The following is a 54773-nucleotide window of genomic DNA, read 5'->3' as shown; positions in this document are numbered from 1 at the left end:
TGGGCGGGATGAACGTGTTCGTCGTGCACGCCGACGGCAGCGTGGCCACGCCGCCGGTGTCGGGCTCGATCCTCGAGGGCGTGACGAGGTCGTCCATCCTGCGGCTCCTGACGGATGCGGGCCACGAGGTCTCCGAGCGCCAGATCCCGCTCACGGAGCTGCGTGAGGGCCTCGCCGACGGGTCGGTGCGCGAGGTGTTCGCGTGCGGGACGGCCGCCGTCATGACGCCCATCGGCCGGCTGGCCAGCGACGACTTCGACCTGACCGTCGGCGACGGTGACGCCGGACCGGTGACGACGCGCATCCGCGCGGAGCTCACGGACATCCAGTACGGTCGCGCGACCGACCGGCACGGCTGGCTCCACAGGCTCGTCTGACGCGCCCTCGCGGCGCGATCAGTCGACGAGGGTCCCGGGACGCAGGGTGCGGCTCAGGACGCCCAGGAGCAGCGTCCAGATCGCGATCCCGATGACGGCGTTGACCAGGCCGGAGGCGATCGAGGACTCCAGCACGTCGGTCCACGTCAGCGGCAGCAGCGCGGCGGTCAGGGTGGCCAGGAACATGATCCAGCCGAAGAACGCGCGCGGCTTGGGCGTGGACAGGACCAGCACGTGCAGCAGGCCGCCGGCGAGGACCGAGGAGAGCACACCGCCGACGACGAACGCGGCACCGGTGGACTCCGTCCCGAAGATGTCCTTGACCACGAGCTCGATGTCGAGGATCTGGTCGACGATCAGCACCCCGACCAGACCGATCAGGGCAGTGACGAGCGCGGTGGCCACGACGCCGGCCCAGTACCGCCCCGCGTCGACCGACGGCCCGGAGGGGACGGCCGCCACGGGCTGCACGGGCACGACAGGTTGCACGGGCTGCGCAGGCTGCACGGCGGCGGGGTAGACCATCGTCGGGTCGGCGACCGGCGCGGGTGGCGGTGGCGGCGTCGGCGGGGTCTGGTGCGGGTAGGCGGACTGGCGCTCCGGCGGGGGAGTGGGGGTGGACATCGCTGCCTCCTGGAGGTCGGCCGACCTGCGCGCCGCCGGTGACGACACGGGGCAACGCTAGCGAACCGGACATCGGAGCGCGCGGACGCGCGCGACCGGTCTGTCCAAGGAGTGGAACGCGTGACCGCGGAACGTGACGTGTGCCACCATGCACGGGTGACCCGCTCCTCCCTCATTATCGAGTAGCGCGTCGGCCCACCAAGCTGACGCGCAGACCTCCCGTACCCCGGGGGGTCTTTTTGTTGGTCGGAGCATCACCCCGCCCCGGCTAGCGTCGACTGCACCGGCACACCCCCGCCGGAAAAGACTGAGGTAGTACGACGCAGTTCGAGAAAAGTCGCCCCAGCACCGAAGAGAGCCCATCGTGTCCGTCCCCGTCAGCACCCCGTTCCAGGTCTACGACACGACCCTGCGCGACGGCGCCCAGCAGGAGGGGATGAACCTCTCCGTCGCCGACAAGCTGGCCATCGCGCCGCTGCTCGACGAGCTGGGGGTCGGCTTCATCGAGGGCGGCTGGCCGGGCGCCGTGCCCAAGGACACCGAGTTCTTCAAGCGGGCCGCCAAGGAGCTGGACTTCCGCAACGCCGAGCTGGCCGCGTTCGGCAGCACCCGCAAGGCGGGGACGCGTGCGGTCGACGACCCGCAGGTCCGCGCGCTCGTCGACTCCGAGGCGCCCGTCGTCGCGATCGTCGCCAAGCACGACCTGCGGCACGCGGAGCGCGCCCTGCGGACCACCGGCGACGAGAACATCGCGATGATCGCGGACACCGTGGCGTTCCTCGTGCGCGAGGGGCGCCGGGTGGTGGTCGACGCCGAGCACTTCTTCGACGGCTACCGGTTCGACCCCGCGTACACACGCGCCGCGGTGCTCGCCGGTTTCGAGGCGGGTGCCGAGGTCGTCGCGCTCTGCGACACCAACGGAGGCATGGTCCCCACCTGGGTCGCGGAGATCGTGCACGAGATCCGGGGGGCGGTCGGGCCCGACGCGGTGCTCGGCATGCACGCGCACAACGACTCCGGCTGCGCCGTCGCCAACACGCTCGCCGCGGTCGAGGCCGGGTGCACGCACGTCCAGGGCACCGTCAACGGGTACGGCGAGCGCACCGGGAACGCCGACCTGCTGGCCGTCGTCGCCAATCTGCAGCTCAAGTACGGGCTGCCGGTGCTCAAGGTGACCGACGACCTGCCCGGTGGCCTGCCGGAGCTGACCCGGATCGCCCACGCCATCAGCGAGATCACGAACATCTCCCCGTTCGCCCGCTCGCCGTACGTCGGTGCCAGCGCGTTCGCGCACAAGGCGGGCATCCACGCGTCCGCCATCAAGGTGGACCCCGACCTCTACCAGCACATCGACCCCGCGGACGTCGGCAACGACATGCGGATGCTGATCTCCGACATGGCCGGACGCGCGTCGATCGAGCTCAAGGGCCGCGAGCTCGGGTTCGACCTCGCGGGCCGCCCCGAGCTGCTCGGCCGGGTCACGGACCGGGTCAAGGACGCCGAGGCCAACGGGTACACCTACGAGGCGGCGGACGCGTCGTTCGAGCTCCTCCTGCTCGAGGAGATCGACGGGCAGCGGCCGCAGTACTTCCGGGTCGAGTCCTGGCGGACCATCGTCGAGCGCAGCGGTGGGCGTGGCACGCCCGCGACGGCCGAGGCGACGGTCAAGCTGCACGCGGGCGGCGAGCGCGTGGTCAGCACGGGGGAGGGCAACGGGCCGGTCAACGCGCTCGACCACGCCCTGCGCCAGGCGCTGGTCCTCGTCTACCCCGAGCTGGAGACGTTCGAGCTCATCGACTTCAAGGTGCGCATCCTGGACTCGATGCACGGCACCGACGCGGTCACGCGCGTGCTCATCGAGATGACCGACGGGCAGCGTTCCTGGAGCACGGTCGGCGTCGGCCCCAACCTGCTCGAGGCGTCGTGGGAGGCGCTCACGGACTCCGCCATCTGGGGGCTGCGCCACCGCGGTGTGACGCCTCGCTGAACTTCATCCCTGCGCAGTCGGTCGCCGCGGCTTAGCCTCGGAGCACCGGCCGCTGCAGCGCGGCCGCCGACGTGTGGGAGGAGCGGTCGTGTCCGGCAGTACGTCGTCGCCCGGCGCTGGACCTGGGCGGTCGCGTGTCGGCTGGTGGTGGCTGCTCGTCGCCGTCCTCGCGATCGCGCTGGTGACCGCGCTCGTCGCACAGCCGTGGGCGCCGGTGGAGACCGAGCCGTCGCCGACGGGCACCGTCACCGTCACGGAGCCGACCGTCGAACCGACCACGCAGTCGCCGTCCGTGCCGCCGCCCGGGTCGGAGGCGATGTTCGACGGGACGACGGCGCAGGCCTTGTTCGTCACCCCGGCGGAGCTGGTCGAGGACGTCCCGGCTGCCGAGCCCGAGGTGCAGCCGCTGATCACGTCCGGCCAGCTGCCCTGGGGTCTGCCCGCGGGCTCCACGGTCGAACCGCCGGAGTGCACCGTCGCGGTGACCGTCGTCGCCACCGCGCCGACGTGGTTCGACGCGCTGATGTGGGGCAACGACGCGATGTCGTTCGAGCAGGAGGTCGTCCTGCTGCCGGACCCGGCCGCGGCCCGTGAGGCCTTCCGTGCGCTGGTCACCGCCGTCGACGCGTGTCCTGAGTACAGCCAGGTGAACCCGGACATCGACGGCGCCACCTGGACAGCCGAACCCGCGATCGAGGGACAGGGTGTCTACCCGTCGATCGTGCAGGAGATCGTGCACTTCGCCGAGGGGTCCGAGGTGCCCGGGTACCGGGGTCACCTGCTCGTCGGCAACACCATCGTCACGTGGACCGCCGAGGCGCTCGCCCCGGGCGAGCCCGACGAGGCGCGGGCCACCCTGGGCGACGCGGCGAGCCTGTCCGCGATGGTCCAGGACCGTGCGCAGTCCGCGGTGGGGGCTCTCGGCTGACCGAGCCGCCTACGCTGGGCGACGTGCACGGTGAGTACAAGGTCCCCGGTGGCAAGCTCGTCGCGGTCGACCTCGACGTGGTCGACGGGCTGCTGGCCGGGGTCAGTGTCAGCGGCGACTTCTTCCTCGAACCCGACGAGGCCCTCGGGGTGCTGTCGTCCGCCCTCGACGGGCTGCCGCGGGACACCCCGGTGAGCAGGCTCGCCGAGGCCGTCACCGCAGCGCTCGTGCGGCAGGAGCAGCCGGTCACGATGGTCGGGTTCGACGCCCACGCGGTCGCCGTGGCGGTGCGGCGGGCGCTCGGGTACTCGACCGGCTGGGGGGACCACACGTTCGAGCTGATCCACCCGGGACCGCTGCCCCCGGCGCTGCACACCGCGCTCGACCAGGTGCTCACCGAGGAGCTGGCGGCGGGGCGGCGCGGTCCGACCCTGCGGTTCTGGGAGTGGGTCGAGCCTGCCGTGGTCATCGGGTCGTTCCAGTCGCTGCGCAACGAGGTGGACCTCGAGGCGGCCGAGCGCCACGGCATCACGGTCGTCCGGCGGATCTCCGGCGGTGGCGCGATGTTCATGGAGGCCGGCAACTGCATCACGTTCTCGCTGGTGGTGCCCGTGTCGCTGGTGGACGGGATGACCTTCGAGGACTCGTACGCGTTCCTCAACGAGTGGGTGCTGGGTGCGCTCGCGGACGTCGGCGTCCAGGCGTTCACCAGCGGGCTGAACGACATCGCGTCAGCCGCCGGCAAGCTCGCGGGCTCGGCGCAGAAGCGGATGGTCGGCGGCGCGGTGCTGCACCACGTGACCATGGCCTACGACATCGACGCGGACAAGATGCTCGAGGTGCTCCGGATCGGGCGCGAGAAGCTGTCGGACAAGGGGACGGCGAGCGCGAACAAGCGCGTCGACCCGGTGCGCTCGCAGACGCAGCTGCCCCGCGACGAGGTCATCGGCGCGTTCGCCGCCCACTTCCGCGGCCGCTACCCGACCGTCGACGGCGAGCTGCGGCCTGCCGAGCTGGCCCGTGCGACCGAGCTGATGCGGACCAAGTTCACCGACCCGACCTGGACCGCCCGCGTGCCGTGACCTCAGGCGCCGCGCAGCAGGACGAATGCGACCGCGGCGACGCCGATCACGAGGACGCCCGCGGTGCTGGCGGCGACGAGCCGACCGCCCGGAGGGAGCGCGCCGTCGACAAGATGCCTCCGGTGCGAGACCGACCCCAGCGCGACGGCCACGACGAGGGCGGTCACCGCGAGGCTCCAGGCGGCCGGCCCGAGGAACTCCTGCAGCAGGTGCGCGGCCGCGACGCCTCCGCCGGTGAGCCCGATGGCGGTGCGTCGCCACGCCAGGTGCGTGCGCTCTGCCGCCAGCGTGGGAGGTGGCTCGGTCACGCCACGGCCAGCCCGACGAGCACCAGGCCGCCGGCGACGCAGACCCCGACCACGAGCAGGCCGAACGCCGACGGCGCGGGCAGCGACGAGCTGCGCCGGACGGCCCGCTCGGCGCGCGCCCACCCGATCCAGGCCAGCACGGGGGCGAGGACGCCCAGCGCGACCAGCACCATCGCGGCAGCGAACCGCAGGTCCGACTGCACGGGCAGGTCGAGCGCCTCCAGGGCGACGCCACCGGCCAGCAGGGCGAGCGACGTGCGGATCCACGCGAGGAACGTCCGCTCGTTGGCCAGCGAGAAGCGCGCGTCGGGATCGGTCCCGGTGCCGTAGACCCACCGGGGGAACCGGCGCTCGTCGCTCATGGCCCCCATCCTGCCGTGCGGGCGGTCAGGTCCGCCGCGACTGGGCGACGAACGCTCCGACGAGCACCGCGATCAGGAACGCCTCGATGGCGCCGATGACGGTCGACCCGTCGGCCCCGAGCGCCACGGCGGCGAGCCCGATCGCGTTGGCGAGGAACGCGGCGAGCCCGACCCACGCCAGCGATGCCGTGAGGATCGCGTTGTCGCGCTCGTCGGCGGTGCCCAGGAGGATGCGGCCGAACCCGCCGTCGGCGGACGGGCCCCGACGCTGGGCGCGCCAGCGGACGACGACGGCGAGGGCCGTCACCGCGAGCCCGCCGACGAGGGCGCCGGTCGCCGTGTCGGGCTGGCCGGCCAGCGTGAACACGAGCCACATGACGCCGACGGCGACGAGCCCGCAGCCGAGGGCGACGAGGAAGCGGGCGTCGGACAAGGAGCGTGCGGTCTCAGGCGTCGACATGGAAGATCTCCTCGATCGTCGTGCGGAAGTAACGGGCCACCGCGAACGCGAGCGGCAGGGACGGGTCGTAGCGACCGTTCTCCAGGGAGTTCACGGTCTGGCGGGAGACCGACAGCGCCTCGGCGAGAGCCGCCTGCGAGAGACCGGCCTCCTCGCGCAGCCGCCGGATGTCGTTCTTCATCGGGCCTCGCCTCCAGTGACAAGCGTGCTTGACATGACAAGCGTGCTTGTCACCTCTCGCGATGTCAAGCCCCCTTGTCATGGACGCGTGTATCAGAGCGCACGCGCGGTGCTCCTGACCCACATGGACCTCGACAGAGAGCTGCGTCGGCTCACCGTGCTGCACGCCCGTGAGCGTGCCGTCGTGCGTCGCCGCGCACCCGGTGCCGCCACCCGCACCGCGCAGGTGGTGCTGCTGCGTGGGGCCTACGTGGGGCGGGCGCCGAAGACCGCGCTCCCGACGCGCACGAGCGTCGCGCCCTCGGCGACCGCCAGCTCCAGGTCCCCGCTCATGCCCATGGACAGCTCCGTCGCGGTCGGAGTCCCCGCGGCCACGATCTCGTCCCGCAGCGACCGCAGGAGCGCATAGCCGGCCCGCACCACCGCGTCGTCGTCGGAACGTGCGCCGACCGTCATCAGTCCCGTCAGCCGCAGGCCGGGCAGGGCGGCGACGGCTCCGGCGAGCGCGACCGCCTCGGACGGCGCGACCCCGTGCTTGGAGTCCTCGCCCGACACGTTGACCTGCACGTAGACGTCCAGGGGACCGGTCGCCCGCGCGGAGAGCCGCTCCGCCAGGCCGAGCGACTCCACCGACTCGATGCACGACGCCCAGCGCAGGGCGGCGTTGACCTTGTTGGACTGCAGGGGCCCGATCAGGTGCAGCGGCGCCAGCCCGGCCAGTGACGGCCCCTTGGCGACGAGCTCCTGCACGCGGTTCTCGCCGACGAGCACGGCGGTCAGGGCAGGGTCGTCGGCCCTGGCCCGGGCGTCGGCCTCCAGCGCCTCGCGGACCAGGTGGACCGGCTGCGTCTTGGTCGCCAGGAGCAGGCGGACGTCCGCCGGGTCCCGACCCGCGTCGAGCGCAGCCTGCGCGACGCGACGGCGGACGTCGGCCAGGCGCTCGGCGATCACGGGTCGGACCGCGCGATGTCCGCGACGGTCGCCGACGTGAGCCGGACCAGGTCGTCCGGAGCGAGCTCGACGTCGAGCCCGCGTCGGCCGCCGGAGACCAGGACGGTGTCGAAGAGCCACGCGGTCTCGTCGACCACCGTCGGGTGCGGCGACCGCTGGCCGAGGGGTGAGATGCCGCCGACCACGTACCCGGTGGCACGCTCGGCGTCGGGCTTGGGCGCCATCGACGCGCGCTTGCCCCCGACGGCCTGCGCCAGCGCCTTGAGGTCGAGCTGCCCCGTCACGGGAACCACCGCAACCGTGAGGGTGCCGTCCACGACCGTCATCAGCGTCTTGAACACCTGCTCCGGCGGGACCCCCAGCGCGGCCGCGGCCTCCAGCCCGTACCCCAGGGTGCTCGCGGGGTCGTGCGAGTACGTGTGTGCGGTGTGCGCGACGCCCGCCGCCGTCAGCGCGACCAGGGCCGGGGTGCTCGACCCACTCGACACAGGTGCCCGCCCTTGTTTCACCACGGGGCCACGATAGGGGCGGATCAGGGTCCTCCCGGATAGTGTCCGCGACCGCCGGGGGTGCAGGCTGGGCACGTGAAGACCCTGCTCAACATCATCTGGCTCGTGCTCGCCGGCTTCTGGCTGGCCCTCGGCTACGCCCTCGCCGGGATCATCTGCTGCATCCTCATCGTCACGATCCCGTTCGGCATCGCGTCGTTCCGGATGGCCAGCTATGCGCTGTGGCCGTTCGGCCGGACCGTGGTGGACAAGCCGACCGCGGGTGCGTTCTCGGTCATCGGCAACATCATCTGGGTGATCGTCGCCGGTTGGTGGCTGGCGTTGATGCACATCGTCACCGGCATCGCGGAGGCGATCACGATCATCGGCATCCCGCTGGCCCTGGCCAACTGGAAGATGGTGCCGATCTCGCTGTTCCCGCTGGGCAAGCAGATCGTCCCGTCCGACCGGATGATGGCGGCCTACGGTCAGTGACGGCCTACTCGCCGGTGATCAGGACGATCAGCAGGTAGATCAGTGTCCCGGCGGCCACTCCCGTGCCCGCTGCGTACCAGGTGGCCGGGTCCTTGCCGCGGGCCTGGAAGACCATCGCGACGACGACCAGGACGACCGCGGCGACGATCGTGAGGATGCCGAGCACCCAGATCCCGGACACGAGCGCGGCGACCAGGCAGATGAGGAACACGAAGCGCGGAGAGCGCGTGCGGCGCACCGGGGCGTCTGTGGGCATGCGCGAACGGTAACCCGGCGGAGCCGCCTCAGTCCGGTCCGTCCGGGTGACTGGCCAGCCAGGCCTTCGCGACACGCTTCGGTGCCTGCGTCAGCCAGGCCTCGACCACCAGGTCCTGGAGCTCGTCGGTGTCGATGACGTCGAGCCGCGCGAGGATCGCGGGGTACCCGTCGAAGTGGGGCGTGACGAAGTAGACCTCCGGGAGGCGCGCCAGGAGCTCCTCCTTGGCGTCGAGGTCCGGCACCCGCGCGCCCAGGATCGGTCCGTCGGGAGCCGACGAGCCCAGCGTCTGATGGTCCACCGCGCGCAGCGGCCGGTCCCAGACGAGCGGCTTCTTCCCGACGCGCCAGCTGCGGACCGGCTGCTCGGACGTCTCGGGCAGTGCCGCCACCACGTCCCGCACGTCGTCCCACGTGGCCATGCGACCAACCTAGGTGAGATCGCCCAGGGGGCCCACGGCGATGATCCGCAGCTGCACCTCGCCCGTCTCGTCGGAGCCGGCGAGGTCGACGGCCGCGTCGATGCGCCAGTCGTGGTCGCCCTCGGGGTCGTCGAGGAGCTGCCGGACCTGCCAGGTCCCGCGGCCCGGCGTCACCTGGAACAGGGCCGGACCGCGCGCGGGTGCACCCGTGAGGATCTCGTCGTGCTCGTCGTAGAACGGGTCGAGCGCGGTCCGCCAGCGGTCCGCGTCCCAGGGGTCGCCCTCCGCGTCGAGGTCACCCAGCTGCGCGAGCCCGCCGTAGAACTCCCGCGCGGCCAGCTCGACGCGGCGGAACAGCGCACCGCGCACCAGCGCGCGGAACACGCGCGGGTTGGCGGTGATCGGCTCGGGCACGTCCTCGTCGATCCCGCCGGGGGCGTCGGCGCCGTGCTCGTCCAAGGGGTTGCTCAGGCGCTCCCACTCGTCGAGCAGGCTGGAGTCGGTGCGCCGGACCAGGTCGCCCAGCCACTCGATGATCTCCCACAGCTCCTCGGTGCGGGCCTCCTCGGGGACGGTCTGGCGCAGCGCGCGGTAGGCGTCGGCGAGGTAGCGCAGCAGGACGCCCTCGGTGCGGTCCAGCTGGTAGAACGCGACGTACTCCGCGAAGCTCATCGCCCGCTCGTGCATGTCCCGCACCACGGACTTGGGGGACAGGGCCAGGTCCGCGACCCACGGGTTCGTCTGCCGGTAGGTGACGAACATGGCCTCCAGCAGCTCGGCGAGCGGCTTCGGGTAGCCGACGTCCTCGAGCAGGGCCATGCGCTGGTCGTACTCGAGCCCGTCGGACTTCATCTGCGCGACGGCCTCGCCGCGGGCCTTGTTCTCCTGCGCGGACAGCACCTGGCGGGGGTCGTCGAGGGTGGCCTCGATGACGGAGACGACGTCGTGCGCGTACGCCGGGTCGTCACGGTCCAGCAGGTCGAGCGCCGCGTACGCGAAGGGGGACAGCGCCTGGTTGAGCGCGAAGTTCGGCGCCAGCTCCGCCGTGAGCTGCACCGCCCGGCGACGTCCGTGGGGGGCGGTCGGGTCCTCGACCCAGGGGCGCTCGATCACGCCCGCGGCGCGCAGCGACCGGTAGACGGCGATCGCGCGCCGGACGTGCCGGCCCTGCGCGCCGACCGGCTCGTGGTTGTCGGTCAGCAGCTTCGTCATCGCGGCGACGGGGTCGCCCTCGCGGGCCAGCACGTGCAGCACCATCGCGTGCGACACGGCGAAGCTGCTGGTCAGTGGCTCGGGCGGAGCGTCGCGGAGGCGCTCGAACGTCTTGTCGGTCCAGTTGACGTGACCCTCCGGCGCCTTCTTCCGGATGATCTTCTTCAGCTTGCGAGGGTCGTCGCCGGCCTTCTCCAACAGCTTGCGGTTCTCGATCACGTGCTCCGGCGCCAGGATGATGACCTCGCCGACGGTGTCGAACCCCGCGCGACCGGCCCGGCCGGAGATCTGGTGAAACTCACGCGCGGACAGGTGCCGCATGCGGACGCCGTCGTACTTCACCAGGCTGGTCAGCAGGACCGTGCGGATGGGGACGTTGATCCCGACGCCGAGCGTGTCCGTGCCGCAGACCACGGGCAGCAGACCCCGCTGCGTGAGGCGCTCGACGACCCGCCGGTACTTGGGCAGCATCCCCGCGTGGTGCACGCCGACCCCGTGCCGCAGCAGCCGGTTGAGGGTGCGGCCGAAGCCCGGACCGAAGCGGAACCCCGCGATCTCGTCGGCGATCCTGTCCCGCTGCTCCCGGCTGGCCAGGGGCGTCGACATGAGCGACTGCGCCCGCTCGACGGCTTCCTTCTGCGTGAAGTGCACGACGTAGACGGGGGCGCGACGGGTCTTCACCAGCTCGTCGAGCAGCTCGTGCAACGGCTCGACCGCGTAGGAGAACGTCAGCGGCACGGGACGCTCGGCGTTCGCGATGACCGCGACCGGCTGGTGCGTCCGGCGCGTCAGGTCCTCCGCGAAGAAGCCGACGTCGCCGAGCGTCGCGGACATGAGCACGAACTGGACCTTCGTCAGCTCCAGCAGCGGCACCTGCCACGCCCAGCCGCGCTGCGGGTCCGCGTAGAAGTGGAACTCGTCCATGACGACCTGGCCCACGTCGGCGTCGTCACCGTCACGCAGGGCCACGTTCGCCAGGATCTCGGCCGTGCAGCAGATGATCGGGGCGCCCGGGTTGACCGCGGAGTCGCCCGTCATCATCCCGACGTTCGCGGACCCGAACGCCTCGACGAGCGCGAAGAACTTCTCGCTGACCAGGGCCTTGAGCGGGGCGGTGTAGTAGGTCCGTCGGCCCTGCGCCAGCGCCACGAAGTGGGCGGCGACCGCGACGAGCGACTTCCCGGACCCGGTCGGCGTCGACAGGATCACGTGCGCACCGGTGACCAGCTCGAGCAGCGCCTCGTCCTGGTGGGGGTACAGCGCGAGCCCCTGGTCGGTCGCCCAGTCGGTGAACGCCTCGTACAGCGCGTCGGGGTCGGTGGGATCTGCGGGGATGCGGTCGGCCAGGGTGCGGGTGCTCATCGTGCGTCGATGGTCCCACGGGCACCGGCGTCTAGGGTGTGGGCCGTGAGCGAGCGGCCGACGGTGGAGATGTGGACCGACGGGGCCTGCAAGGGCAACCCGGGTGTCGGTGGCTGGGGCGCCTGGATGCGGTACGGAGCCCACGAGCGCGAGCTCTTCGGTGGGGAGGTCCTCACCACCAACAACCGGATGGAGCTCACCGCCGTCATCGAGGGGCTGCGCGCGCTGACCAAGCCCTGCGACGTCACGCTGCACGTCGACTCGACGTACGTCATGAACGGCGTCACCACGTGGATCGCCGGCTGGAAGCGCAACGGCTGGCGCACGGGGGACAAGAAGCCCGTGAAGAACCAGGACCTCTGGGAGGCCCTCGACGCCGAGGTCGCCCGGCACACGGTCCGCTGGGTGTGGGTCAAGGGCCACGCGGGGGATCCCGGCAACGAGCGCGCCGACCTGTTGGCCAACCGCGGCGTCGAGCAGGTGCGGGCCCGGGCCTGACGGCCGCAGGATGGGGACGTGAGCCCCGTCGACTCGATGCGCGACCGCGCAGGCACCTCCCTGTTCCTGCGCGTCGCAGGACCCGACGGGCTGGCCACCCGGGAACGGATCCACGGGACGCCCGGACCGCGCTGGTTCGGGCCGGGCGCGCCCATCCGGACCGTGCACGGCGACGCGTCGATGTTCGTCGGCGGGATGCGGGCCCTGCTCCTGCAGTCCCTGCACCCGGCGGCGATGGCGGCGGTCGCGGCGCACTCCGGCTACCGCGGCGACCCGTGGGGCCGCCTGGCGCGGACCAGCACGTTCATCGCCACGACGACGTTCGCCACCATCGACGACGCCACCGCCATGATCGAGCGCGTCCGCAGCGTGCACGACCGCATCCGCGGCGTCACGCCCGACGGGATCGAGTACGTCGCGGGCGACCCGACGCTGCTGCGCTGGGTGCACGTCGCCGAGGTCGACAGCTTCCTGCGGTCCCACCGGGTGTACGGGCAGCGACCGCTCGACCGGGCGGGTGCCGACGAGTACCTCGCGCAGGCGGCGCGGGTGGCGGTCGCGCTCGGAGCCGAGCGCGTGCCGGAGTCGGTGGCCGAGCTGGAGAAGGCCCTCGACGAGTTCCGGCCGGTTCTCGCCCCGTCCGCCGCTGCACGCGACGCCGCCGACTTCCTCCTGCACGAGCCGCCGGTCCCGCGCTCGCTGCGACCCGGCTACACGCTGCTCGCCCGGGCGGCCGTCGCGTCGATGCCGGACTGGTCGTTCGACATTCTCGGCCTGGAGCGCCCCGGGCCGGTCGGCCTGAGCGCTGCCCGGACCGCCGGCGCGGTGGCCACCCGGTCCATCCGGTGGATGCTCGGACCCGACGACGCCAGCCGGGTGGCGGGCATCGGATGACCCGCTTCCTCCTGCTCAGCTCACGCGCGGAGGACATCGCGGCCGACGGGGAGTACGCGGCGTTCCTGAGGTTCGGCGGTCTGCGTGCTCACGAGCTGGAGCGGGTCCGCATGGAGCAGGCGTCGTTCCTGCCCGTCGCGCTCGACGACTACGACGGGGTGATGGTCGGTGGGAGCCCGTACGACGCGAGCACCCCCGAGGAGAAGAAGTCGCCGGCCCAGCGCCGCGTCGAGGCCGAGATGTCGACGCTCCTCGACGAGATCGTCGACCGGGACTGGCCCTTCCTCGGCGCCTGCTACGGCGTCGGCACGCTGGGCGTGCACCAGGGCGGCGTCATCGACCGGACGTACCCCGAGCCGATCAGCGCCGTCACCATCACCCTCACGGACGCCGGCCGGCAGGACCCGTTGCTCGCGTCGCTGCCGGACTCGTTCGACGCGTTCGTCGGGCACAAGGAGGCGTGCAGCGTGCTCCCGCCCGACGCGGTCCTGCTCGCGTCGTCCGCGACGTGTCCCGTGCAGATGTTCCGGGTGCGCGAGAACCTCTACGCCACGCAGTTCCACCCCGAGCTCGACCTGCCCGGCATCATCACGCGCATCGGCGTCTACCGGGACTACGGCTACTTCCAGCCGAAGGAGCACGACGAGGTCGTCGCCGGCGTGCGCGGCGCCGACGTCTGGGCGCCGTCGCGCATCCTGGAGGCGTTCGTGCGGCGGTACGGCGCGACCTGAACCACGCGTCCTGCCCGGACCGGACGGCCCCGGAGCCCTACGGTTCAGGGAGGCCACACGAGGAGAACCCATGATCCGATCCCTCCCGGCGCTGGTCGCCGTCGGCGCCGCGCTGCTGCTCGCGTCGTGCGCGGACCAGGCACCTCCGGCGACGCCGTCGACGACCACCCCGCCCACGAGCTCGCCCGGGCCGACCGCCTCGGTGACGGTGACGCCGAGCCCCACGCAGGACACGACGACGGACGAGCCGGTCCCCTTCCCGGCCGACGTCGCACCGGACGAGCAGGCGGCGTCCGCGGATGCGGCGCTGACCCTCACGGACGTGACGACCGGGCAGCACCCGGGCTACGACCGGGTGGTCTTCCGCTTCGACGGGACCGGCACCCCGGGATGGATGGTGCGCTACGTCGACGGCGCCACCGACGACCCCGCCGACACCAGCCTGGACATCGCAGGCGACGGCACCCTCCAGGTGGTCGTGCTCGGGGTGCAGCTGCCGTACATGACGGGGATCGAGGAGTGGGCCGGGCCGAACCCGATCCTCACGCCCGAGTACGCAGTCCTGCGCGAGGTCAACGTGCGCGGCCAGTTCGAGGGGCAGCACCTCGCGTTCCTCGGCGCCACGACCGCGGCCCACCCGTTCCGCGTCTTCGGGCTGACGGACCCGACCCGGGTCGTGGTGGACCTCCGGACCGACGGCTGAGCCCTGTCAGCGACCGGTCGTGAGTCAGCTCCAGCGCCACGAGGCGATCATGCTCTCGACCGTGTCGCGCGACGTCTCGTCGCCGGCGGGGCGCACCCACTGGAACGTGTAGATCATGCCGTCGTGCTCGACGTACCACCGCGTCATCGGTGAGCCGACGGGCACCGTGGGCACCGTCAGGTCGAGGCGGTACGCGATGCCGAGCGCGCTGTGCTCGATCACGAACCGCTCCATGTGCGAGTCCTCGGGGTCGCGACGCAACGAGTCGATGAACCCTGCGAGCCCGCCGTCGTAGGTGCTGGCGTGCTCCCCCCAGAGGACGACCACCTTGTTGGCGGGGAGCCCGGCGAGCGGGATCGTGAGCTGGCTGCCCCCGCTCATGGCCTCCGTCGGCGAGTCGAACGAGAAGGCCGGACCACCGGTGCCTCCCCCGCCGACGACTCGGTGCGGCAGCTCGATCCCCGTCGCCGGTGCCAGCGTCTCGACCGCGAGCGGGGCCAACGGCTCGATCTGCGGTGCGTGCAGCTGCCAGGCGGCGACGCCACCTCCGGCCAGGGCGAGCACGGCGACGATCGAGGTGAGCGCACGAGGCCGGGTCAGCACGCACCGATCATGGCGATGCTGCGCAGCGAGTGGAGCAGTGTACGGACGATGTCACTCGATCGGCCCCGAAAGCTCCACGACATCGGGCGTGAAGAACGGGTAGGCGTCGACGTGGGTGCTGCGGATCTTGTGCGTCTCGACGACGGCGTCTCTCCGGGCACACCGTGTCTACCGCTCGGTGAGGCGACGGACCGTCCCATCCCCGGTGCGATCCGCACGACCGCCTGCCGGCGACCGCTACGGTGACCGCCGTCGGAGGACTGACAGCGCCGCGGTCTCCCGTCTACGTCCGCCGAGACGGCTCAGGATCTCCCGGGAGAACACGATGACAGCCCTGCCTGGTTCGCCGCCGAGCTACCGCACGCCCGACGCGGAGGTCTCGACCAAGTCCTTCCTGGCCACCTGGCTGTTCGCCTTCTTCCTCGGGACGTTCGGCGTCGACAGGTTCTACCTGGGCAAGGTCGGCACCGGCGTGCTCAAGCTCGTCACGCTCGGAGGCTGCGGCATCTGGGTCCTCGTCGACGTGATCCTCGTGGTCGTCGGCGCGCAGCGGGACAACCTCGACCGGCAGCTCAACGGCTACGACCAGTACAAGAACGTGGCTCGGGTCATCACGGTGGTCCTGATCGCGATCTCGGCCCTCAGTGTCGTGCTCAACGGCATCAGGACGGCGAACCTGGTGCTCGACGAGGTGCAGAACGGGCCGGTCGTCGAGGAGCCCGCGGTCGTGGAGTCCGAGGAGGCCGCGGCCCCTCCGTCGCCCGAGGTCGAGGAGCCGGTGACGGTCCAGGCGTGGGCGGACCAGACGTTCGGCACCTTCGCGCCCGCCAGCCAGGCCGGGACCGGCGACGGTCTGGTGACCCTGCCGGCGGGCGCCGTCGCCGGGATCGTCAGCGCCACGCACGACGGCGACGCCAACTTCGTGATCTCGGTGCTGGACACGGGCGGTACCCCGACCGAGCTCATCGTCAACGCGATCGGGGCATACACCGGTGCGACGCTGTTCGGCGACACGTCGTCCCTGCCCACGACCCTGGAGATCAAGGCTGACGGGAACTGGTCGGTGTCGGTCGCGCCGGTGTCGAGCGCTGCACCGTTGGCCTCGGCCGGGTCGGGGGACACAGTCGGGCTCTACGACGGTCCCGCCGGTGCCCTCACGACGGCGTACCCGGGCGACTGGAACTTCGTCGTGTGGGAGACCCGAGGGCTGCTGGAGGGCGGCCTGCTGGTCAACGAGATCGGTCCGTACTCGGGGACTGTCCCACTGAGTGCGGGCCCGTCCGTGATCTCTGTCCAGGCCGAGGGCGAGTGGACCCTGACGGTCGGCTGAGGCCCCCGATCAGGCGAGCACGGCCTCGCACGCCGCGACCAGCCGTGCTCGCAAGGCGTTGCCACGCTCCGCGAAGTCGCGCTGCCGCGCGACGTACTCGGCCTTGCCCTCGGGCGTCTCGATGGTCACCGGGTCGAGCCCGTACGTCGTCACGTCGTACGGGGAGGCCCGCATGTCGAGCGTCCGGATGTCGCGCGCGAGCTCGAAGCAGTCGAGCAGGAGGTTGCCGGAGACGGCAGGCCCCAGCTTGGTGGCCCACTTGTAGACGTCCATCCCGGCGTGCAGACAGCCGGGCTGCTCCATCGCGGTCATCGAGCCGCGCGTCGGTCGCAGCGTGTTGAGCTCCACGGCGTCGGGCGTGAAGAACCGGTAGGCGTCGAAGTGGGTGCAGCGGATCTTGTGCGTCTCGACGACGGCGTCGGTGCCGGCTGCGCCGAGCCGCAGGGGGAGCGGGTGCCGGTGCTCGTCGGTCTCCCGGTACACCATCGCCCACTCGTGCAGGCCGAAGCAGCCGGTCAGCGCGGGACGGCCGAGGGTCGCGGTCAGGAGGCCGTGGATGAACCGCACGGCGTCGCCGCGGTCGGTGACGAACGCGTCGACGTCGAGGGTCGCCGTGCCGTCGGTGGTCCGGTACCAGCGCCAGTCCGCGTGCGGGGCAGGGGTGGCCAGTGCGACCCCGACACCCGGGTGCCAGCGACGCAACGCCGCGGGCGTCACCGGGTAGTACTCGAACAGGAAGTCCTCGATCGCGTGCTTCTGCTGACGCGACCGGCGTTCCCGTCGGCCGGCCGTGAAGGCGTCCGCCCGCTGTGCGTGCGCGTCGGCGAGCGACTGCCACGTCGCGGCGTCGAGCACGGGAGGAGCGGTCACTGGCACACCCACCAGGGTAGGCGAGGCTGCCACACTGCCCCTGTGGTCATCATCGCGTCGGTCTTCGCCGTCCTCGCCGCCCTGCTGCACATCCTCTTCTTCGTGTACGAGTCGGTGATGTTCGAGCGCCCCGAGGTCCACGCGCGGTTCCGCACACGCACCGAGGACGTGCCCGCGGTCAAGCCATGGGCCTACAACCAGGGCTTCTACAACCTGTTCCTCGCCGTCGGCGCGCTGGTCGGCGTCGTCCTCGCGCTCGCGGGCCAGGAGACGGTCGGTCTCGCCCTGGTGCTGTTCGGGTGCGGGTCGATGCTCGCTGCCGCCCTCGTCCTCGTCGCGACGAACCGCGCCATGGCCCGCGCTGCCGTCACGCAGGGCGCCTTCCCGCTGCTCGCCGTCGTGCTCGCGGTGGCCGCCCTCCTCGCGTAGACCCCAACGCCGTGACGGGCGACAGGCGTTATGGGTTCAGGACGTCGTCGTCGAAGGGGTGCATGGGGTGAGCAGACGGTGGGAGGACCTGCTGGAGCAGGTCGCGCGTGAGCGCTACCAACGCCTCGTGGCGCACGCGACGCTGGTCTCGGCGTCGCCGTCCGACGCCCAGGACCTCGTGCAGGAGTCGCTGATCGCGGCGTTCTCCGGGCGGGCGCGGTTCGGGTCGGTCGAGCAGGCCGAGGCGTACGTGCGGCGGGCGATCGCATCCCGCGCGATCGACGCCGGGCGGCGCAGGACCCGCGAGGCGCGCCTCCTGGCACGGGCAGCCGCGCAGACGCCGAACACCGTGGTCGACACCGACCGGCTTCCCGGCGCGGACGTGGTCCGGGCGCTCGCGGCGCTCAGCCCGCGGGAGCGCGCGTGCGTGGTGCTGCGGCAGATGGAGGACCTGTCCGTCGCCGAGACCGCCTCCGTCCTCGGTCTGTCCGAGGGTGCGGTCAAGCGGTACACGTCCGACGGGCTCACGCGCCTGAACGCGCAGCTCGGCAGCACGGCGGACGCCGGTGAACGGATCGCTGTGCGGACCCTGGACACGACGGAGGTGCGCCATGAGCGATGAGCTGCACGCCCTGCTCGCCCGGGCGTCGAACGACATCGAGGGGTCCGTGCCGTCACTCGACGGGGGCCGGCTGGGTCTGGTCCGGGCCGCGGCCCGTCGTCGCCGGATCGTGCGGCGGACGGCCGAGTCCTTCGCCGGGGTCGGGGCGGTGGGGGTGCTCGGCGTCGGCCTGTGGTTCGGGCTGGGCGAGCGAGCCCCGGAGCCCGTGGAACCCGTCGTGACGCCGACCGTCACGACGAGCCCGACGACCACACCGACGACGACGCCGACACAGGACGCGGCGCCGACGGGACCGGTGGTGCGGGAGGAGTCGATCGACGACGCCGCCGTGCTCGCGCGGCTCGCCGCGCCCCGCACGGGCGAGGTGTGGCAGACGCCGACCCTGGTCCCGGACGTCCCCGAGCTCCGCCGGATCGACGGCGAACCCGCTCCTGCGTACCTCGTCGGCACGCACGGTGAGGCGTCGATCTACCTCACCGCCTGGGAGTTCGGGGGCTCCTGGCACGTCGACGGCCTGTTCGAGGTGGGCCCGCAGGGTGCGCGCCTGATCGCGTGCCCGAGCGCGCGGACCGTCGACGCGTGCGCCGACGAGCCGAACTACGTGCCGCCCCCGGGCGTGGTGCGGGACGTGGACACGTTCTACGACACGCTCACCCTGCCCGCGGCGGTCGACCTGGGCGACGGCTTCACGGTGACCACCACCGGTACCGCGCGATCGCCCGAGTCCGGGTTCGCGCTGTACGGCGACGCGGTCCCGATCGTCGACGCGGAGTACGAGCAGCGGGTGCTGCGGCAGCTCGGCCCGGTCGCCGTCGTCGCGCGGGTGACGACGTCGGAGGTCTCGGGCCTGACGAACCTCACCTACGGGGTCGCCACGCCGTTCGGCACGTTCGTGCGGCTCGACCCCCAGGACGTGCCGGGTGGCGAGTTCGCGGCGATCTCATGGGACGACGGCGTCGAGCGGTCGGCGTCGGCCGATGCCGACGACGACCGGGTGGTGCGCACCGTGGCACCCGGCGGGTACGCCTGCGCGTGGACGTCGTTCTCGGAGGCGGCCTCGCACGTGCCCGGCGACTGGCGGCCGGCCGGGACGACCCCCGGCGGTCACCGGGTCTACGTGCCGGTCGCGGGAGGCAACCCGCTCTCCCGGGCGGTGCGGGCCTGGCAGGAGGAGGCGTCCTCGACGATCGCACCGGAGGGGGTCGAGGGCGACGAGTACGGTGCGGTGCACGGTGCCGCCGCGGGCTACCCCTACACGTCCGACGACGCGTTCCTGCAGGCGAACGCGCTGTTCGCGATGCAGGGGCCGGCCGGAGAGTGGCTGCTCGGGATGCGGTCCGACGCCCTCCACGTCGTCTACGAGTGCGCCTGATCGGCGGTCTCGGTGACGGGCGGAGGCGTCGGCAGGACGTCGGGCGCGATGTCCGCGGCCTTCGTCGACACCCGGTGCAGCACCCACTCGAACGGCCCGCGCCCGACGGCCACGACCCAGAGCCAGCACAGCGCGATCGTCGTGAGGAGGAACGCGAGCCACACCTCGACGGTCGCCTGGTAGACGACGCCGTGCCCGAGGACGGCGATGACGACGATGTGCACGGTGTACGCGGTCAGCGCGAGCGACCCGACCGCCGCCAGGGGCGCGAGGACCCGCGGCCACCGGTCGCCGACGACGAGGCAGCCGGAGATCACCAGCAGCGCGACGCCGACGTTGCCGACGACCTCGAACGTGGTCGACGAGTGCGGCTCGGCGGTCGCCAGCGCCGCGGGCCAGCCCAGCACGTGCAGCGCGACCCACGAGCCGCCGTGCCCCAGGATCACGAGCCCCACGCCGGCCAGCGCGCCGAGGCCTCGCAGCCGGGTGGAGCGCAGGTCGCTGCGGCCGATCGCGAGCCCGACCAGCAGGTACGCCGTCCAGACGATGGCCGGGTAGTAGTGGCCGACGGTGATCTCGGTGAGCACGGTCGGCCGGGCGTCCTCGAGGGCGTCGGCGACTGCCTGGCCCACCGGGGGGCCGACGACGGCGACGACCCCGGCGGCGGTCAGGAGTGCAGCCCGCGACCACCGCAGCGCCACGCAGCCGAGGGCGAAGAGCAACCCGTACGTCGGCAGGATCACCACGACCGGCGTCGCCAGGATCACGAGGAGCGCCCCGAGCGCGAACAGGAGCAGCGCCCGCACGAGGATGCGCACGCGCGCCTGGACGAGTCGGGTACCTGTCACGGGGTTCGCGCTGCCGGAGAGCAGCGCCAGCGACAGGCCGGCCAGGACGACGAACAACGCGGCCGGCCGGCCGTCCGCCAGCTGCGAGAAGCCCCCCGGGGGGACGGGGCCGCGGTCGTCGGGACCGACGTGCGCGGTCATCATCCCGAGCACCGCGAGGCCACGGGCGACGTCGATCCCCACGATGCGGCGCATGGAGGGATGCTAGCGAGCCGGACGAGGCGCGCAATCTCGCATGTCGAAACGGTTCGTCCCGGTTATTGAACTCGGAGCCTCATCGATGATTACAGTTCGATGTGAACTCCCCGACGCACCCCGACGTGTACACCCACGGGCACCACGAGTCCGTGCTGCGCTCGCACCGCTGGCGCACCGCCGAGAACTCGGCGGCCTACCTGCTGCCGGCCCTCGTCCCGGGTACCCGGCTGCTGGACGTGGGCTGCGGCCCGGGCTCGGTCACGATCGACCTGGCGGCCCGCTTGGAGCCGGGCGAGGTCGTCGGCGTCGACACCTCCGCCGCCGTCGTGGAGATCGCGCAGAAGGCTGCCGCGGACGCGGGCGCGGACAACGTGACGTTCCAGGTGGCCGACGCGTACGAGCTGCCGTTCGCCGACGACTCGTTCGACGTCGTGCACGCCCACCAGGTGCTCCAGCACCTCACGGACCCCATCGCGGCCCTGCGCGAGATGCGCCGCGTGACGCGGCCGGGCGGGGTGGTCGCGGTGCGCGACGCCGACTACTCGGGCATGACCTGGTACCCGCAGTCGGACGGCCTGGACGAGTGGCTCGCGCTCTACCACGAGGTCACGCAGGCCAACGAGGCCGACGCGAACGCGGGCCGCAAGCTGCTGTCGTGGGTGCGCGAGGCCGGGTTCGAGCCGGACGGCATCGTGCCCAGCGCCGGTGTGTGGTGCTACGCCACCCCCGAGGACCGCGCCTGGTGGGCCGGGCTGTGGGCGGACCGCTCGGTCGCCTCCAACTTCGCCGCGCAGGCCATCGCGCACGGCCTCGCCGACGAGGTCGGCCTCGAGCTGCTCGCCGACGCGTGGCGCGAGTGGGGCAAGCAGCCCGACGGCTGGTTCGCGGTGCTGCACGGCGAGGTGCTCGCCCGGGCCTGACATAGGCTGCCGACGTGCGCATCGCAAGGTTCACCACCGGGGGAGACCCCCGTTACGCCCTGGTCGACGGAGCCCCCGGCTCCGAGGAGCTCGTGGTCATCACCGGTGACCCGCTCTACACCCCGGTCCAGCCGACGGGGGAGCAGATCCGGCTCGACGACGACAGCGTCCGCCTGTTGGCCCCTGTCATCCCACGCTCCAAGATCATCGGCGTCGGCCGCAACTACGCCGAGCACGCCGCCGAGATGGGCAACGAGCTGCCGCCCGCGCCGCTGCTCTTCCTCAAGCCGAACACCTCCGTCATCGGCCCGGACGACCCGATCGTCCTGCCCGACTGGACCGAGCACGTCGAGCACGAGGCCGAGCTCGCCATCGTGATCGGCAAGGTGACCAAGGACGTCCCCCCGGACCGCGCCCTGGACTACGTCTTCGGCTTCACCGTCGCCAACGACGTCACCGCCCGCGACGCCCAGCGGGCCGACGCCCAGTGGACCCGCGCCAAGGGGTTCGACGGCTCCTGCCCGGTCGGCCCGTGGATCGTGCCCGGCCTCGACGTCGACGACCTGTACGTCCGCGCCCGCGTCAACGGCGAGACGAAGCAGGACGGCCGCACCTCGCAGATGATCTTCGACGCGGCCTACCTCGTCTCCTACGTGTCCGAGGTGTTCACCCTCCTGCCCGGTGACCTCATCCTCACGGGCACCCCCGCGGGCGTGAGCCCGATCGTCGACCGGGACGTCGTCGAGGTCGAGGTCGAGGAGATCGGCGTGCTGCGCAACCCCGTCCTGCGCCGCCACTGAGTCTTCACGCGGACGGACGCGGAAAGTCGAGCACGCTGCGCAACCGGGTCCTGCGCCGCCACTAACCTGGAGCCCGTGACTTCCTCAGCCGTGCGTGTCCGCTTCTGCCCGTCGCCCACCGGTACGCCGCACGTCGGCCTGATCCGGACGGCCCTGTTCAACTGGGCGTACGCGCGCCACACGGGGGGCACGTTCGTCTTCCGCATCGAGGACACGGACGCGGCGCGCGACTCGCAGGAGTCCTACCTCCAGCTGCTCGACGCGCTGCGCTGGCTGGGGCTGGACTGGGACGAGGGCGTCGAGGTGGGCGGCCCGCACGAGCCGTACCGGCAGTCGCAGCGGATGGACCTGTACGCGGACGTGGTCCGCCGGCTGGTCGAGGGCGGGCACGCGTACGAGTCGTTCTCCTCTCCGGAGGAGATCGAGGCGCGCCACAAGGCCGCCGGCCGGGACCCGAAGCTGGGCTACGACGGCGTCGACCGGGACCTGACCGACGAGCAGAAGGCCGCGTTCCGCGCCGAGGGTCGGGAGCCGGTCCTGCGCCTGCGGATGCCCGACGAGGACCTGACGTTCGCCGACCTCGTGCGCGGCGAGGTGACGTTCAAGGCCGGATCGGTGCCGGACTTCGTCATCGTGCGCGCCAACGGCCAGCCGCTCTACACGCTGGTCAACCCGGTGGACGACGCTCTCATGGGCATCACGCACGTCCTGCGCGGGGACGAGCTGCTGTCGTCGACGCCCCGGCAGATCGCGCTGTACCGCGCGCTTCTGGAGATCGGTGTCGGGACCGGTGAGCCCGTGTTCGCGCACCTGCCGTCGGTGCTCGGCGACGGCAACAAGAAGCTGTCGAAGCGCGACCCGGAGTCCAACCTGTTCCTGCACCGGGACAACGGCTTCACCCCCGAGGGCCTGCTCAACTACCTCGCGCTGCTCGGCTGGTCGATCGGGCCGGACCGGGACATCTTCTCGATGGCGGAGATGACGGCCGCGTTCGATGTGGCCGACGTCAACCCGAACCCGGCGCGCTTCGATGTGAAGAAGGCCGAGGCCATCAACTCCGCGCACCTCCGGCTGCTGGCGCCCGACGACTTCCGCGACCGGCTGGTCCCGTACCTGCACCGTGGCGGCCTGGTCCCCACGGACGCGTACGCGGACCTGTCCGCGGAGCACCGCGCGCTGCTCGACGCGGGCGCACCTCTCATCCAGGAGCGGATCACGCTGCTGGGCGAGGCGGTCGGCATGCTCGGCTTCCTGTTCGTCGCCGACGACGCCCTCGAGATCGCCGACGACGCGCGTGGGGCACTGCGCGAGGAGTCCGGCGCGGTGCTCGACGCCGCGGCGAGCGCGCTGGCGGGGATCGACGACTTCACCACGGCCGCGACGCAGGAGGCTCTGCAGGCGGCGCTCGTCGACGGCCTCGGGATCAAGCCGCGTCTCGCGTTCACGCCGCTGCGCGTGGCGCTGAGCGGCCGTCGCATCTCGCCGCCGCTGTTCGAGTCGATGGAGATCCTGGGCAAGGCGTCCACGCTCGCGCGGATCGCGGCCCTGCGCGCGGCGCTGTGATGCGCGTCGACGGCGTCCTGTTCGACATCGACGACACCCTCGTCGACACGCGCGGTGCGTTCGGGCACGCCCTGTCCAACGCCGCCCGTCGGTACCTGCCCGACCTGCCGCCCGAGCGCTACCCGGACCTCGTGACGGTCTGGCGGGCGGATGTCGGAGGGCACTACGCGGCGTACACGCGCGGCGAGGTCGGCTTCGTCGAGCAGCGGATGACGCGGGCCAACGAGCTGCACGCGCAGTTCGGCGGACCGGTCCTGGACGCCGCCGCGTTCGCGGTCTGGGACGAGACGTTCCAGCAGGCGTTCGCCGACGGGTGGACCGCCCACCCGGAGGTCGACGTGGTCGTCGACAAGCTCCTCGCGGCCGGTCTCGCGGTCGGCGCGCTGTCCAACGCCTCCGTCGCGCTCCAGACCACCAAGCTCGAACACGTGGCCCTGCTCGACCGCGTGCCGATGCTGGTCGGCGTCGACACGCTGGGCGTCGGCAAGCCCGACCCGCGCGTGTTCGTCGAGGCGTGCCGACGGCTGGGGACGGCTCCCGAGCGCACCGCGTACGTGGGCGACGAGCTCGACGTCGACGCGGTGGCCGCCCGGGCGGCCGGGCTGCTCGGCATCTGGGTCGACCGGCCCGGCGGGCGTCGGCTGCCCCTGACGGACGCGGAGATCGCGGCGGCGGACGTCGTCGTCATCGAGTCCCTCGACGCTCTCCCGGCGGCGATCGGCCTCTAGCGCAGTCGCGCCCGGTAGCACTCCGTGCGGTACGGCACGTCGATCCACTCCCGGCCGCGCAGGTCCGGGTGGGTCGCGACGAGGCGGTCGATCTCGTCGAGCAGCGCGTCGCGCTCGTCGGGCGGCAGCAGGATCAGGTGGCTGCGGCTCGCGGCGAGGGTGCGCAGGTCGGCGGCGCGCAGCCGCTGCGCCCAGTGGAAGGTGGTGTGCTCGGGCTCGGTGAACGCGTCGCCGAGCGCGGGATCGCCGTAGCTCGTCTCCAGGCCGTCGCCCCGGTGCACGATCTCCGTCCACCGGGCGACCCAGTCGGTCTCCTCGTCGCGCACGTTCCACAGCGGGGCGACCTGGCCACCGGGACGCAGGACGCGGGCGATCTCTGCGGACGCGGCCGGCGGGTCCACCCAGTGCCACGCCTGCGCGATGGTGACGGCGTCCACCGACGCGGTCGGCAGGCCGGTGCGCTCGGCGGTGCCGGCGAACGCCTCCACGTCGGGGAGGACGGCGGTCAGCTCGGCACGCATCGCGTCGGACGGCTCGACGGCGACGACGTGCCAGCCGAGCGCCACCAGCCGCTCCGTGAGCTTGCCGGTCCCCGCGGCCAGGTCCAGGACGTCACGGGCCCCGTCCGGGACGGACCAGCGGACGGCCTCCTCCGGGTAGCCCGGCCGGGTCGCCTGGTAGACGGCCGCCGCACGGTCGAAGGAGGCGGCCCGGTCGTCGCGGTCGTCGGTGCTCATGGCACCGATCGTGCCCTGGACCGGGACGTCACGCCTCGGGCAGCGGGTCCAGGTACTCCAGGGCGGCCTGGTGGAGCTTCCCGTTGGACACCAGTGCCGACCCCCCGAACGGACCCGGCACGCCCCGGATCGACGTGAACATCCCGCCGGCCTCGGTGACGATCGGCACGAGCGCCGCCATGTCGTGCAGCGCGAGCTCCGGCTCCGCGGACAGGTCCACGGCGCCCTCCGCGACCAGCACGTGCGACCAGAAGTCGCCGTACGCCCGCGTCCGCCAGGTGCGCCGGGACAGGTCGAGGAAGGCGTCCAGCTGCCCGCGCTCCTCCCAGCCGCCCAGCGACGAGTAGGAGAGCGACGCGTCCTCGAGACGGTCGACGCCGGACACGTGGAGCTGGCTCGCGGCCGCGAGCGACTTGCCCGTCCACGCCCCCGAGCCCTGCGCGGCCCACCACCGGCGGCCGAGCGCGGGGGCGCTGACGACGCCCACCACCACCTGGTCACCGTCCAGCAGCCCGATGAGCGTGGCCCACACGGGCACGCCGCGGACGAAGTTCTTCGTCCCGTCGATCGGGTCGATGATCCAGCGTCGTGGCCCGTGGCCCGTGTCGCCCATCTCCTCGCCGTGCACGGCGTCGCGCGGTCGCGCCCGGGACAGCTGACCGCGCACGATCTCCTCCGCCGTCTTGTCGGCATCGGACACGGGGGTCAGATCGGGCTTCGTCTCCACGTGCAGGTCCTGCGCCTTGAACCGGGACATGGTCCACGAGTCGACCTGGTCCGCGATCACGTGGGCGAGGCGCAGGTCGTCGTCGTACCCGGGGCGCAGGCTCATGCCCGACACCGTAGTGGGTCGAGTTCGCACGTCAGGGACGTGCGGGCTCCCGGCTGTCCGGTTCGCCGCTGCCGAGCCGGCTGGCCAGCAAACGGCGGAAGGACTCGATGCGCGCCGCGCGGGCTGCCCGGGTCACGTCGTCGGCGGACGCCTCCACCCACTCGTCGAGCGCACAGTCCGGGGCGTCGTCGGCGTGCGTACAGCCGCGCGGGCACTCCTCGGCGACCGCGGCGAGGTCGGCGAAGGCGCCCAGCAGGTGCTGCGGGTCGACGTGCGCGAGCCCGAACGACCGCACGCCGGGGGTGTCGATCACCCAGGTGGGCTTCGTGGTGCCCGGCACGCGCAGTGCCACCGCGGAGCTCGACGTGTGCCGCCCGCGGCCGGTCACGTCGTTGACGATGCCCACCGCGCGGTACGTGCCGGGCACGAGGGCGTTCACCAACGTCGACTTGCCGACGCCCGAGTGCCCGACGAGCACCGACGTCTTGCCCTCCAGCGCCGCCCGCACGTCGTCCAGCCCGCGGATGATCCGGCCGCCCACCGACTTCTCCGCACTGGTGACGACGACCTCGACGCCGATCGGCGCGTACATCCCGACCAGCTCGGCAGGATCCGCCAGGTCGGCCTTGGTGAGTGCCAGCAGCGCGTCCATGCGGGCGTCGTAGGCGGCGGCGACGCACCGGTCGATCATGCGGGTGCGCGGCTCGGGGTCCGCGAGAGCGGTGACGATCACCAGCTGGTCGGCGTTCGCGACGATGATCCGCTCGACCGGGTCGGTGTCGTCGGCCGTCCGCCGCAGCACGGTCCGCCGCTCGGTGATCCGGACGATCCGGGAGAGCGAGCCGTCGTCGCCCGACGTGTCGCCGACGATGTCCACGCGGTCGCCCGGGACCACGCGGTCACGGCCCAGCTCACGGGCCTTCATCGCGATCGCGACCCGCTCGTCGGGACCGTCGGGGTCCACGAGGATGGCGTAGCGGCCGCGGTCCACGGCCGTGACCAGGGCGCTCTCGGCGTCGGCGTGCTCGGGGCGCTGCTTGGTCCGGGGGCGCGAACCACGACCAGGACGGATACGGACGTCCCGCTCGTCGTAGCGCCGCGTCCCCATCAGGCCAGCACGGCCGATCCGGCGAGCATGCCACCCCAGAGACCCACGAAGTCCGGGAGCGTCTTGGCGGTCGTCGCGACGTCCTCCACCTCGACGTCCGGCACCCGGAGGCCGACGAGCGCGCCCGCTGTGGCCATCCTGTGGTCCTCGTACGTGTGCCAGGTGCCGCCGGTCAGCGGTCGCGGCGTGATGACGAGGCCGTCCGACGTCTGCTCCGCCTGCCCGCCGAGCCGCGTGATCTCGGCGGCCAGCGCGGCGAGCCGGTCGGTCTCGTGGCCGCGCAGGTGGGCGATGCCGCGGAGCCGGGTGGGGGAGTCGGCCAGCACGGCCAGCGCGGCGATCGTCGGCGCGATCTCCCCGGCGGCGTGCAGGTCGAGGTCGAGCCCGTGGATCGTGCCGGTCCCCGTCACGGTCAGCACGTCGCCGTCGAGGCGCGTCGTGGCGCCCAGGCGCTCGAGGATGCCGGGCAGGAGCCCGCCGGGCTGCGTGGTGCTCGTCGGCCAGCCCGGCACACGGACCGTGCCCCCGGCGACGAGGGCCGCGCACAGGAACGGGGCCGCGTTGGACAGGTCCGGCTCGACCCGGACGTCCCGGCCGGCGATCGGACCGGGCGCGACCTGCCAGATCGCGGGGCGGGAGTCGTCGACCTCGACGCCGGCCTCCCGCAGCAGCGCGACCGTCATCTCGATGTGGGGCAGGCTCGGCAGCGTCCGCCCCGTGTGGCGCAGGGTCAGACCGCGCTCGAACCGGGCGGCAGCGAGCAGCAGCCCCGAGACGAACTGGCTCGACGCCGATGCGTCCACGTCGACCTGGCCGCCCCGCACGGAACCGCGACCGTGCACGGTGAACGGGAGGTGGCCGGGCTCCCCGTGCTCCTCGACCCGGACGCCCAGCGTGCGCAGCGCGGTGAGCACGGGACCCATCGGCCGGGCCAGGGCGGAGTCGTCCCCGTCGAACCGGACCGGTCCGTCGGCGAGCGCGGCGACGGCCGGCAGGAAGCGCATGACGGTCCCCGCGAGGCCGCACTGGACCGTCACCGCGCCCCGCACCGCACCCGGGGTGACCACCCAGTCGGCACCGTCCTCGTCGATGCGCGCGCCGAGGCCGCTCAGCGCGTCCCGCATCAGCAGGGTGTCGCGGGAGCGCAGGGCGCCCCGCAGGCGACCGGGGGCGTCGGCGAGCGCGGCGAGGACGAGGTACCGGTTGGTGAGGGACTTCGAGCCAGGCACGTCCACGAGCGCGTCGAGCGGGCCGGTGGCGAGCGGTGCGGTCCAGAGATCCATGACACCCAGGCTAGTGGGGGTGCCCGTCGAGCCCGGTAGACGTCTCAGTCCGAGGCCTTCGCCGCGGCGTGGTCCGAACGCGCCTTCTGCACACGCCAGCTGATCCCGGGACGCCCCTCCAGGTCGACTCCGGCGATCAGGGCACCGCCGGTGAACGCGAGCGCGCGTACGAACCGGTCGCGACGCGCCCGGCGGAGCGCAGGGTCCTCGCCCTTGACGCGCTTGAAGGGCAGGTTCAGCACGATCAGCGGCGCGGTGAGGACCGCCAGCGCGAGCGCGGCCGTGCGGGGCGCCTTGCCGACGGCGAGCAGCACCCCCGCACCCGCCAGGGCGACACCGTGCGCCTGGACGATCGAGGTCAGCTGGCGGTCGCTGAGCTCGTAGCCCAGCGCCTCACCGGCCGGCCCGTCGCGGACGGGCTCGGGCAGGCGGGCGCGCAGCGTCGTCAGCGCACCGCGGGCGTCGGCGGCGTGCGCGGCGGGGTGCCGGACGACGTCGAGACCCTCGGTCACGAACCACGAGGCGAACAGGGGACGCGCAAGACGACGCAGCAGCACGGCAGCTCCTCCTACAGGGCGCCGCCGGCGGCCGACGGTGCGTCGGCGGACTCGCCGCCGTCACCGATCTGCTCGCGGGCGACGTAGTTCTCGAGGTCGAACAGGTTGTCGCCGGCACGCGTGGCGACGGTGAGCAGGGTGGTCGCCGACGCGACCTCCTCGACCTGCTCCTTGAGGAACCACAGCAGGAACTGCTCGCCCAGGGCGTCACCCTCGGACCGGGCCGCCGCGAAGATCGCCTCGATCTGCGCGGTGACCTGCTTCTCCTGCTGCAGGGCGAGGCCGATCGGCTCGGTGACCTGGGTGAAGTCGTTGCGCACCGAGCTCCCCCCGGGGATGGCGACGGGCAGGTCCCGGTCGAGGAGGTACTGCACGATCATCAGCGCGTGGTTGCGCTCCTCGATGGCCTGCCGGTAGTAGTGCCGCGCCAGCTGGGGGAGGTCCTGCCCGTCGAACCACACGGCGATCGCCACGTACTGCTGGTGGGCGTCGAACTCGTGGCCGATCTGCTCGCGGAGCAGGCGCAGGAAGGTGGACTCGTCGGTGGTGCTCGTCATGCCGCCAACCTAGTGCGGAGGCGCAGCCCTGGCGACGCATGAGCAGAGCTGGGAATGGGACACGCCGCCGTGCCGTTGTGGCCACCATGAGCTTCGCTACCGAGACGCGCCCCGCGCTGCCCCCCGTGACGGGGTGGGTGATCGGTATCCCCGTGGACACCCTTCCGGTCCAGTGGCCCGCGCAGATGCAGCCGTCCGGGGTGAATGTGGTGTACCCCACGCCGGTCGGTGGTCCCGCGCCTGCGGGGCTAGGCTCGACCGCGATGAGCGAGGACACGAACCGCGCGCCTGAGGCCGAGGGCGACGCGGCACGGACCGAGAGGTTCGAGGCGGAGGCGCTGGTCTACCTGGACCAGCTGTACGGCGCTGCCCTGCGGATGACGCGCAACCCGGCGGACGCCGAGGACCTGGTGCAGGAGACGTTCGCGAAGGCGTTCGCCGCGTTCCACCAGTACCGTCCGGGCACCAACCTCAAGGCCTGGCTGTACCGCATCCTGACCAACACGTACATCAACTCGTACCGCAAGAAGCAGCGCGAGCCCCAGCAGTCCCGGTCCGAGGAGATCGAGGACTGGCAGCTGGCCCGCGCCGAGTCGCACACGTCGAGAGGTCTCCGGTCTGCCGAGGCCGAGGCGCTCGACCACCTCCCGGACTCCGACATCAAGGACGCGCTGCAGCGTCTCCCGGAGGAGTTCCGGATCGCGGTGTACCTCGCCGACGTCGAGGGCTTCGCGTACAAGGAGATCGCCGAGATCATGGGGACGCCGATCGGGACGGTGATGTCCCGTCTGCACCGCGGCCGCGCCCAGCTGCGCGAGCTGCTGTCGGACTACGCGCGGGGGCGTGGTCTGGTCGGGGTGGCCCCCACCGCGCCGGAGGGCGAACGATGAACGAGAGTGACCTGTCGGCGGGCAACTGCGGCAACAACTGCGCCGACGCGCTCGACCGCCTGTGGGAGTACCTGGACGCCGAGCTCGGCGCGCCCGACGCCGAGACGGTCCGCGCTCACCTCGCCGAGTGCGAGGGCTGCCTCGAGGAGTACGACGTCGACGTCGTCGTCAAGACGATCGTGCGTCGCGGGTGCCAGGAGGCGGCGCCGGACAGCCTGCGTCTGCGCATCCACGAGCAGCTGACGGTCATGCGGGTCACGCAGGACTGATCGACCGACGACGGAAGGCCCGGCGCAGCAGATGCTGTTCCGGGCCTTCTGACTACCAGTCGCCGAACGCTCAGGCGTTGGGACGGTTGCCGTGGTTCGCTGCGCTGCCCTTGCGGGAACGGCGCTTGCGGCCTCGCTTGCTCATCGGATCTCCTCGGGTTCAGGCGCCCGTGCTGCGCGCCGGACTCGCTCCATCGTCCCACATATCGTGCGGCCTCAAGTGCGGGGCCCCGGCGTCCGATATCCAGAGCGTGAGTCAGCCGACACAGTCCGTGATCCCGTTCCTGCACGCCCTCGCGAGCACGGGCGGCTCCGACCTGCACTGCAAGGTGGGGTCAGCCCCGCGCGTGCGTGTCGACGGGCGGCTGCGCAAGCTGCAGGTGCCCGACCTCAAGCCCGCGGACACCGAGCGGATGCTCGAGGAGGTCCTGCCCGACGACCTGGTCGACCAGTTCCGCGAGAACCACGAGGCGGACTTCGCCTACTCGGTCTCCGGCGTCGGCCGGTTCCGCGTGAACGCCTACCAGGCGCGCGGCACGTACGGCATGGTCTTCCGCCGGGTCGCCGTGGGTGCCCAGGCGCTGGCCGAGCTGGCGCTGCCCGAGGTCATCGGGGAGCTCGCGCTGGAGCCTCGTGGGCTGGTCCTCGTGACCGGACCCACCGGGTCGGGCAAGACGACGACGCTGGCGTCGATGGTCGACCTCATCAACACGCTGCGTGAGGTCAACATCGTCACCATCGAGGACCCGATCGAGATCCTGCACCAGGACAAGAAGTCGATCGTGTCCCAGCGCGAGGTCCGGCAGGACACCGCCGACTTCACGGTCGCGCTCCGCGCCGCGATGCGCCAGGACCCGGACGTGATCCTCGTCGGCGAGATGCGGGACGTCGAGACCGTGCGCGCGGCCCTGTCCGCCGCCGAGACCGGCCACCTCGTCCTGTCGACGCTGCACACGATCGACGCGGCCGAGACGATCAACCGCATCATCGACTTCTTCCCGCCGCACGAGCAGAAGCAGGTCCGCATCGCGCTGGCCCAGGCCCTGCGCGGCATCGTGTCCCAGCGCCTGGTCCGGCTCGCCGACGGCACGGGCCGCCGGCCGGCGATCGAGGTCATGATCAACACGGGCCGCACCCGCGACGCGATCCTGGACCCCGAGGACGCCCCGCCGCTGATCGACCTGATCAAGGAGGGCGACTTCTACAAGATGCAGACGTTCGACCAGCACCTGTTCCAGCTGGTCCGGGACGACATCATCACCTACGACGAGGCGCTCTCCGCCTCGACCAGCCCGCACGACCTCACGGTCGAGCTGCGGCAGGCCGGCCTCGTGTCCTGAGACCCTCCACGAGAAGAGCCCGCGACCACCCGGTCGCGGGCTCTTCTCGTTCGTGCAGACGCGATATGACGCGAGATCTTGCGTCCCGGCCGAACGCGATATAACGTGTTTGAAGGAACGAGATATATCGCGAATGGGAGAGCATCATGGCAAGCGAGTCCTGGGTCGTCGCCGGCCCGCAGATCATCGAGATCGAGGCGATCACCAGCCTGCGCGTGCAGCTCGCGGGTGGTCGCGTCGACGTCGTCGCGCACGACGGACCCGGTGCCCGGATCGAGGTGCACGCGGTCGACGGCCGGCCCCTGGAGGTCAGCCTCTCCGGTGACGGGGAGCTCCGGGTGGGCTACCAGTTCACGCTGGGCGGCTGGGACGGGTTCCTGGAGAAGTTCCGGAACTTCAGCGGCAAGGACAAGGCCGACGTGCACCTCGCCGTCCCGCGCGAGGTGCACGCGAAGGTGGGCACCGTCTCCGCCGACGGCCTGCTCGCCGGGATCGAGCAGGACGCGTCGGTGTCCACGGTGTCCGGCACGCTCATCACCGACGGCACCCGCGGCCGGCTCAGCGCCAACACGGTCTCCGGCGAGATCGTGGTCCGCGACCACCGCGGCGACCTCAAGCTCAACACCGTCTCCGGCGAGCTCGCCGCGTCGGGGGAGCTGAGCCTCGTGCAGGCCAACTCGGTCTCGGGCTCGCTGACCTTCGACGTGACGTCCGGGACGTCGAGCGTGACCGCGACGACGGTCTCCGGAGACGTCACCGTCCGCCTTCCCGAGGGCAAGGGCGTGCAGGTCAAGGGGCAGTCGGTGTCCGGGCGCCTCGTCGTGGACGGCGAGGAGTACAAGGGCACGACGCCGGGGCACCGCAAGGTCGACCTGCGCACCGGTGACGGGGCGTGCTTCGTGTCGTCCAGCACGGTCTCCGGGCACCTGACGGTGCTGCGCGGCGCCGGGACCGGGGTCGCGTGATGATGGCGCCCGTCTTCGCGCACGGACAGCTGCGCCTCTACCTGCTGTCGCTGCTGGAGAGCGGCCCCAAGCACGGCTACGAGCTCATCACGGCGCTCTCGGACCGGTTCGGGGGTACCTACCGCCCCAGCCCGGGCACCGTCTACCCGCGGCTGGCCCGTCTTGAGGAGGAGGGCCTGGTGCAACGGGTCGACGAGGAGCGCAAGAGCACGTACGCGCTCACGGAGGCCGGCTACGCCGAGCTCGACGCGCGCCGGGCCGAGCTCGGCCACCTCGAGGAGGGCATCGCGGAGTCCGTCCGGGAACGCGCCGCCCAGGTGCGCGAGGACGTCCGCGGGTCCATGCGCGGGCTGCGCGCGGACCTCGCCGCGGCCGCCCAGCAGGCCCGGGCGTCGGCGGTCCCGCACGCCGCGGGGGCACCGGACGACCCGCGGCTCGCGTCGCACGTGCGGTACCAGGACGCCGAGGCGATGATCCACCGTTTCCGCGACGAGCTCCGGGCCGACCTGAGGCGTGCCGATGCCGGCGGGCGGGTCGAGCAGCTCACCGTCGACACGCTGCGCACCGTCCTGGACTCGGCGCTGACCGCCGTGCGCGGCACCCTGCGCTGACGCTGGACGCCGTCGGCCGGCGTCGTCGGGACGGGTCGCCCGACGGCGTCGTCGTCAGGCGGCGTCGTCAGGCGGCGTCGTCCGGCAGGCCGAGCCAGGCGTGCCAGCCGGTGTGCAGCACCAGCCAGGCCATCAGGCCGTACCCGGCCTGACCGGGCAGCACGCCGTCGCCGGCCGCCAGGTCGCCGAGCCACTGGTCGTGCGCGGCGAGCGGTGTGTAGGTGTCCACGTACGGCACGCGCCGTCGGGCTGCGACGTCCGCGAACGCGGCGGACAGGTCGGCGAGCTTCTCGCTCTCGGCCGTGGCGCCCGGCGGCGGGCCGACGACGAACGCGGGGATCCGTCGCTGGTCGGCGACGTCGAGGATGTTGGCGAGGTTGAGCCGGCTGCGGGCCAGCGAGAGGCCGGCGGCGACGTCGGCGCGACCGAGGGCGATGACCAGACGGTTGTCGGTGTCGGGCGACCAGCGGCGCGACGTCTCGTCGTCCCACCGCGCGCCGAGCGCCGTCGTGGTCTCGCCCGGTACTGCGAGCGTCAGGACGGTGAGCGGGTCCGGCGTCGGCGTCCTGGCGGTCACGCGACCGACCCAGCCCAGCCCCTTGGGGTCGCCTGCCCCGGCGACGAGCTCGTCACCGACCACCGCCAGTCGCAGCGGCAGCTCTCCCACGCGCGTCACCTCTCGCCGTCCGACCCCGACACGCCGTCGGGTGACGGCCGTCGTCGCACAGTGTCTCAGGGTGCGACGACAGCCGCGGGTTCATCGACGGGCCTGTCGTGGGTGGAACGTGTGAAGCGTTGCGGGCAGGTCAGGCGCTGCGATAAGGGTGGCTGGGCAGGTCGGAGACGGCGTCCGACCAGTCGGAGTGGGACGCGGGCGGCTGTGCGCTGCCCAGTCCGTCGTGCCGCAGCGTGACGACGAGGCGGGCGACCAGCCAGGTCGCTGCGACGAGTGCGAGGACGATCCAGAAGGTGGTCATGGCAGAAAGTCTGCGCTCGACGAGAACGCGCCACGAGTGGCAGAACTGACGATGACCGTTGACATTCCGCCAGGCGACGTCGGATGCTGGCACCATGCTCCGATCCGTCGCCGTCATCGTCCTGCCGAACGTCGCGCCGTTCGAGCTGGGGGTCGCCTGCGAGGTCTTCGGCATCGACCGCCGCGACACGGGCGGACCTGCGTTCGACTTCACCATCTGCGGCGTCGAGCCCGGGATCGTCAGGACCAAGGACGCCGGACACTTCTCGATCGTCGTCGAGCACGGACTGGAGGCGACGCGCGACGTCGACCTGGTCGTCGTGCCCGCCTACGGCAGCTCCGGCCCCGTGCCCGAGGTCGTCCTCGACGCCCTGCGCGACGCGCACGCGCGCGGGGCGTGGGTCCTGAGCATCTGCAGCGGCTCGTTCGCGCTCGGTCAGGCCGGGCTGCTCGACGGCCGGCAGTGCACCACGCACTGGATGTACACCGCCGAGCTGGGCCAGACCTTCCCGCAGGCCCGCGTGAACCCTGCGGTCCTCTACGTCGACGACGACCGGGTGATCACCAGCGCGGGCACCGCGGCGGGGATCGACGCGTGCCTGCACCTCGTGCGCCGGGAGCTCGGCGCGAGCGCCGCGTCGGCGATCGCCCGGCGGATGGTCGTGCCACCGCACCGCGACGGCGGCCAGGCCCAGTACGTCGACACGCCGCTGCCGTGCGACGCGGACACGCTCGCCCCTCTGCTCGCGTGGATGGTCGAGAACCTCGAGGAGGAGCTGAGCGTGCCCGACCTCGCCGCCCGCGCGTTCGTGTCGGAGCGGACGTTCGCCCGCCGGTTCCGCGCCGAGACCGGGACCACCCCGGCGGCGTGGGTCACCCGCCAGCGCGTCGTGCGCGCGCAGGAGATGCTCGAACGGTCCGACGCGAGCATCGAGGAGATCGCGCGGCTGTGCGGCTTCGGCACGGCCGCGGTCCTGCGCCACCACTTCGCGCGGACGCTCGGCACCAGCCCGCAGGCCTACCGACGGACGTTCGCGCCCGCACCCGTCTCCTGACATGCCGAGAGCCGCACCCGTCACGGATGCGGCTCTCGGTCAGCTGGTCGTCAGCGCGCGAACGCGGTCTCGACGAGGTTCGCCTGCTGGGCCTGGTGCTTCTTGGCGGACCCCGCGGCCGGCGACGCCGACTCCTTGCGGGAGACCACCCGGAGCGTGCGGTTCAGCAGCTGCGGCAGGTGCATGGACAGGAACGTCCACGGACCCTGGTTGCGCGGCTCGTCCTGCACCCACACGAGCTCGGCACCGTCGAACGGCGCGACCGCGGCACGGGCCGCCTCGGTGTCGAGCGGGTAGAGCTGCTCCAGGCGGACGATCGCCGTCTGCTCGTCGCCCGTCTTCACGCGGTGCGCGAGCAGGTCCCAGTAGACCTTGCCCGAGCAGAGCAGGACGCGGGTGACCTGACCGGCCTTGGCCGCGGCGAGGTCGTCGCCGATGACCGTGCGGAACGTGCCCGACGTGAACTCCGCCACGTCGGACGACGCCGACTTGAGGCGCAGCATCGACTTCGGCGTGAACACCACCAGCGGGCGACGCGGACGGTCGTAGGCCTGGCGACGCAGCAGGTGGAAGTGCGACGCGGGCGTCGACGGCTGCGCGATCGTCATGTTGTCCTCGGCGGCGAGCTGCAGGAACCGCTCGATGCGTGCCGACGAGTGGTCCGGACCCTGACCCTCGTACCCGTGGGGGAGCAGGAGGACGACCGACGAGCGCTGCGCCCACTTCTGCTCGGCCGACGAGATGAACTCGTCGATGATCGTCTGGGCGCCGTTGACGAAGTCGCCGAACTGCGCCTCCCAGAGCACCAGCGCGTCCGGGCGCTCGACCGAGTAGCCGTACTCGAACCCGAGCGCGGCGTACTCCGACAGCGACGAGTCGTAGACCCAGAACTTCGCCTGGTCGGCCGACAGGTACAGCAGGGGAGTCCACTCGGCACCCGTGTCCCGGTCGTGCATGACCGCGTGCCGCTGCACGAAGGTGCCGCGTCGCGAGTCCTGCCCGGCGAGCCGGACCGGCGTGCCCTCGATGAGGAGGGAGCCGAACGCCAGGAGCTCGCCGTAGCCCCAGTCGATGCCGCCCTCGCGGGACATCGCCTCGCGCTTGGCCAACAGCTGCGCGAGCTTCGGGTGGACCGTGAAGCCCTCCGGCGGACGCACGTGCGCGCGCCCGATGCGCTGCAGGGTTCCGGCGTCGACGGCTGTCTTCCAGCCGACCATGACGCCCGCGTCCTCGAGCTGCGACTCCGGGCGCTCCAGGCCCTTGACGGCCTCGGCCTCCGGCGGCGCCGCCTGGTAGCCGTCCTCACGTGTCTCCGTGAACACCCGCTCGAGCTGCTGCTGGTAGTCCTGCAGCGCCTGCTCGGCGTCGGAGATCGTCAGGTCACCGCGCGCCACCAGGGTCTCGGTGTAGAGCTTGCGCACCGAGCGCTTCGCCTCGATGAGGTTGTACATGAGCGGCTGCGTCATCGACGGGTCGTCGCCCTCGTTGTGACCTCGGCGGCGGTAGCAGACCATGTCGATGATGACGTCTCGGTCGAACTGCTCGCGGTACTCGAACGCCAGCTCCGCCACCCGCACGCACGCCTCGGGGTCGTCCCCGTTGACGTGGAAGATCGGCACCTGGAGGCCCTTGGCCACGTCGGTCGCGTACTGCGACGAGCGCGACGAGGACGGGCCCGTGGTGAAGCCGACCTGGTTGTTGATGATGACGTGGATGGTGCCGCCCGTGCGGTACCCGCGCAGCTGGGCCAGGTTGAGCGTCTCGAACACGACACCCTGGCCGGCGAAGGCCGCGTCACCGTGGATGAGGATCGGCAGGACGGAGAACCCGTCGCCACCGAGGTCGATGCGGTCCTGCTTGGCACGCACGATGCCCTCGAGCACCGGGTCGACCGCCTCGAGGTGCGACGGGTTGGCGGCCAGGTACACCGCGGTCGTCGCGCCGGACTCCGCGGTGAACGTGCCCTCGGTGCCCAGGTGGTACTTCACGTCGCCCGAGCCCTGGACCGACTTCGGGTCCTGGTTGCCCTCGAACTCGCTGAAGATCTGCGCGTAGGACTTGCCGGCGATGTTGGCCAGGATGTTCAGCCGGCCACGGTGGGCCATGCCGATGCCGACCTCGTCGAGCCCGCTGTTCGCGGCCTTGGAGAGGATCGCGTCGAGCAGGGCGATGACCGACTCGCCGCCCTCGAGCGAGAAGCGCTTCTGGCCGACGTACTTGGTCTGCAGGAAGGTCTCGAAGGCCTCCGCCGCGTTGAGCCGGCGCAGGATGCGCAGCTGGTCCTCGCGCGGCGTGCGGGCGTAGCCCGACTCGAGCCGCTCCTGGAGCCACTTGCGCTGGCGCGGGTCCTGCAGGTGCATGTACTCGCTGCCGACGGTGCGGCAGTACGAGTCGCGCAGCAGGCCGAGCACCTCACGGAGCTTGGCGCGGGGCTTTCCGCCGAAGCCGCCCGTGGGGAACACCCGGTCGAGGTCCCACAGCGTCAGGCCGTGCGTCTGCACGTCCAGGTCGGGGTGCTTGCGCTGGCGGTAGGCCAGCGGGTCCGTGTCGGCCATGAGGTGGCCGCGCGAGCGGTAGGAGTGGATGAGCTCCGCGATGCGCGCCGGCTTGATGGCGTCGGCGTCGGGGTCGGCGGTCTCGCGCACCCACCGGACCGGCTCGTACGGGACACGCAACGACGCGAAGACGCGGTCGTAGAAGCCGTCCTCGCCCAGCAGCTTGCGGCCGATGATCCGCAGGAAGTCCCCGGACTGCGCGCCCTGGATGATCCGGTGGTCGTACGTCGAGGTGAGCGTCAGCACCTTCGAGACGCCCATCTTGTTCAGCGCGTCCTCGGACGTCCCCGCGAACTCCGCCGGGTAGTCCATGGCGCCGACACCGATGATCGTGCCCTGACCCTGCATCAGACGGGGCACCGAGTGGACCGTCCCGATGGTGCCCGGGTTGGTCAGCGAGATCGTCGTCCCCGCGAAGTCGTCGACCGTCAGCTTGTTGCCGCGGGCGCGCCGCACGACGTCCTCGTAGGCGGACCAGAAGCCGGCGAAGTCGAGCGTCTCGCACTTCTTGATCGACGGGACCAGCAGCTGGCGGGTGCCGTCCGGCTTGGCGAGGTCGATCGCGATACCGACGTTGACGTGCGCCGGCGTCAGGACGCTCGGCTTGTCGTCCGCCAGCGTGTAGGAGGTGTTCATCGCCGGCATCTCCGCCAGCGCCTCGACCATCGCGAAGCCGATGAGGTGCGTGAACGAGATCTTCCCGCCGCGGCCACGAGCGAGGTGGTTGTTGATGACGATGCGGTTGTCGACCATCAGCTTGGCCGCGATGGCGCGCACCGAGGTGGCCGTCGGGACCTCGAGGGAGGACTCCATGTTCGTCACGACGCGCGCCGCCGGCCCGCGCAGCTTCTGCACGTCGTCCGTGGACTCGGCCTCGTCGGCCGTGGAGGCCCGCTGGGCGACCTGCGCGTACGGGGCGGTGGCCGGCTGGGCGGTCGCGATGGGCGACGTCACCGCGGGTGGCTCCACGAAGGGCGCGGCCGGGGCGGGCGCGGGAGCGACGGGAGCCGCAGCGACGGGCGCGGCAGGCGGTGCCGCCGGAGCCGCGTGCGCGCCGCGGGGCGGTGCGACCGGCTGCGGGCTGCCGTTCGCAGGTGCCTGCGCCGAGCTCGAGCCGTTCGTGGAGGCCTCCTCGGGCTTGTAGCCCTCGAAGAAGTCCCACCAGGCCGGGTCGACCGAGTTCTTGTCCTTCTGGTACTGCTCGAACAGCTCGTCCACGAGCCACTCGTTTGCGCCGAAAACGGCACGCGTCGAGTCAGGATCCGCCATCTGGGTCACGCTGGGATCGCCCACTTCCGCTGCGGTTCGTGACCGCGCCTCTGCTAGTCCGACTGCTACTTCTGTTGATGACAACACTACGGCCTCCGCGCGCTCGGACCGGCCTCAGGACGGCTGTTCGGGACGGATCCACAGCCGTCTTCACCTGGTCAGCACACGCGGGTCAACGGGGGGCAACGTGCCCGTTCGCGCGCCCTCAAGGCGAGGTTGTCGGCACCCCTGTGAGGTCATGGTTGTGCTGCGCGTCCCGCGGTCTCACGTGATGTCCCGTCGGAAGGTCGTGACGCGCCCGATCGCCGCCAGGCCGACCCCGTACGCCAGCAGCACCAGGGCGCCCTGCCACCACTCCAGCAGGGACCCGAGACCGGTCTCGGAGTAGAAGCTGCCACCGGAGACGGCCTCCCCGGCCGCGCCCGGCAGGTACGCCGCGACGTCGGCGCCCCAGCTGGTCAGCGCCAGGACGAACCGCAGGACCGGCTCGACGAACTGGGTGAACGCGAGCACCACGACGATGACCGCGACCTGGTTGGTGAGCACCGAGCCGAACCCGACGCCGACGACCGCCCACAGGGCGAGGGCGAGCACGGACAGGGCGATCGTCCGCCAGGTCGAGGCCTGGTCCAGGAACGTCGGCTGGTCCAGCAGGGTGAGGACGGCGGCGCCCGCACCGACCGCGGCGAGCGTGCCGACGATGCCGTACACGAGGCCCAGGACGCCGGCGGAGACGAGCTTGGCGGACACGAGCAGCGTCCGGCGCGGCTCGGCGAGCAGCGTCGGGGTGATCGTCTGGTGCCGGAACTCGGAGGCGACGGCCAGCGCGCCGACCAGCAGCGGGAACACGTAGCCGAACGTCACGGCGATCGTGTAGACCGCCCGCACCACGGCGTCGGGGGCCAGGACGAGGTCGTCCTCGCCGCCGGCTCCGGCGCCGGTGCTGCTCATCCCGCCGCCCTGCGTGATGCCCCAGCCGAGGACGGCGGACAGGAACGCCATGTAGACGGCCATGCAGAGCAGGAGGATCCACCACAGCCGGGTGGTGACCAGCTTGCGGTACTCGGTGACCAGGGCGGCGCGCATCAGGCAGCCACCCCCGCCGTCTCGACCGCTCCGACGAGCTGGAGGAAGAGCCCTTCGAGCCCGACGTCCCTGCTCGTCAACTCGTGCAGCTCGACGCCGGCGGCGAACGCTGCGGCGCCGACCGTCGCGGCGTCGACGTCCCAGAGCTCGGCCACCCGGGGGTCACCCGCGTCGGTGCGGGTCCAGGCCGCGCGCTCGACGAGCGTGGCGAGTGCGGCGGCGTCGGGTGAGACCGCCCGGACCCGGACACGGGCCATGCGGGCGAGCTCGGGCAGCGACGAGGCGTGCGCGAGCCGGCCGCGGGCGATGATGACGACGTCGTCGACGGTCTGCTCGACCTCCGAGAGCACGTGGCTCGACACCAGGACGGTGCGCCCCTCGGCGGCGAGCATGCGCAGGAAGCCGCGCAGCCAGCGGATGCCCTCGGGGTCGAGGCCGTTGGCGGGCTCGTCGAGCAGGAGGACCCGGGGGTCGCCCAGCAGGGTCGTGGCGAGGGCGAGGCGCTGACGCATGCCGAGCGAGAAGCCGCCGACCCGTCGGCCGGCCGCCGCGGACAGCCCCACGAGCTCGAGCACCTCGCCGGCGCGTGCGTCGGGTACGCCGACCTGCGGGGTGAAGAGCCGCAGGTGGTCGAGGGCCGTGCGGCCGGGGTGGAAGCTCGCCGCCTCGAGCGCGGCACCGACGGTGCGCAGCGGGCGGCGGATCTGGCCGTACGTCAGCCCGCCGATCGTCGCGGTGCCCGACGTCGGGCGCACGAGCCCGAGCAGCATCCGCAGGGTGGTGGTCTTGCCGGCCCCGTTGGGTCCGAGGAAGCCGGTGACGCGGCCGGGAGCGACCTGGAAGGAGAGGTCGTCCACCGCGCGGACCGGGCCGAAGGACTTGGAGAGGTGCTCGACGCGGATCGTTCCGTCGGTCGTCATGCCGGGAGAGCCTAGTGTTCTAGCGTGAGTAGAACAACCGTCAGGCCACCGCCGGGCTGACCGCCGGCAGCGTCACCCGCATCGTGCAGCCGACCTCGGTGTCCGCGACCTCGATGTGCCCGCCGTGCAGCTCGACGGCCCAGCGGACGATCGCCAGCCCCAGACCGGTCCCACCCGTCGAGACCTGACCGGTGACCGCCGGGTTGTTGCCACGGACGAACCGCTCGAACACGTGCGGTCGCTGCTCGCGCGAGATCCCCGGGCCGTGGTCGACGACGTCGATGCGCACCTCGGTGCCCACCAGCCGCGCCTCGAGCCGCACCTCGTCGTCCGCGGGGGAGTGCCGCACCGCGTTGTGCAGGAGGTTGGCGACGACCTGGTGCAGACGGTCCGGGTCGGCCGGCACGGCGAGGTCCGCCGGCTCGACGACCACGGGGAACGTCAGCCGCTTCGCCGCACCGACGAGCATCGCGCCCTCGGCGGCCTCCTCCAGGAACTCCTGCAGGTGGACGTCGGCGATCTCGAGCGGGACGTCACCGGCCTCCAGCCGTGACAGGTCCAGCAGGTAGGTCACCAGCCGGCCGAGCCGCTCGGTCTGAGCGAGCGCGGCCTGCATGGTCGCCGGGTCCGCCTCCGTGACACCATCGACGATGTTCTCGAGCTGGGCCTGGAGCGCGGTGACCGGGGTCCGCAGCTCGTGGGACACGTTCGCGATGAGCTCGCGCCGGAACACGTCCGCCTGCTCGAGGTCGTCGGCCATCCTGTTGAAGGCGTCGGCCAGCTGGCCGACCTCGTCGAGGCTCGTCGCCCGCACCCGACGGCTGTAGTCGCCCGCAGCCATCCGCCGTGCCGCGTACGTCATCTCCCGCAGCGGTGACGTCATGCCCCTGGCCAGCAGCTGGGTGACGATGAGGGAGCCGGCGATCGCGATCGGTAGCGTCCGCGACGGCCCCAGGTGGTTGTACAGACCCAGCCACGTGATGAACGCGGCCGCGGTGACCGTGGCCGCGACGAGGACGCCGAGCTTGATCTTGATCGAGCTCAGCCGGTCGAGGGGCCGGACGTCGGGGAGCCGCGAGCGGGCGAACTCGCCGCGGACGTGCCGAGGTGCGTTCACGCGCCTTCGGGGACGCTCGCCCCGCTGGGCCCGTCGGCACCCGTGGTGCCGTCGCTCGGCTCGAACGCGTACCCGACACCGTGGACCGTGCGGATCAGGTCGGGGCCGAGCTTGCGGCGCAGCGCCTTGATGTGGGAGTCGACCGTGCGGGTGCCGCTCGCGTCCACCCAGTCCCACACCTCCGCGAGCAGGCGCTCCCGGGTCAGCACCGTCCGGGGCGTCGCCGCCAGCGCGAGCAGGAGGTCGAACTCCGTCGGGGTCAGGTGCACCTCGGTGGCCCCGCGCAGCACGCGCCGCTGCGCCCTGTCGACGGTGACGTCGCCCAGGACGAGCGGGGGATCGGGCTGCTCGGCGGACGCCATCTCGGCGGCCCGCGTGGCCCGCTCCGTGCGACGGAGCAGCGCCTTGGTGCGCGCGACCAGCTCACGCATCGAGAACGGCTTCGTCATGTAGTCGTCGGCGCCGACACCGAGACCGATCAGCATGTCCGTCTCGTCGTCCCGCGCGGTGAGCATCAGCACCGGGACCGGCCGCTCGGCCTGGATCCGCCGGCACACCTCGAGCCCGTCGATGCCGGGGAGCATCACGTCGAGCACGACGACGTCCGGTCGCAGCCGCGACGCCGCGCTGACGCCTGCCAGCCCGTCGCCGACCGCCTCGACCGTCCAGCCCTCCGCCGAGAGCCGGTGGACGATCGCCTGCGCGATCGCCGGTTCGTCCTCCACCACCAGGACCGTGGTGCCGGCTGCCCCGCCGGGCGCCGTCGTCGGCCCACCGCTCACGTTCGCCATGTCGCCAGGGTGGCACAGCGATGCACGGATAACCCCTGCTGACGCTCGCGTGTGTGGGCGGACCCTGTGAAGACGCCCGGACGCCCGTATGATCGACCCCACCATGAGCAGCTCAAGTCGCTGCCGGCGTCCCGCCCGGGCCGATGCGCCCGGGGGAGACCATGCCGGCCACCTCTTCCTCTTCTCTTCTGCCCTCACCAGCGCCGACCTCCGGGTCGGCGTTCGTCGTGCCACCAGCGGTGCCGCGTGCTGATCGAGTGGCTCCTGGTCGGGCTGGGCGTCCTGCTCACGCTCGGCACGGCGGTGTTCGTCGCCAGCGAGTTCTCGCTCGTGACGCTCGACCCGGGCCTCGTCGCGAGCCAGACGTCCCCCGACGACCGTCGCAGCCAGTCGGTCCTCAAGGCCCTGCGCCGCCTGTCGACCGAGCTCTCCGGCGCGCAGCTCGGCATCACGCTGACCACGGTCCTGCTCGGGTACACCACCCAGCCCGCAGTCGTGCGGCTGCTGCAGATCCCGCTGGAGGACTCCGTCCTCGGTCAGGTGGTCGGCGGCATCGTCGCCGGCGTCCTGGCGATCATCCTGGTCAACGGCTTCTCGATGGTCGTCGGCGAGCTCATCCCCAAGAACCTCGCGATCAGCCGTCCGCTGCCCACGGCCCGGATGGTCGCGCCGCTGCAGCGTGGGTTCACGATCGCCCTGCGTCCTCTGATCGTCGCGTTCAACGAGAGCGCCAACAAGCTCCTGCGCAGCTTCGGGGTCGAGCCGCGCGAAGAGCTGTCCGGCGGCCGCTCGCCGCAGGAGCTCGCCGCGCTCGTCCGGCGGTCGGCCGAGGTCGGCACGCTCGACGAGTCCACCGCGACCCTGCTCACCAACTCCATCGAGTTCACCGAGCTCACGGCCGTCGACGTGATGACGGACCGGCTGCGGCTCGTCGTCGTGCGCCGGGAGGAGTCGGCGGCCGACGTCGTCGACCTGGCCCGACGCACCGGGCACTCCCGGTTCCCGGTCATCGGTGACTCGAGCGACGACATCGTCGGCCTCGTGCACCTGCGGCGCGCGATCGGCGTCCCCTACGAGCGCAGGACAGACGTGCCGGCGGCCGCCCTCATGGTCGAGGCGCCGCGCGTGCCCGAGACCGTGCACCTGGGACCCCTCCTCGTCGACCTGCGCGAGCTGGGCCTGCAGATGGCCGTCGTCGTCGACGAGTACGGCGGCACGTCGGGCGTGGTCACGCTCGAGGACGTCGTCGAGGAGCTCGTCGGCGACGTCGCCGACGAGCACGACCGTCGACGCGCCTCCACCACCCGCGTGGCCGACGGCTCGTGGCTGCTGCCCGGGGTGCTGCGCCCGGACGAGCTCGCGGAGGTCACCGGGCTGCACGTCCCCGCGGACGGTCCCTACGAGACCCTCGGCGGGCTGCTCATGTCCGAGCTCGGGCGGATCCCGAGCGTCGGCGACGAGATCGTCGTCGAGCGGGTCCTCCTGCAGGTCGACGCCATGGCGGGCCGCCGTGTCGAGCGGGTGCGCGTGCGCGCGGTCGAGACCGACGACGAGGACGAGTCATGAGCTCCACCCTGGCGCTCGTCCTCGGCGCCCTCCTGCTCGCCGCGAACGCGTTCTTCGTCGGCGCCGAGTTCGCCATCATCTCCGCCCGACGCAGCGCCATCGAGCCGCTCGCGCGCGACGGTGACAGGCGGGCGAAGACCGTCCTGTGGGCGATGGAGAACGTCTCGCTCATGCTCGCGTGCGCCCAGCTGGGCATCACGGTGTGCTCGACGAGTCTCGGTGTCGTCGCCGAGCCCGCGATCGCCCACCTCATCGAGGGCCCGCTGCACGCGCTCGGCGTCAGCGAGAGCCTCACGCACCCGATCTCGTTCGTCGTCGCGCTCGCGATCGTGGTCTACCTGCACGTCGTGCTCGGCGAGATGGTGCCCAAGAACCTCGCCGTCGCCGGACCCGACCGCGCGGTGCTGCTGTTCGGCCCCCCGCTGGTCTGGGTCGCCCGCGCCGTCCGACCGCTCATCGCCGCGCTGAACTGGATCGCCAACCACGCGCTGCGGCTCTTCGGCGTCGAGCCCAAGGACGAGGTGGCCTCCGCGTTCACCGCGCAGGAGGTGCAGTCGATCGTCGAGCGCTCCCAGGCGGAGGGTCTTCTCGACGACGAGCAGGGACTGCTGGCCGGTGCCCTGGAGTTCTCGGACAAGACCGCGCGCGACACCATGATCCGGACCGGCGCGTTGGTGACCGTCGGCGACGGCAGCACGCCCGAGGACGTCGAGCGGCTGGTCGCCCGGACCGGGTTCAGCCGGTTCCCGGTCGTCGACGGCGCCGGGGTGCCGACGGGGTACCTGCACCTGAAGGACGTCCTGTACGCCGACGAGGCCGCGCGCAGCCTGCCGGTGCCGCCGTGGCGCGTGCGGGCGCTCGCGGTCGTCGGGCCGGAGGACGAGGTCGAGGACGCGCTCGCCGCCATGCAGCGCTCCGGTGCCCACCTGGCACGGGTCGACGAGGACGGTCGGACCGTCGGCGTCGTGTTCCTCGAGGACATCCTCGAGGAGCTGGTGGGCGAGGTGCGGGACGCGATGCAGCGGGACCAGCTGTCCTGATCGTTGGTCCGGATGTAGGGATCCCGTGTGCTCCGTCGGCGTGTCGCTCCGCGTGTCGCCCGGAATGTCCACTTCCCGGACTGGACGGGCGTCCAGAGGGTTGGACGGGCGTCGACGAGCCGTTATGGTTTCGTGACCGCAAGTCGCCGGGTCGCCCGCAGCGCACCGGACGATGACGTCGCGGCAGACCAGAGACGCGTGAACGGACTGGAGGTGTCGTGGGGTCGCACAGCGAGGAGCCCGTGACGGCACCCCCCACCCGTCGCCAGCTTCGTGAGGCCCAGCGCCGCTCCGAGTCCGGGTCGACCCCCGTCACCGGGACGCGTCCGGACCCCGACTCCCCGGCCGCGCACCACGTACCCTCCTGGGCGCACCACGGGCCGTCCGCACCGCACGGGTCCACGCCGGTCACTGAGGCGCTGGCACGGTCCACGCCCCCGCAGCAGGCCCGCTCCGCGTGGTCCGCGGGACCCCAGGCGCACACCGCGGCACCGGTCACCCCACCGCAGCCACGTGCGGTCGCGCGGGACACCCCGCCGCAGGCCCGGTCCGCGCCCCTCGTGTCCGCCCCGCCCACCCGCTCGGCTGCTCCGGCCGCGCCGCCGGTCCGGTCCGCAGCGCCAGCCGCGGCTCCGCCGCGACGGTCCGCGGACACGGCACCGTTCAGCGCCTCGCGCACCCCGGAGCCGCTCCCCACCCTGCCCGCGCGCATCGAGTGGCCCGCCGCCCCCGTGCAGCGACCGGTCGCGGCTCCCACGGTCCCGACGTCCGTGAGGTCCGCAGCTCCTGCCCCCTCGCCCCGCGCGCTGGCCACCACGGCGATCCGCCTGGACACCCCGCAGCCCGCTGCGCCCTTCCCGGCGGTCGAGAACGTGCCCGAGCTCGAGGTGACGGCTCACGGGACGGTCGGGCGCCGCTCCCGCAAGCCCACACGCGCCGCCGCACGGCTCAGCGTGCTCGGCGTCCTGGCCGGCATCACCGTCGTCATCCCGGTCAGCCAGGGGCTCGTGCCCAGCTCGGTGGCGTTCGGCTCCGACGCCCTGGCCGACTCGACCCTCCCCACGACCGTCTCGGCGCTCGCCGGGTCGCCGCTCTCCGCGCTGCCGCCGACGTCCTTGATGGCGACCGACGGCGCGCTCCAGGCCCGCGGACTGGCCACCGCGAGCCGGGCCGAGGACCGGTCCGCGCTGCCCGGCTGCGACGGCTCGATGCGGCCCGCCGGTCAGAACGGGCTCCTGAAGACCTCCGACCTGTGCAACCTGTGGGACAACCACACCCAGCTGCGCGCAGACGCGGCCGTCTCCCTCGCGGAGTTCAACCAGGCGTTCGCCGCACGGTTCGGCGGAGACCTCTGCATCAGCGGCGGCTACCGCACGCTGGCGGCGCAGCGGACCGTCAAGGCGCAGAAGGGCGGCCTCGCCGCCGTCCCCGGCAAGAGCAACCACGGCTGGGGCCTGGCCGTCGACCTCTGCCAGGACCAGACGTCCGGTGCGAAGTGGCGGTGGATCACCGAGAACGCGCCGACCTTCGGCTGGGAGAACCCCGCCTGGGCGCAGCCCGGTGGCAGCGGCCCCTACGAGCGCTGGCACTGGGAGTACAAGAAGGGTGTCCAGGCCGACGGCGAGTACTACGACGGCTGAGCCCGGCGGCCGGGTCCGGCTCAGAGGAGCGCGAGACCCCAGGTGATCGTGTGGCTGGCGCCCGGCGCCAGGTGCACCAGGTCGATCCCCGTCCGGAACGCGTCGGCGACGCACGTCATCGGCTCCGCGGCGACGCCGCGACGCGCGATCTGCGCCACCGTGTCGCCCGTGCAGACCTGCCAGGCCATCGTCGCGCCGTCCGCCCACATCGCGACCGTGCGCCCGTCCGGGCGGCCGAGCCGGATCCAGGACAGCCCGTCCGCGTCACGGACGACGGCGACCCACGCGTCGTCCAGGTCGAGCCCACGCAGCGGACGCGGCGTCCGCAGGTCCGTGTCGCCGGACGCACGCTCCGTCCCGGTCGGGAGCAGACGGTCGTCGACGGTCACGTGGTCCGCGGCGTCCACCTGCAGCGTGCAGTCGTCGACCTGGCCGTCGCCGGGCGACAGCCACGGGTGGAACCCGATGCCGTAGGGCGCCGTCGTCGCGCCGAGGTTCGTGCCCTCCGCCGACACGTGCAGGCCCGCGTCCGTCAGCGTGTAGGTGAGCCGCACGCGCACCGGCCACGGGTAGCCGTGGGTCGGGACGACGACGTGCTCGAGCGTCACCGACGTCGTGCTGGAGTCGGTCGTCTCGAAGGCTGTGCTCGCCACCAGGCCGTGCAGAGCGGTGTGCCGCAGGTGCTCCGTGAGCGGGACCTCGAACGTCGTCCCGTCGTAGGAGTACACGCCGTCGCGCAGCCTGTTCGGCCACGGGGCGAGCACCGCGCCGGAGAACGCCGGCGGGATCTGTGCCTCGTCGAACGGCAGGACGACGTCCCGACCGTCGGCCGTGTACTCGCGCAGGCTCGCGCCGACGGCCGTCACGACCGCGCGCTGGTCCCCCAGCTCGAGAACGTGCTGGCGACCGGTCGGCAGGGGGGCGGTGAGAGTCGTGGACACGCTCACACGCTAGCGGGCGCGGCGCGTCCCTCGGGGGATCGGGACGTGTGTCCGCCGCGCCTCAGTCGGTGGGCTCGTCGTCGTCCGGGCGCCGGCCCGTCAGTGCGACGACCAGGGCCGCGCCGATCAGCGCGACGAGTCCGAGCACGACGACCGAGTCGGTCGGGACGCCCGTCGGCCCGCTCGTGCCCGGGTCGGCGGCGGTGACGCTGGCACCGTGCCCCTCGGACGTCGCGGGACCGCTGGCGTGCGCGCCGACCGGGAGAAGGAGGAGTGCGGCCGTGAGCGCGGCGGCACCGAGCATTCGAGCGTGCATGAGGGCGTGTCCTTGTGGGGCGCGCGGACGACCTCGGGTCGCCGCTCAGGAGGCTGACGGGTGAGACTCTCGGCTCCGTCACGGAGCGCGATCCGGAGGCGTTGCGGAACACTCGCCGCCGTTGCGACGTCTCCGATGCCTCGTGCTCGATGTCCCGACAATTCTCGCCCGACAGGAGCCGCAGGTGCTCGGGCCGAAGGTCCCGACATGTCGGACGGATGCGCGACGTCCTGTCTGTGGACAGCGGGATGTGTCACCCCCGCGATGTCCCCTAGGGTTCCCGCCAGCGTGCAACCCGGACATGACGGATGAACCGGGCACCTGTGACCCAGACCGAGGAGGACACCGTGGACGGTGTGGCGATCCTCGAGGCCGAGGTCCGTGAGCTGATCCGACGGCGCGGACTCGATCCCGTGCGCGACCGTCCCGGCGTCGTCGCGCTCGTGTCCGACGCGATCGCCGACTACGACGAGCGCTCGGTCGTCGGCGCGGTCCCGCCGCTGGTGGACGCCGTCGCCGCGCACAAGTCGGTGGTCGACGCCGTGGCTGGGCTCGGTCCGCTGCAGAAGTACCTCGACGACCCGGAGGTCGAGGAGATCTGGATCAACTCGCCGACGCAGGTGTTCGTCGCGCGGCGCGGTGAGGCAGAGCTGACGACCACGATCCTCACGGACGGTCAGGTCCGCGACCTCGTCGAGAAGATGCTGAAGGTGTCCGGGCGCCGGCTCGACCTGTCCAGCCCGTTCGTGGATGCCAGCCTCCCCGGTGGGGAACGGCTGCACGCGGTGATCCCCGACGTCACGCGGCGGCACTGGTCGGTGAACATCCGCAAGTACGTGGTGCGGGCGACGACGCTCGACGAGCTCGTCGGCCTCGGCACCCTCACGCCGCACGGCGCCGCCTTCCTCCAGGCCGCCGTGCGGGCCGGCCTCAACGTGCTCGTCTCCGGCGGGACGCAGGCGGGCAAGACCACGCTCCTGAACGCGCTGGCCGGTGCGATCCCGGCGCGCGAGCGGGTCATCACGTGCGAGGAGGTGTTCGAGCTGCGGCTCGTCGCGCGGGACTGGGTCGCGATGCAGTGCCGCCAGCCGAGCCTGGAGGGCACCGGGGAGATCCCGTTGCGCAGGCTGGTCAAGGAGGCGCTGCGCATGCGGCCGAACCGGCTGCTGGTCGGGGAGGTGCGGGAGGCCGAGGCGCTCGACCTGCTCATCGCGCTGAACGCGGGCGTGCCGGCGATGTGCACCATCCACGCGAACTCGGCCCGCGAGGCGCTGACCAAGCTCTGCACGCTCCCGCTGCTCGCCGGGGAGAACGTCTCGGACCGGTTCGTCGTCCCCACGGTGGCATCGGCCGTCGACCTCGTCGTGCACCTCGACCTGGACGCGGGGGGACGGCGCGTGGTGCGGGAGATCGTGGCGGTGCCCGGCCGCGTCGAGCAGGGGATCGTGGAGACCGCCGACGTGTTCCACGCTCGCGACGGCCACCTGGTCCGCGCCGACGGCTACCCGCCGCACCCGGAGCGGTTCGCCCGGTCGGGGATCGACCTGGCCGCACTGCTGCGAGGGCGGGGCTGATGGGGGTCGTCGTCGGACTGCTGCTCGGGGCAGGGGTCGCGTGCATCTGGTGGTCGTTCTGGGCCGAGCCCGCAGGGACCGCCGTGCGGCGTCCGACCGGCTGGCACGCCCGGACCCAGGACGCGCTGGTGCAGGCCGGCGTCGCCGGGGTGACGCCCGGAGGGCTGGTGACGGCCAGCGTGACGCTCGGGCTGTTCGCCCTGCTCCTGGGCACGGTGCTGACGCGGATCCCGTCGATCGCGCTGTGCTTCGCGGTGTTCGCCGCGATGGCGCCCTGGGCGGTCGTACGAGGACGTGCCCGGCGCCGTCGAGCACGGCTGCGGCAGCTGTGGCCCGAGGTCGTCGACCACCTGGCATCGGGGATCCGCGCCGGGCTGGCGCTGCCGGAGGCCGTCGCACAGATCGGGGAGCGCGGTCCGGTCGAGCTGCGCGAGGCGTTCACGGCGTTCGCCGAGGACTACCGGGCGACCGGCCGTTTCGGCGAGAGCCTCGACGCCCTCAAGGCCCGGCTCGCGGACCCGGTGGCGGACCGGATCGTCGAGGCGCTGCGCCTGACCCGCGACGTCGGTGGCACAGACCTCGGCCGGCTGCTGCGGACCCTGTCGACGTTCCTGCGCGAGGACGTGCGCACGCGCGGGGAGCTCGAGGCGCGGCAGAGCTGGACGGTGAACGCCGCGCGGCTCGCGGTCGCCGCGCCGTGGATCGTGCTGGCGCTCCTGGCGACCCGCTCCGAGGCCGCGGCGGCGTACGACACCCCGGCCGGTTTCGCGGTCCTCGTGGTCGGCGGCGCATGCACGGTCGTCGCCTACCTCGTGATGCTGCGCATCGCCCGGCTCCCGGACGACCCGCGGGTGCTGCGGTGAGCCCCGGGCTGGTCGGTGCGCTCGTGGGCCTGCTCGGCGGGCTCGGGCTGACGATCGTCGTGCTGCGGCTGAGGTCCCGTCGGATCAGCCTCGACCAGCGGCTCGCCCCGTACCTGCGCCCGCAGGCCACCGCGTCCGGGCTCCTGCGCGCGCCCGTCGTGCGCGGCCCGTTCGGGACGGTCGAGCGACTGGTCGCCCCGGTGATGACGGACGCCGTCCGGCTGGTGGCACGCCTCGGCTCACCCACCGCCGAGCTCCGGCGGAGGCTGAGCCGGGCGGGACGCACCGAGACGGTGGAGCAGTTCCGCGCGGGGCAGGTCGTCTGGGGAGTCCTCGGCCTGGCCGCAGGGCTCGCTCTCGCTCTCGTGCTCGCGGCAACACGCGGCGGGGGCGTCCTTCCGCTCGCCGTGCTGGTCGCCGTCTGTGGACTGACCGGTGTGCTCGCGCGCGACTGGGCGCTGACCCGGGAGCTGCGTGCTCGCGAGTCACGGATGCTCACCGAGCTCCCGACGATCGCCGAGCTGCTCGCCCTCGCGGTCGGGGCGGGAGAGGGGGCCGTCGGCGCGCTGGAGCGCGTCGTGCGATCGACCCACGGTGAGCTCTCCGCGGAGCTCGCCCGGACCCTCGCGGACGCGCGCGCCGGTGCACCGCTGACGGTGGCCCTGGACAACCTGGCCGACCGGACCGGGCTGCCCGCGCTCGCGCGGTTCGCCGAGGGGGTCGCCGTGGCCGTCGAACGAGGCACCCCGCTCGCCGACGTCCTGCGGGCCCAGGCGCAGGACGTGCGTGAGGAGGGGCGTCGCGCCCTCATGGAGACCGGTGGGCGCAAGGAGGTGCTGATGATGGTCCCGGTGGTCTTCCTGATCCTGCCGGTGACCGTCGTCTTCGCCGTCTTCCCCTCGATGGTGGTCCTGCGGGTCGGTCTGTGACCGAGGCAGGAGTCGTGCACGGCGCCGCGATGGCGCTCGACGAAGGGAGTACGGATGACGGGCGGGACCGAGAGTCAGTCGGGGAGCACGGACGACCGGCCGACGTCACGCGTCGGTGCGGCGCTGTGGGGCTCGTTGGTGTGGGGGAGCGCGGCGTGGAGCGGTGTGCGGCGACGTGTCACCCGCGACGGGCGCGACCGTGGCGACGTGCCCGGCTGGGTCCTGGTGACCCTGATGACCGCAGGCCTGGTGACCGCACTGTGGGTCATCGCCGGCGACGCGCTCGGCAGGGTGTTCGAGGAAGCCATCAGCAGCGTCACCGGCCCCTGACGGGGGACGTGGGGTCGGCGATCGTCGACTTCGCGCTCGTCGGGGGACTGGTCACCGTGGTGTTCGTCGCCGTCCTCCAGCTGATGATCGTGCTGCACGTCCGGAACACCCTCGTCGACTCCGCCGGGGAGGGCGCCCGCTACGGCGCCCTCGCCGGGCACCAGCCGGCCGACGGGGCGCAGCGGTCGCGGGACCTCATCGCGCAGTCGCTGTCACCGGCCTACGCCCAGGCGGTGAGCGCCGGGCGGACCACGCTCGACGGGCTCGAGGTCGTGGAGATCGAGGTGGAGGCGCCGTTGCCGCTGGTCGGTCTGATCGGTCCGGCGGGCACCCTCACGGTCCGAGGGCATGCGCTGGTCGAGGATCCGTGAGGGAGTCCTGGGCGACGCGGCGCGCACGGCTCGGCGGCGACGACGGGAGCTCCGTCATCGAGTTCCTGGGACTCTCGCTGGTCCTGCTGGTCCCGCTCGTCTACCTGGTGCTGACGCTCGGGCGCCTCGAGGCCGCGATGTTCGCCACGGAGGGCGCGGCTCGCGAGGCCGCACGCACCTACGTCGCGGCCGACCGTGCCGACGAGGGCACCGAGCGGGCCGTCGCCGCGGTCGGCATCGCGTTGCGGGACCAGGGCTTTCACGACGACCCCGCGACCGCACTCACCCTCACCTGCTCGGCGGTTCCCTGCCTGGCTCCCGGCAGCGACGTGTCCGCCCGGATCGAGGTGCGGGTGCCGTTGCCGTACGTGCCGAGCTTCGTGCGGGACGTCATCCCCCTCGAGATCCCGGTGAGCGTCGAACGTGTCGCACCGGTCGACACGTACCGGACGACGGATGAGTAGCACGGGCAGGGTCGGTCGGACAGGACCGGGGCGGAGCACGGACCGCGCCGACCCGACGAGAGAGTCCCGCCGGCCGGTGGGTGACGACGGGCAGGTGATGATCCTGACTCTCGGGTTCGTGGTCGTCGCCCTCCTCCTGCTGACGGTCGTCGTGTCCGCCGCCGGGGTGCACCTGGAGCGCAAGCGCCTGCTCGCGCTCGCGGACCTGCTCGCGCTGGAGGGAGCGGACGCGGTCGGTGACAACCGCTACTTCGTGCCCGGTGCGGGTCAGGGGGCGTCGGGAACCGGGGGCGTCCCGCTCACCGACGCGTCGGTCCGTGCGTCCGTCGACGGGTACCTGCGGGACAACCCCGGCGCTGCGGCGGCCTGGGACGAGTTCGCGGTCCTCGATGCGACGACGCCCGACGGCCGGACCGCGGAGGTGCGTCTGGGTGCGGTGGTCCGCCCGGTGCTCCTGAGCTGGGTGCTCGCCCCGTGGTCCGACGGGATCGCCCTGGAGGCCGAGTCGGTCGCCCGCGGGGCCTGAGCTCGGGCCGTGGGGGAGGATCAGGCACTGCGGACCCGGTAGCCTGGACGGTTGTGGCCACCACTGACTTCCCCACCGCGATCCGTGATCTGCGCACCACCCTGGGCACCATCCAGGCGGTGAGCGACCCCACCGCGCTCCAGGCGAAGGTGGCGCGGCTCTCGGAGCAGGCATCGGCCCCGGACCTGTGGGACGACCCGGACGCCGCGCAGAAGATCACGAGCGCGCTCTCCTCGACCCAGGCCGAGCTCGACCGGATGAGTAAGCTCGACGGCCGGATCGACGACCTGGAGACGCTCGTCGAGATGGCCACCGAGGAGGACGACGAGGACACCCTCGCCGAGGCCGAGGCCGACCTGCTGAAGATCAAGAAGGACCTGGGCGAGCTCGAGGTCCGCACGCTGCTGTCGGGGGAGTACGACCAGCGCGAGGCCGTCGTGACCATCCGCTCCGGCGCCGGCGGCGTCGACGCCGCGGACTTCGCCGAGATGCTGCTGCGCATGTACCTGCGCTGGGCGGAGCGGCACGGGTACCCGACCACCGTGCTCGACACCTCCTACGCGGAAGAAGCGGGACTGAAGTCGGCGACGTTCGAGGTCAAGGTGCCGTACGCGTTCGGGAACCTCTCCGTCGAGGCCGGTACGCACCGCCTCGTCCGCATCTCGCCGTTCGACAACCAGGGCCGACGCCAGA

At 72.5% G+C, this 54773-nt stretch carries 63 protein-coding genes (2 of these 63 only partly in view); 34 read left to right on the top strand and 29 right to left on the bottom strand.

What is annotated here, in order from left to right; translation table 11 throughout:
- Positions 1–377: the 3' portion of a branched-chain amino acid aminotransferase gene (locus tag ASF78_RS17725; RefSeq protein ID WP_056592570.1), read on the top strand. Its footprint begins 733 nt before the window's first position; the window shows 377 of its 1110 coding nt (coding positions 734–1110); the start codon falls outside the window, past its left edge; the stop codon is at positions 375–377.
- 18 nt (positions 378–395) lie between these two features.
- On the opposite strand, the gene ASF78_RS17720 is transcribed toward ASF78_RS17725, so the two are convergent.
- Positions 396–1001 carry a DUF6069 family protein gene (locus ASF78_RS17720; protein WP_156374222.1) on the bottom strand — a complete coding sequence of 202 codons (606 nt, stop codon included), beginning with the start codon at positions 999–1001 and terminating at the stop codon, positions 396–398.
- 364 nt (positions 1002–1365) lie between these two features.
- Between ASF78_RS17720 and cimA the strand changes: the two genes are divergently transcribed.
- From cimA to ASF78_RS17705, 3 genes are all read left to right on the top strand, one after another.
- Positions 1366–2988: a citramalate synthase gene (gene cimA, locus ASF78_RS17715; protein WP_056592564.1), complete on the top strand. Its 1623-nt coding sequence runs from the start codon at positions 1366–1368 to the stop codon at positions 2986–2988.
- 88 nt (positions 2989–3076) lie between these two features.
- Entirely contained in the window at positions 3077–3916 is an 840-nt protein-coding gene (locus tag ASF78_RS17710) for a sensor domain-containing protein (protein WP_056592562.1), read from the top strand.
- Between the two features lie 23 nt (positions 3917–3939).
- On the top strand, positions 3940–4998 hold the full coding sequence (locus tag ASF78_RS17705; RefSeq protein ID WP_056592560.1) for a biotin/lipoate A/B protein ligase family protein: 1059 nt from the start codon (positions 3940–3942) through the stop codon (positions 4996–4998).
- A gap of 2 nt (positions 4999–5000) precedes the next feature.
- On the opposite strand, the gene ASF78_RS17700 is transcribed toward ASF78_RS17705, so the two are convergent.
- The 6 genes from ASF78_RS17700 to ybaK all read right to left on the bottom strand — a co-directional run bounded on the left by ASF78_RS17700 (position 5001) and on the right by ybaK (position 7747).
- Positions 5001–5306, bottom strand: a complete 306-nt coding sequence (locus ASF78_RS17700) for a DUF202 domain-containing protein (protein ID WP_056592557.1) — start codon at positions 5304–5306, stop codon at positions 5001–5003.
- Positions 5303–5668 carry a YidH family protein gene (locus tag ASF78_RS17695; RefSeq protein ID WP_200940645.1) on the bottom strand — a complete coding sequence of 122 codons (366 nt, stop codon included), beginning with the start codon at positions 5666–5668 and terminating at the stop codon, positions 5303–5305. Before ASF78_RS17695 ends, ASF78_RS17700 begins: the two co-directional genes overlap by 4 nt.
- Before the next feature lie 25 nt (positions 5669–5693).
- The gene (locus ASF78_RS17690; protein WP_056592552.1) at positions 5694–6128 is read right to left on the bottom strand and encodes a hypothetical protein; all 435 of its coding nucleotides are present in this window, start codon (positions 6126–6128) and stop codon (positions 5694–5696) included.
- Entirely contained in the window at positions 6115–6309 is a 195-nt protein-coding gene (locus ASF78_RS17685; RefSeq protein WP_056592550.1) for a helix-turn-helix transcriptional regulator, read from the bottom strand. Before ASF78_RS17685 ends, ASF78_RS17690 begins: the two co-directional genes overlap by 14 nt.
- Before the next feature lie 245 nt (positions 6310–6554).
- Entirely contained in the window at positions 6555–7259 is a 705-nt protein-coding gene (locus tag ASF78_RS17680) for a YggS family pyridoxal phosphate-dependent enzyme (RefSeq protein ID WP_056592547.1), read from the bottom strand.
- A complete protein-coding gene (ybaK, locus tag ASF78_RS17675; RefSeq protein WP_200940644.1) occupies positions 7256–7747 on the bottom strand; it encodes a Cys-tRNA(Pro) deacylase in 492 nt (163 codons plus the stop codon). The genes ASF78_RS17680 and ybaK overlap by 4 nt, the downstream gene beginning before the upstream one ends.
- Before the next feature lie 96 nt (positions 7748–7843).
- Between ybaK and ASF78_RS17670 the strand changes: the two genes are divergently transcribed.
- Positions 7844–8242 carry a YccF domain-containing protein gene (locus ASF78_RS17670; RefSeq protein ID WP_056592545.1) on the top strand — a complete coding sequence of 133 codons (399 nt, stop codon included), beginning with the start codon at positions 7844–7846 and terminating at the stop codon, positions 8240–8242.
- A gap of 4 nt (positions 8243–8246) precedes the next feature.
- Here the strand turns inward: ASF78_RS17670 and ASF78_RS17665 are convergent, their stop codons facing one another.
- The 3 genes from ASF78_RS17665 to ASF78_RS17655 are packed head-to-tail and all read right to left on the bottom strand — an operon-like array spanning position 8247 to position 11493.
- Complete coding sequence (locus ASF78_RS17665) at positions 8247–8498, bottom strand: hypothetical protein (RefSeq protein ID WP_056592542.1); 252 nt, start codon at positions 8496–8498, stop codon at positions 8247–8249.
- 28 nt (positions 8499–8526) lie between these two features.
- Positions 8527–8919, bottom strand: a complete 393-nt coding sequence (locus ASF78_RS17660) for an MmcQ/YjbR family DNA-binding protein (protein WP_056592539.1) — start codon at positions 8917–8919, stop codon at positions 8527–8529.
- A gap of 9 nt (positions 8920–8928) precedes the next feature.
- Positions 8929–11493, bottom strand: coding sequence for an RNA helicase (locus tag ASF78_RS17655; RefSeq protein ID WP_056592535.1), 2565 nt, complete (start codon positions 11491–11493; stop codon positions 8929–8931).
- A gap of 9 nt (positions 11494–11502) precedes the next feature.
- Here ASF78_RS17655 and rnhA point away from each other — a divergent pair, with 9 nt between their 5' ends.
- From rnhA to ASF78_RS17635, 4 genes are all read left to right on the top strand, one after another.
- Positions 11503–11991 carry a ribonuclease HI gene (rnhA, locus tag ASF78_RS17650; protein WP_056592533.1) on the top strand — a complete coding sequence of 163 codons (489 nt, stop codon included), beginning with the start codon at positions 11503–11505 and terminating at the stop codon, positions 11989–11991.
- A gap of 18 nt (positions 11992–12009) precedes the next feature.
- The gene (locus tag ASF78_RS17645) at positions 12010–12885 is read left to right on the top strand and encodes an oxygenase MpaB family protein (protein WP_235518669.1); all 876 of its coding nucleotides are present in this window, start codon (positions 12010–12012) and stop codon (positions 12883–12885) included.
- Positions 12882–13616 (top strand): glutamine amidotransferase, encoded by a 735-nt coding sequence (locus tag ASF78_RS17640; RefSeq protein ID WP_056592530.1) that lies wholly within the window; start codon positions 12882–12884, stop codon positions 13614–13616. The genes ASF78_RS17645 and ASF78_RS17640 overlap by 4 nt, the downstream gene beginning before the upstream one ends.
- A gap of 70 nt (positions 13617–13686) precedes the next feature.
- A complete protein-coding gene (locus ASF78_RS17635; RefSeq protein ID WP_056592527.1) occupies positions 13687–14319 on the top strand; it encodes a hypothetical protein in 633 nt (210 codons plus the stop codon).
- Positions 14320–14343: 24 nt separating this feature from the next.
- Here ASF78_RS17635 and ASF78_RS17630 read toward each other — a convergent pair whose 3' ends face one another.
- A complete protein-coding gene (locus ASF78_RS17630) occupies positions 14344–14922 on the bottom strand; it encodes a hypothetical protein (RefSeq protein ID WP_056592525.1) in 579 nt (192 codons plus the stop codon).
- 325 nt (positions 14923–15247) lie between these two features.
- Between ASF78_RS17630 and ASF78_RS22830 the strand changes: the two genes are divergently transcribed.
- On the top strand, positions 15248–16252 hold the full coding sequence (locus ASF78_RS22830; RefSeq protein WP_200940643.1) for a TM2 domain-containing protein: 1005 nt from the start codon (positions 15248–15250) through the stop codon (positions 16250–16252).
- Positions 16253–16261: 9 nt separating this feature from the next.
- Here ASF78_RS22830 and ASF78_RS17620 read toward each other — a convergent pair whose 3' ends face one another.
- Positions 16262–17128 carry a 3-methyladenine DNA glycosylase gene (locus tag ASF78_RS17620; protein WP_200940642.1) on the bottom strand — a complete coding sequence of 289 codons (867 nt, stop codon included), beginning with the start codon at positions 17126–17128 and terminating at the stop codon, positions 16262–16264.
- A 36-nt stretch (positions 17129–17164) separates the two neighbouring features.
- Here ASF78_RS17620 and ASF78_RS17615 point away from each other — a divergent pair, with 36 nt between their 5' ends.
- The 3 genes from ASF78_RS17615 (at position 17165) to ASF78_RS17605 (ending at position 19545) form a co-directional block, all read left to right on the top strand.
- Entirely contained in the window at positions 17165–17551 is a 387-nt protein-coding gene (locus ASF78_RS17615; protein WP_056592521.1) for a DUF1304 domain-containing protein, read from the top strand.
- Positions 17552–17618: 67 nt separating this feature from the next.
- The gene (locus tag ASF78_RS17610; protein ID WP_056592519.1) at positions 17619–18173 is read left to right on the top strand and encodes an RNA polymerase sigma factor; all 555 of its coding nucleotides are present in this window, start codon (positions 17619–17621) and stop codon (positions 18171–18173) included.
- Positions 18163–19545 carry a hypothetical protein gene (locus tag ASF78_RS17605; RefSeq protein WP_056592516.1) on the top strand — a complete coding sequence of 461 codons (1383 nt, stop codon included), beginning with the start codon at positions 18163–18165 and terminating at the stop codon, positions 19543–19545. The genes ASF78_RS17610 and ASF78_RS17605 overlap by 11 nt, the downstream gene beginning before the upstream one ends.
- On the opposite strand, the gene ASF78_RS17600 is transcribed toward ASF78_RS17605, so the two are convergent.
- Positions 19530–20588, bottom strand: a complete 1059-nt coding sequence (locus ASF78_RS17600) for a heparan-alpha-glucosaminide N-acetyltransferase domain-containing protein (RefSeq protein ID WP_056592514.1) — start codon at positions 20586–20588, stop codon at positions 19530–19532. The genes ASF78_RS17605 and ASF78_RS17600 overlap by 16 nt on opposite strands.
- Before the next feature lie 101 nt (positions 20589–20689).
- Here ASF78_RS17600 and ASF78_RS17595 point away from each other — a divergent pair, with 101 nt between their 5' ends.
- From ASF78_RS17595 to ASF78_RS17580, 4 genes are all read left to right on the top strand, one after another.
- Positions 20690–21511, top strand: a complete 822-nt coding sequence (locus tag ASF78_RS17595) for a methyltransferase domain-containing protein (RefSeq protein ID WP_056592511.1) — start codon at positions 20690–20692, stop codon at positions 21509–21511.
- Between the two features lie 14 nt (positions 21512–21525).
- Entirely contained in the window at positions 21526–22311 is a 786-nt protein-coding gene (locus ASF78_RS17590; RefSeq protein WP_056592508.1) for a fumarylacetoacetate hydrolase family protein, read from the top strand.
- A 75-nt stretch (positions 22312–22386) separates the two neighbouring features.
- Positions 22387–23874 carry a glutamate--tRNA ligase gene (gltX, locus tag ASF78_RS17585; protein ID WP_056592505.1) on the top strand — a complete coding sequence of 496 codons (1488 nt, stop codon included), beginning with the start codon at positions 22387–22389 and terminating at the stop codon, positions 23872–23874.
- On the top strand, positions 23874–24602 hold the full coding sequence (locus ASF78_RS17580) for an HAD family hydrolase (protein ID WP_056592504.1): 729 nt from the start codon (positions 23874–23876) through the stop codon (positions 24600–24602). Before gltX ends, ASF78_RS17580 begins: the two co-directional genes overlap by 1 nt.
- Here the strand turns inward: ASF78_RS17580 and ASF78_RS17575 are convergent.
- From ASF78_RS17575 to ASF78_RS17550, 6 genes are read right to left on the bottom strand one after another with little or no spacing between them, the layout of a single operon-like run.
- Complete coding sequence (locus ASF78_RS17575; RefSeq protein WP_056592501.1) at positions 24599–25339, bottom strand: class I SAM-dependent methyltransferase; 741 nt, start codon at positions 25337–25339, stop codon at positions 24599–24601. The genes ASF78_RS17580 and ASF78_RS17575 overlap by 4 nt on opposite strands.
- A gap of 28 nt (positions 25340–25367) precedes the next feature.
- Complete coding sequence (gene hisN, locus ASF78_RS17570) at positions 25368–26171, bottom strand: histidinol-phosphatase (RefSeq protein WP_056592498.1); 804 nt, start codon at positions 26169–26171, stop codon at positions 25368–25370.
- Between the two features lie 31 nt (positions 26172–26202).
- Complete coding sequence (gene rsgA, locus ASF78_RS17565; RefSeq protein ID WP_056592495.1) at positions 26203–27279, bottom strand: ribosome small subunit-dependent GTPase A; 1077 nt, start codon at positions 27277–27279, stop codon at positions 26203–26205.
- Positions 27279–28562, bottom strand: coding sequence for a 3-phosphoshikimate 1-carboxyvinyltransferase (gene aroA, locus ASF78_RS17560; protein ID WP_056592492.1), 1284 nt, complete (start codon positions 28560–28562; stop codon positions 27279–27281). The genes rsgA and aroA overlap by 1 nt, the downstream gene beginning before the upstream one ends.
- 44 nt (positions 28563–28606) lie before the next feature.
- Positions 28607–29119, bottom strand: coding sequence for a hypothetical protein (locus ASF78_RS17555; RefSeq protein ID WP_056592490.1), 513 nt, complete (start codon positions 29117–29119; stop codon positions 28607–28609).
- Between the two features lie 11 nt (positions 29120–29130).
- Positions 29131–29676, bottom strand: a complete 546-nt coding sequence (locus ASF78_RS17550; RefSeq protein WP_056592487.1) for a ferritin — start codon at positions 29674–29676, stop codon at positions 29131–29133.
- 185 nt (positions 29677–29861) lie between these two features.
- Here ASF78_RS17550 and ASF78_RS17545 point away from each other — a divergent pair, with 185 nt between their 5' ends.
- Together ASF78_RS17545 and rsrA are read left to right on the top strand one after the other, a co-directional pair.
- A complete protein-coding gene (locus ASF78_RS17545; RefSeq protein ID WP_082495178.1) occupies positions 29862–30566 on the top strand; it encodes a sigma-70 family RNA polymerase sigma factor in 705 nt (234 codons plus the stop codon).
- Positions 30563–30835 carry a mycothiol system anti-sigma-R factor gene (rsrA, locus tag ASF78_RS17540; protein WP_056592481.1) on the top strand — a complete coding sequence of 91 codons (273 nt, stop codon included), beginning with the start codon at positions 30563–30565 and terminating at the stop codon, positions 30833–30835. The genes ASF78_RS17545 and rsrA overlap by 4 nt, the downstream gene beginning before the upstream one ends.
- A 70-nt stretch (positions 30836–30905) precedes the next feature.
- On the opposite strand, the gene ASF78_RS23430 is transcribed toward rsrA, so the two are convergent.
- Entirely contained in the window at positions 30906–30980 is a 75-nt protein-coding gene (locus ASF78_RS23430) for a 50S ribosomal protein bL37 (protein WP_155859599.1), read from the bottom strand.
- A gap of 106 nt (positions 30981–31086) precedes the next feature.
- Between ASF78_RS23430 and ASF78_RS17535 the strand changes: the two genes are divergently transcribed.
- From ASF78_RS17535 to ASF78_RS17525, 3 genes are all read left to right on the top strand, one after another.
- The gene (locus ASF78_RS17535) at positions 31087–32175 is read left to right on the top strand and encodes a type IV pilus twitching motility protein PilT (RefSeq protein ID WP_056592478.1); all 1089 of its coding nucleotides are present in this window, start codon (positions 31087–31089) and stop codon (positions 32173–32175) included.
- A gap of 146 nt (positions 32176–32321) precedes the next feature.
- Positions 32322–33140 (top strand): DUF4097 family beta strand repeat-containing protein, encoded by an 819-nt coding sequence (locus ASF78_RS17530; RefSeq protein ID WP_056592475.1) that lies wholly within the window; start codon positions 32322–32324, stop codon positions 33138–33140.
- A gap of 2 nt (positions 33141–33142) precedes the next feature.
- On the top strand, positions 33143–33751 hold the full coding sequence (locus ASF78_RS17525) for a PadR family transcriptional regulator (RefSeq protein ID WP_056592818.1): 609 nt from the start codon (positions 33143–33145) through the stop codon (positions 33749–33751).
- A 67-nt stretch (positions 33752–33818) separates the two neighbouring features.
- On the opposite strand, the gene ASF78_RS17520 is transcribed toward ASF78_RS17525, so the two are convergent.
- Entirely contained in the window at positions 33819–34418 is a 600-nt protein-coding gene (locus ASF78_RS17520) for a GDSL-type esterase/lipase family protein (protein WP_056592472.1), read from the bottom strand.
- A gap of 139 nt (positions 34419–34557) precedes the next feature.
- Complete coding sequence (locus ASF78_RS22470; RefSeq protein ID WP_156374220.1) at positions 34558–34728, bottom strand: hypothetical protein; 171 nt, start codon at positions 34726–34728, stop codon at positions 34558–34560.
- A gap of 94 nt (positions 34729–34822) precedes the next feature.
- Between ASF78_RS22470 and ASF78_RS17515 the strand changes: the two genes are divergently transcribed.
- Complete coding sequence (locus tag ASF78_RS17515) at positions 34823–35782, top strand: GlxA family transcriptional regulator (RefSeq protein WP_056592469.1); 960 nt, start codon at positions 34823–34825, stop codon at positions 35780–35782.
- A 50-nt stretch (positions 35783–35832) separates the two neighbouring features.
- On the opposite strand, the gene ASF78_RS17510 is transcribed toward ASF78_RS17515, so the two are convergent.
- The 5 genes from ASF78_RS17510 to ASF78_RS17490 all read right to left on the bottom strand — a co-directional run bounded on the left by ASF78_RS17510 (position 35833) and on the right by ASF78_RS17490 (position 43520).
- Positions 35833–39606 (bottom strand): multifunctional oxoglutarate decarboxylase/oxoglutarate dehydrogenase thiamine pyrophosphate-binding subunit/dihydrolipoyllysine-residue succinyltransferase subunit, encoded by a 3774-nt coding sequence (locus tag ASF78_RS17510; protein ID WP_056592466.1) that lies wholly within the window; start codon positions 39604–39606, stop codon positions 35833–35835.
- A gap of 264 nt (positions 39607–39870) precedes the next feature.
- Positions 39871–40692 (bottom strand): ABC transporter permease, encoded by an 822-nt coding sequence (locus tag ASF78_RS17505; RefSeq protein ID WP_056592463.1) that lies wholly within the window; start codon positions 40690–40692, stop codon positions 39871–39873.
- On the bottom strand, positions 40692–41612 hold the full coding sequence (locus tag ASF78_RS17500) for an ABC transporter ATP-binding protein (RefSeq protein WP_056592460.1): 921 nt from the start codon (positions 41610–41612) through the stop codon (positions 40692–40694). The genes ASF78_RS17505 and ASF78_RS17500 overlap by 1 nt, the downstream gene beginning before the upstream one ends.
- 40 nt (positions 41613–41652) lie before the next feature.
- Positions 41653–42729, bottom strand: a complete 1077-nt coding sequence (locus ASF78_RS17495) for a cell wall metabolism sensor histidine kinase WalK (RefSeq protein ID WP_056592457.1) — start codon at positions 42727–42729, stop codon at positions 41653–41655.
- Positions 42726–43520, bottom strand: a complete 795-nt coding sequence (locus ASF78_RS17490) for a response regulator transcription factor (protein WP_056592454.1) — start codon at positions 43518–43520, stop codon at positions 42726–42728. Before ASF78_RS17490 ends, ASF78_RS17495 begins: the two co-directional genes overlap by 4 nt.
- 246 nt (positions 43521–43766) lie before the next feature.
- On the opposite strand from ASF78_RS17490, the gene ASF78_RS17485 reads away from it, so the two are divergent.
- From ASF78_RS17485 to ASF78_RS22090, 3 genes are all read left to right on the top strand, one after another.
- Positions 43767–45086, top strand: a complete 1320-nt coding sequence (locus tag ASF78_RS17485; RefSeq protein ID WP_056592452.1) for a hemolysin family protein — start codon at positions 43767–43769, stop codon at positions 45084–45086.
- Complete coding sequence (locus ASF78_RS17480; RefSeq protein WP_056592450.1) at positions 45083–46126, top strand: hemolysin family protein; 1044 nt, start codon at positions 45083–45085, stop codon at positions 46124–46126. The genes ASF78_RS17485 and ASF78_RS17480 overlap by 4 nt, the downstream gene beginning before the upstream one ends.
- 242 nt (positions 46127–46368) lie before the next feature.
- The gene (locus ASF78_RS22090) at positions 46369–47766 is read left to right on the top strand and encodes a M15 family metallopeptidase (protein WP_156374219.1); all 1398 of its coding nucleotides are present in this window, start codon (positions 46369–46371) and stop codon (positions 47764–47766) included.
- A 20-nt stretch (positions 47767–47786) separates the two neighbouring features.
- On the opposite strand, the gene ASF78_RS17470 is transcribed toward ASF78_RS22090, so the two are convergent.
- Together ASF78_RS17470 and ASF78_RS17465 are read right to left on the bottom strand one after the other, a co-directional pair.
- Positions 47787–48707 (bottom strand): aldose 1-epimerase family protein, encoded by a 921-nt coding sequence (locus tag ASF78_RS17470; RefSeq protein WP_156374218.1) that lies wholly within the window; start codon positions 48705–48707, stop codon positions 47787–47789.
- A gap of 61 nt (positions 48708–48768) precedes the next feature.
- Positions 48769–49023, bottom strand: coding sequence for a hypothetical protein (locus ASF78_RS17465; RefSeq protein ID WP_156374217.1), 255 nt, complete (start codon positions 49021–49023; stop codon positions 48769–48771).
- 308 nt (positions 49024–49331) lie between these two features.
- Here ASF78_RS17465 and ASF78_RS17460 point away from each other — a divergent pair, with 308 nt between their 5' ends.
- The 8 genes from ASF78_RS17460 to prfB all read left to right on the top strand — a co-directional run.
- On the top strand, positions 49332–50597 hold the full coding sequence (locus tag ASF78_RS17460) for a CpaF family protein (protein ID WP_235518667.1): 1266 nt from the start codon (positions 49332–49334) through the stop codon (positions 50595–50597).
- Positions 50597–51460 carry a type II secretion system F family protein gene (locus ASF78_RS17455; RefSeq protein WP_056592440.1) on the top strand — a complete coding sequence of 288 codons (864 nt, stop codon included), beginning with the start codon at positions 50597–50599 and terminating at the stop codon, positions 51458–51460. Before ASF78_RS17460 ends, ASF78_RS17455 begins: the two co-directional genes overlap by 1 nt.
- A complete protein-coding gene (locus ASF78_RS17450; RefSeq protein ID WP_056592438.1) occupies positions 51457–52389 on the top strand; it encodes a type II secretion system F family protein in 933 nt (310 codons plus the stop codon). The genes ASF78_RS17455 and ASF78_RS17450 overlap by 4 nt, the downstream gene beginning before the upstream one ends.
- 54 nt (positions 52390–52443) lie before the next feature.
- On the top strand, positions 52444–52719 hold the full coding sequence (locus ASF78_RS23130) for a hypothetical protein (protein WP_235518690.1): 276 nt from the start codon (positions 52444–52446) through the stop codon (positions 52717–52719).
- Positions 52720–52727: 8 nt separating this feature from the next.
- Positions 52728–53090, top strand: a complete 363-nt coding sequence (locus ASF78_RS23125) for a TadE family protein (RefSeq protein WP_235518666.1) — start codon at positions 52728–52730, stop codon at positions 53088–53090.
- Positions 53087–53554: a hypothetical protein gene (locus ASF78_RS17435; protein ID WP_056592435.1), complete on the top strand. Its 468-nt coding sequence runs from the start codon at positions 53087–53089 to the stop codon at positions 53552–53554. Before ASF78_RS23125 ends, ASF78_RS17435 begins: the two co-directional genes overlap by 4 nt.
- Positions 53555–53651: 97 nt before the next feature.
- Complete coding sequence (locus ASF78_RS17430) at positions 53652–54080, top strand: hypothetical protein (RefSeq protein ID WP_056592807.1); 429 nt, start codon at positions 53652–53654, stop codon at positions 54078–54080.
- Between the two features lie 53 nt (positions 54081–54133).
- A protein-coding gene (gene prfB, locus ASF78_RS17425; RefSeq protein WP_056592432.1) for a peptide chain release factor 2 crosses the window boundary here: on the top strand, positions 54134–54773 show its 5' portion. It continues 476 nt past the right edge of the window; 640 of the gene's 1116 nt are visible here — the first part of the coding sequence; its start codon is at positions 54134–54136; its stop codon lies off the right edge, out of view.

This window comes from Cellulomonas sp. Leaf334 (assembly GCF_001424195.1).
Classification (GTDB): domain Bacteria; phylum Actinomycetota; class Actinomycetes; order Actinomycetales; family Cellulomonadaceae; genus Cellulomonas.
This window is presented reverse-complemented; position numbering and strand designations above follow the sequence as displayed.

Bases quoted from the DNA above. Each gene is read 5' to 3' on its own strand.
- ASF78_RS17515 (WP_056592469.1), top strand. From the start codon at position 34,823: ATGCTCCGATCCGTCGCCGTCATCGTCCTGCCGAACGTCGCGCCGTTC.
- ASF78_RS17500 (WP_056592460.1), bottom strand. From the start codon at position 41,612: ATGACGACCGACGGAACGATCCGCGTCGAGCACCTCTCCAAGTCCTTC.
- rsgA (WP_056592495.1), bottom strand. From the start codon at position 27,279: ATGGGGACGCGGCGCTACGACGAGCGGGACGTCCGTATCCGTCCTGGT.
- ASF78_RS22830 (WP_200940643.1), top strand. From the start codon at position 15,248: ATGACAGCCCTGCCTGGTTCGCCGCCGAGCTACCGCACGCCCGACGCG.
- ASF78_RS17545 (WP_082495178.1), top strand. From the start codon at position 29,862: ATGCAGCCGTCCGGGGTGAATGTGGTGTACCCCACGCCGGTCGGTGGT.
- ASF78_RS17510 (WP_056592466.1), bottom strand. From the start codon at position 39,606: ATGGCGGATCCTGACTCGACGCGTGCCGTTTTCGGCGCAAACGAGTGG.
- ASF78_RS17720 (WP_156374222.1), bottom strand. From the start codon at position 1,001: ATGTCCACCCCCACTCCCCCGCCGGAGCGCCAGTCCGCCTACCCGCAC.
- rsrA (WP_056592481.1), top strand. From the start codon at position 30,563: ATGAACGAGAGTGACCTGTCGGCGGGCAACTGCGGCAACAACTGCGCC.
- ASF78_RS23130 (WP_235518690.1), top strand. From the start codon at position 52,444: ATGACGGGCGGGACCGAGAGTCAGTCGGGGAGCACGGACGACCGGCCG.
- ASF78_RS17600 (WP_056592514.1), bottom strand. From the start codon at position 20,588: ATGCGCCGCATCGTGGGGATCGACGTCGCCCGTGGCCTCGCGGTGCTC.
- ASF78_RS17695 (WP_200940645.1), bottom strand. From the start codon at position 5,668: ATGAGCGACGAGCGCCGGTTCCCCCGGTGGGTCTACGGCACCGGGACC.
- ASF78_RS17505 (WP_056592463.1), bottom strand. From the start codon at position 40,692: ATGCGCGCCGCCCTGGTCACCGAGTACCGCAAGCTGGTCACCACCCGG.
- ASF78_RS17490 (WP_056592454.1), bottom strand. From the start codon at position 43,520: ATGGCGAACGTGAGCGGTGGGCCGACGACGGCGCCCGGCGGGGCAGCC.
- ASF78_RS17430 (WP_056592807.1), top strand. From the start codon at position 53,652: ATGATCCTGACTCTCGGGTTCGTGGTCGTCGCCCTCCTCCTGCTGACG.
- ASF78_RS17550 (WP_056592487.1), bottom strand. From the start codon at position 29,676: ATGACGAGCACCACCGACGAGTCCACCTTCCTGCGCCTGCTCCGCGAG.
- ASF78_RS17690 (WP_056592552.1), bottom strand. From the start codon at position 6,128: ATGTCGACGCCTGAGACCGCACGCTCCTTGTCCGACGCCCGCTTCCTC.
- ASF78_RS17480 (WP_056592450.1), top strand. From the start codon at position 45,083: ATGAGCTCCACCCTGGCGCTCGTCCTCGGCGCCCTCCTGCTCGCCGCG.
- ASF78_RS17685 (WP_056592550.1), bottom strand. From the start codon at position 6,309: ATGAAGAACGACATCCGGCGGCTGCGCGAGGAGGCCGGTCTCTCGCAG.
- ASF78_RS17455 (WP_056592440.1), top strand. From the start codon at position 50,597: ATGGGGGTCGTCGTCGGACTGCTGCTCGGGGCAGGGGTCGCGTGCATC.
- ASF78_RS17665 (WP_056592542.1), bottom strand. From the start codon at position 8,498: ATGCCCACAGACGCCCCGGTGCGCCGCACGCGCTCTCCGCGCTTCGTG.
- ASF78_RS22470 (WP_156374220.1), bottom strand. From the start codon at position 34,728: ATGACCACCTTCTGGATCGTCCTCGCACTCGTCGCAGCGACCTGGCTG.
- rnhA (WP_056592533.1), top strand. From the start codon at position 11,503: ATGGTCCCACGGGCACCGGCGTCTAGGGTGTGGGCCGTGAGCGAGCGG.
- ASF78_RS17635 (WP_056592527.1), top strand. From the start codon at position 13,687: ATGATCCGATCCCTCCCGGCGCTGGTCGCCGTCGGCGCCGCGCTGCTG.
- ASF78_RS17465 (WP_156374217.1), bottom strand. From the start codon at position 49,023: ATGCACGCTCGAATGCTCGGTGCCGCCGCGCTCACGGCCGCACTCCTC.
- ASF78_RS17530 (WP_056592475.1), top strand. From the start codon at position 32,322: ATGGCAAGCGAGTCCTGGGTCGTCGCCGGCCCGCAGATCATCGAGATC.
- ASF78_RS17605 (WP_056592516.1), top strand. From the start codon at position 18,163: ATGAGCGATGAGCTGCACGCCCTGCTCGCCCGGGCGTCGAACGACATC.
- ASF78_RS17525 (WP_056592818.1), top strand. From the start codon at position 33,143: ATGGCGCCCGTCTTCGCGCACGGACAGCTGCGCCTCTACCTGCTGTCG.
- ASF78_RS17580 (WP_056592504.1), top strand. From the start codon at position 23,874: ATGCGCGTCGACGGCGTCCTGTTCGACATCGACGACACCCTCGTCGAC.
- ASF78_RS17575 (WP_056592501.1), bottom strand. From the start codon at position 25,339: ATGAGCACCGACGACCGCGACGACCGGGCCGCCTCCTTCGACCGTGCG.
- hisN (WP_056592498.1), bottom strand. From the start codon at position 26,171: ATGAGCCTGCGCCCCGGGTACGACGACGACCTGCGCCTCGCCCACGTG.
- aroA (WP_056592492.1), bottom strand. From the start codon at position 28,562: ATGGATCTCTGGACCGCACCGCTCGCCACCGGCCCGCTCGACGCGCTC.
- ASF78_RS17640 (WP_056592530.1), top strand. From the start codon at position 12,882: ATGACCCGCTTCCTCCTGCTCAGCTCACGCGCGGAGGACATCGCGGCC.
- ASF78_RS17660 (WP_056592539.1), bottom strand. From the start codon at position 8,919: ATGGCCACGTGGGACGACGTGCGGGACGTGGTGGCGGCACTGCCCGAG.
- ASF78_RS17460 (WP_235518667.1), top strand. From the start codon at position 49,332: ATGAACCGGGCACCTGTGACCCAGACCGAGGAGGACACCGTGGACGGT.
- ASF78_RS17655 (WP_056592535.1), bottom strand. From the start codon at position 11,493: ATGAGCACCCGCACCCTGGCCGACCGCATCCCCGCAGATCCCACCGAC.